This window comes from Pseudomonas sp. R9.37 (assembly GCF_963878885.1).
GTDB lineage: Bacteria > Pseudomonadota > Gammaproteobacteria > Pseudomonadales > Pseudomonadaceae > Aquipseudomonas.
This window is the reverse complement of record NZ_CAWNZA010000008.1, coordinates 1-56848: the sequence shown is the minus strand read 5'-3', so window position 1 is coordinate 56848 and position 56848 is coordinate 1. Positions and strand designations below refer to the sequence as shown.

Here is a 56848-nt window from a genome sequence, read left to right as displayed (position 1 = left end):
TGCCGCCGGTGCCGCTCTCGGCGGTCATGGCCAACGACGTGTGGGAACTGGTCTACAACCGCCTCGCCGACCTGGCGCGCGAACACCGCACCACGCTGATTTTCGTCAACACCCGGCGCCTGGCCGAACGCCTGGCGCGGCACTTGAGCGAGCGCCTGGGCAAAACCGCCGTGGCCGCGCACCACGGCAGCCTGGCCAAAGAGCTGCGCCTGGACGCCGAACAACGGCTCAAGGCCGGCGAGCTGCAAGTGCTGATCGCCACTGCGTCCCTGGAGCTGGGGATTGATATCGGTGACGTCGACCTGGTGTGTCAGATCGGCTCACCCGGCTCCATCAATGGTTTTCTGCAACGCGTCGGCCGTTCCGGGCACCAGGTCGGCGGCACGCCCAAGGGGCGCTTGTTCGCCACCACCCGCGATGACCTGATCGAGTGCGCCGCCCTGCTCGACTGCGTGCGCCGGGGTGAGCTGGACACCTTGCAGATCCCGGTCGCGCCGCTGGATGTACTGGCCCAGCAGATCATCGCCGAGGTGAGCGCCCAGGAATGGTCGGAACCGGCATTGCTCGGTCTCATTCGCCGCGCCTCGCCCTACGCCGCGCTGGATGTGCGCCATTACCAGGCGCTGTTGCAGATGCTCGCCGAGGGCTATAACGGCCGCCAGGGCATCCGTAGCGCCTACCTGCACCGCGACGCCGTGACCCACACCCTGCGCGGGCGTCGTGGCGCCAGGCTGACGGCCGTGACCAGCGGCGGCACCATCCCCGACAACGCCGACTACAGTGTGCTGCTCGAGCCCCAGAGCCTGAACATCGGCAGCGTCAACGAAGACTTCGCGGTGGAAAGCATCGCCGGGGATATCTTCCAGCTCGGTAATACCTCCTACAGAATCTTGCGGGTCGAAGCCGGCAAGGTGCGGGTTGAGGACGCCCATGGCCAGCCGCCGACCATTCCGTTCTGGCTGGGCGAAGCGCCAGGGCGCAGCAACGAATTGTCGGCGGCGGTGGCGCGGTTCCAAGGCCAGCTCGACGCGCTGCTCAGCGCCACGCCTGGCGACTTGCAAGCGGCCCTCGACTGGCTCACCGGCACCCTTGGCCTGAACCACGCCAGCGCCGAGCAGATCCTCGATTACCTGGCCCGCGCACGCCTGGCCTTGAGCGCGCTGCCGTCCCAGGACACGTTGATCATGGAGCGGTTTTTCGACGAGTCCGGCGGCACTCAACTGATCATTCACACGCCGTTCGGCAGCCGTATCAATCGCGCTTGGGGCCTGGCGTTGCGCAAGCGTTTTTGCCGCACGTTCAATGTCGAATTGCAGGCGGCGGCCAGTGAAAATGCAATCGTGCTGTCGCTGTCGACCAGCCACAGTTTCGAGCTGGATGATGTGTGGCGGTATCTGAACAGCAACAGTGCCGAGCACGTCCTGATCCAGGCCGTGCTGGACGCGCCGTTGTTCGGCGTGCGCTGGCGCTGGAACGCCGGTGTGGCACTGGCGTTGCCGCGTTATACCGGCGGGCGCAAAGTGGCGCCGCAGATCCAGCGGATGAAAAGCGAAGACCTGATCGCCAATGTGTTTCCCGACCAGATCGCCTGCCTGGAAAACCTCGCCGGCGAGCGCGAAGTGCCCGAGCACCCCTTGGTGGAACAGACCCTCGACGACTGCCTGCACGACGCCATGGACAGCAACGCCTGGCTGGCGCTGCTGCGGCGCATGGAAAGCGGCGAAGTGCGGCTGATCAGCCGCGACCTGCCGGCGCCCTCGCCCATGGCCGCGGAAATTCTCAGCGCGCGCCCCTACACCTTTCTCGACGACGCACCCTTGGAAGAACGCCGTACCCAAGCCGTGCTCAACCGGCGCTGGAGCGACCCGCACAGCACCGACGACCTCGGCGCGCTGGATGCCGAGGCCATCGCCGGCGTGCGCGAGGAAGCCTGGCCGGCGCCCAATGGCCTGGACGAAATGCACGAAGCGCTGATGAGCCTGGCCTGCATTGCCACTCATGAGGTCACGCCACAATGGGCCGAGTGGCTGCAGGCCTTGGCCAAGGGTGGGCGCGCCTTTGCATTGAGCAATGGCCTGTGGGTGGCGGTGGAACGCTTGAGCTGTTTGCAGGCTATCTATCCCAACGACTTGCCCTTGCTGCCGGGCTTCGATGAACCCTGGACCGTTGATGATGCGCTGGTGGAAGTACTGCGCGCCCGCCTCGGCGGGTTCGGCCCGCTGAGCCTGATCGAGATCACCGCGCCGTTGGCCCTGCCGGTGGCAGACGTAACCCAGGCACTCGCTCGCCTGGAGCAGGAAGGCTACGTGCTGCGCGGCCGTTTCAGCCCTGGCGCCAGCGAAGAACAGTGGTGCGAACGGCATTTGCTCGCGCGCATTCATCGCTACACGGTCAAGCGCCTGCGCCGCGAAATCGAGCCCGTGGCGCTGCAGGATTTCATGCGTTTCCTGTTCGATTGGCAGCACCTGTCCGACGGTACACGCGGCCAGGGCAGCGCCATGTTGTCGCAGATTGTCGCGCAGTTTGAGGGCTACGCCGCCGCCACCTCGGCCTGGGACAGTGACTTGCTCAGCGCGCGCCTGAAGGATTACTCATCCACCTGGCTCGACGACCTGTGCCGCAGCGGCAAGCTGGTGTGGACGCGGCTGAGCAACAAGGCCGGCGCGATGGCCCTGCGCAGCACACCGGTGGTGTTGCTGCCGCGCAGCCAAGTGCCGCTGTGGAGCGGGCTGACCGAGATGACCGACAGCACCACGCTGTCGCCCAAGGCGCAGAAAGTCCACGTGGCGCTGCGTGAACATGGCGCGCTGTTTTTCGACGAACTGGTGCACGAAGCCCATCTGCTGCGCAGCGAACTGGAGACGGCGCTGCAGGAACTGGTGGGCGCAGGGCTGGTGAATGCCGACAGCTTCGCCGGCCTGCGCGCGCTGACCACACCCGCCAGCAAACGCCAGGCGCGCAGCAGCCGACGCGGACGCGGGGCGTTTATCGGCGGCATGGACGACGCCGGGCGCTGGGCTTTGCTGCGCCGTTCACCGAGCGCCGCCGGGCCACATTCGGCCGAGACGCTGGAGCATGTGGCAATGACCTTGCTGCGCCGCTATGGCGTGGTGTTCTGGCGGTTGCTGGAGCGTGAGGCGGATTGGTTGCCGAGCTGGCGCGAGTTGCTGCGCACTTTCCATCGGCTCGAAGCGCGCGGGGAGATCCGCGGCGGGCGGTTCGTCAGTGGGCTGGCGGGCGAGCAGTTTGCGTTGCCGGAGGCAATTGCGCTATTGCGCGAAGTCCGCCGCCGGCCGCATGACGGCAGTTTGATTGCGGTGTGCGGGGCTGATCCGCTGAACCTGGTGGGCACGCTGCTGCCGGGCAGCAAAGTGCCGGCGGTGAGTGGCAATCGGGTTGTGTACCGCGATGGGTTGCCGGCGGCGGTGAGGGTCGCTGGCAAGCAACAGGTATTGCTGGAGGTGGATCAGTTGGCGGTGCAGGAGAAGTTGATCAGGCATTAAGTCGCAGTGACTTCAAGGGCCTCATCGCAGGCAAGCCAGCTCCCACATTGAACGGGTTCACACGGTCAAAAGGTGGGAGCCGGGCTTGCCCGCGATGGGGCCAGCCCAGACACCTTCCCTCACTGGGTACGCGGCTGCTCGGTCAACACCACCGAAGCCGGCGCTTCTTCATCCGGCTCATCCACCTGCGCTGTACGCTTAGGCAACAAAACCTGCTGTGGATAAGTTTGCGCGAAGTGCACCTCATCACAGTTATCCACAAGCTTTTTCAAGCGCTGGTTGAACGCGCGGCTCACCGCGTATTGCCCGCCTGACACCGTGCGAAATTGCGCGGTCAGCACCACGCCGTTGAGGTCCATCTTGTCGACGCCAAACACCTCCAGCGGCCCTTGCAGGTTGTACTTGAGGAACACATCGTCGCGAATCGATTGCCCGGCCTCGCGGATCAGGTCCACGGCCTTGTCCACATCGGTGTCGTAGGTGAACTGCACCGAGAAAAACGCATAGGCAAATTGCCGCGACTGGTTGGTGACCGCCTTGATCTGCCCGAACGGCACCGAGTGAACAAAACCCTTGCCGTCGCGCAGGCGCAACGTCCGGATGGTCAGGCCCTCTACGGTACCGGCGTGGCCGGAGTCGAGCACGACCCAATCGCCGATGGACAGCGTGTCCTCGATGATGATGAACAGGCCAGTGATCACATCCTGCACCAATTGCTGCGAGCCAAAACCGATGGCCAAACCAACCACACCGGCACCGGCCAGCAGTGGCGCGACGTTGATGCCAAGGTTGGCCATGGTGGTGATTGCGCAGATCACCACCAGGATGATTTTCACCGCGTTACGCAGCAGCGGCAGAATGGTTTTGACCCGCGTACTCGGCTGACGGCTGGAGCGCTTATTGACCGGGGGTTTCAGCGCTTCCTGAATCGCGGTGTCGAGCACCACCCAGAACAACCAGGTCACCAGCAGGATCAGGCCGATGCTGCTCAGGGAGTCGCTGATCGCGCGGCCCACCGAGTTGCGCTGGGCAAATTCGAACAGCGAGACGCCCCAGATACGGCCCAGGATTTCGATAAACGCGATGGCCATGGCGATGCGCAAGATCGCGTGCAACAGGCTGAGGAAGCGCTCCTTGTAGGCGCTGCTGCGCTGGATCGCCACCTGGCTGCGGGACTTGAACAGGTGTTGCAGCACGGTGCTGAGAAACACCGTGCCGATCAGCAAAATCGTGGTGAACAGCGCGCAGCGCAGCGCCTTCTGGTTATCGTCGCCCGCGCCGATGAGGTTGATCGCCGAGACCAGCACCATCAACAGAATCGGCCAGTACCACAGCCCGGAAAACACCCGCAGCGATTGCTGCAGCGCAGGGTGTTTGAGGCGCTGGGCCAGTGGTCGATTGCGGATCAAATGCGCCACCGGACGGCGCAGGCGCACCACCAACACCCCGAAAATCACCGCCGCGAACAGGCCGGTGAAAACCGCAATGCTGCTGGTGATATTGCCACCCAACTGCCGGGCGATCTGCGGGCTGGTCAGCGCGTCGCTGAGGGCGGCCAGGAAGCCGATCAGGAACAGCGGCTTGGGGCAGTAGTCACGAATGATCTGCACGGCCGGGCGCTTGTGGCCCAGATTGAACATGACGATCACGCACAACAACATCGACGTAGAAAAGATGCCGCTGCTGGTGGCGTAGGCAAAACACAGCGCCAGCGCGCGGCCCACCGACGAGGCCAGGAAGTGGCTGACGTAGAGGGTCAGCGGCAGACAGATGAGCGCGGGGATTGTGTAGGGCACCACGTACCCCAAGACTGCCAGCAAGCGTTCGCGCCGTTCGACGAACGACCGACGACTCAAGCGCTGCACAACAAAGCGCCCCAGCAGGGTCAACACCACAAAGGCGCCAACCCAGACGCCGGACAGCAACAGGAAGTCGCCGGCCACGCTCCACGGCGACCGTTCGGCCGTCTGGTCGACCAGGCGCCCCACCTCGTCCGCCGCGCGATCGGCACGCAAGCGCCAGGCGTCGATGAGGTTCTGGTTAAGGTCGAGCTTGTCTTGAACATCGTCAATGCTGGAACTGATGGCGCCCAGCAGGCCGCCCTCGACCAGCAACTCCGGTTTAGCGGGCGCCGCCGCTGCGGCTGGCGCGGCCGGCGCTGCGGCGGCCGCTGGCGTAGCAGCTTGCAATGCGCCATTGCCACACAACAGCAGCGCACCAAGCAGTAATGCAGTCTTTAAATTCAGCAAAACACCGGGCTCCATCAGCAGGGTCTGTAAGGAACTGACGGGTTTGAGCCTTGATCGTTCCCCGCCATTGGGCATCTTTGCCTCCCGGTCAAATATCAAATGCTGATCACTGTCTTTTTCCGCACAAGCCAAATCCCGACACTGCGCTCCTGAATCACACCCATCGGAGTTGCAGCCATGCCCATTGCCCTGCTCGCGCTGACCCTCAGCGCTTTTGCCATCGGGACGACCGAATTCGTCATCGTTGGCCTGTTACCCACCATCGGCGCCGACCTGGGCGTCGACCTGCCGTCCGCCGGCTTGCTGGTCAGCCTGTACGCCTTGGGCGTGGCCATTGGCGCGCCGGTGCTCACCGCCCTCACCGGCAAAGTGCCGCGCAAACTGCTGCTGTTGTCGCTGATGGTGCTGTTCACCCTCGGCAACCTGTTGGCCTGGCAGGCGCCGAGTTATGAATCGCTGGTGCTGGCGCGGATCGTCACTGGCCTGGCCCACGGGGTGTTTTTCTCGATTGGCTCGACCATCGCCACCAGCCTGGTGCCCAAGGAAAAAGCCGCCAGCGCGATTGCGATCATGTTTACCGGCTTGACCGTTGCACTGGTCACCGGCGTGCCGCTGGGCACGTTTATCGGCCAGCACTTCGGTTGGCGGGAGACGTTCCTCGCCGTCTCGGCCCTGGGGGTGATCGCGTTTATCGGCAGCCTGATCTATGTGCCGAACAGCATCGCCCACAGCAAACCCGCCTCGTTACTGCAACAACTGCAGGTGCTCAAGCAGCCGCGCTTGCTGCTTGTGTACGCCATGACCGCCATCGGCTACGGCGGCTCGTTCATCGCGTTTACCTTTCTGGCGCCGATCCTTCAGGACATTTCCGGCTTCAGCGCCGGCACCGTCAGCCTGGTGCTGCTGGTGTACGGCATCTCGGTGGCGGCGGGGAATATCTGGGGCGGCAAGCTGGCCGATAAACGCGGCCCGATCAGCGCGTTGAAAATCATCTTCGCCTTGCTCGCGGCGGTGCTCTTCATCCTCACCCTGACCGCCAGCAACCCCTGGCTGGCGCTGGCCACCGTGCTGGTGTGGGGCGCGGTTGCCTTCGGCAATGTGCCGGGCCTGCAGGTGTACGTGGTGCGCCAGGCTGAACATTACACCCCGCAGGCGGTGGATGTGGCGTCGGGCTTGAACATTGCGGCGTTCAACCTCGGAATCGCCGGCGGCGCCTGGGCCGGGGGCTTGATCGTGGCGCACATGGGCTTGATCCATACCGCGTGGATCGGTGGCTCAGTGGTGTTGGTGGCCCTGGCGCTGACGGCGTGGAGTGGCCGATTGGACCGGTTGGGGCCGGTGTATGCCGACAGCTCGACGCGCACGGCAGTCGGACACTGATTCAGCCACGACGCACATCCAATGTGGGCGCTGGCTTGCCTGCGATTGCGGTACGCCAGCGTCGCATTCAGCGCCGGCCCCATCGCTATCGCAGGCAGCCCGCTCCCACATTCCTTACCTTGTACCGTCTGTAGGAACGGCGAAACTTTCCGACAAAAACCGCAGTCATCCCAAAACGGAGGTCACTTGACCCTACATCCACGGGAGTAATCATGGCGGCGATTCACATCGGCATTTCCGGCTGGCGCTACACGCCCTGGCGGGGGGATTTCTACCCCGAGGGCCTGACCCAGAAACGCGAATTGCAATTTGCGTCACGCGCCGTCAACAGCATCGAAATCAACGGCTCGTTCTACGCCCTGCAAACACCCAAGCGTTATGCCGAGTGGTACGCCGACACGCCTGAGCATTTCATGTTCAGTGTGAAGGCACCGCGCTACATCACCCACATTCTGCGCTTGCGCGATGTGCACAAGCCGATGGCCAATTTCTTTGCTTCCGGGGTGCTGGAACTGAAGGAAAAGCTCGGGCCGATCCTCTGGCAATTCCCGCCCAGCTTCACATTCGACCCGCCACTGTTTGAAGCCTTTCTTCAACAACTCCCCACCGACACTCAACAGGCCGCCGCCCTCGCCCGCGAGCACGAGCCGCGCCTGAACGGCAAGGCGAGCATGCAAGCCCATGGCAAAAAGCCGCTGCGTCATGCGGTGGAAATTCGCCACAAGAGTTTCGCAGTGCCGGAGTTTGTGCAGATGCTGGACAAGCACGGCGTGGCACTGGTGGTCGCCGATACCGCCGGCAAGTGGCCGTATATCGAAGACGTCACCGCCAACTTCCTGTACCTGCGCCTGCACGGTGACAAAAAGCTCTACGCCAGCGGCTACACCGCCGAGGCGATCAAGCGTTGGGGTGACCGCATCGATCGCTGGCGCCAGGGCAAACAGCCGGAGGATGCGCATTTGGTCGACCCGAAACACACGCCACGCGCGCGCAAGCAACGCGATATTTTTTGCTATTTCGACAACGACATCAAAGTGCGCGCGCCCTTCGATGCGCGCCAACTGTTGCAGCGCTTCGAGCTGGATAAACACTTGGCCACCGAGCCCGGCACGTTGCCAGAACCCGGGGTGCTGCCATGACCCATCCGGAATTGATCCCCGCCACGCCCACTACCGCCATCACGCGCTTCAAAGTGCTGACGGTGAATATCCACAAGGGGTTCACCGCGCTGAATCGACGCTTCATCCTGCCCGAGCTGCGTGAAGCGGTACGCAGCGTGGGCGCCGACATGGTGTTCTTGCAGGAAATCCACGGTACTCACGAACGCCATCCCCAGCGCTACCAGGACTGGCCGAAGATACCGCAATACGAGTTCCTGGCCGACAGCATCTGGCCGCAGTTCGCTTACGGGCGCAACGCGGTCTACCCGCACGGCGACCACGGCAACGCGTTGCTGTCCAAATTCCAGATCGTGCGCTACGACAACCTCGACATCTCGCAAAGCGGCCATGAGAGCCGCGGGCTGCTGCATTGCGTATTGCGCCTGCCAGGCACCGGCCAAGAGGTGCATGCGATCTGCATGCACCTGGGCCTGCGCGAGGTGCATCGTCAGCAGCAATTGCGTTTGCTGGAACAGCGCATCAGCGAAATCCCGGCCGACGCGCCGCTGGTGGTGGCCGGTGATTTCAACGACTGGCGCCAAAAGGCCGACCTGAGCCAGAGCGGTCTCAAAGAAGTGTTTGTTGAAGCCACTGGTAAGCCCGCGCGCACGTTTCCGGCGCGCCTGCCGCTGTTACCGCTGGACCGCATCTATGTGCGCAACCTGAAAATTCACAACCCCAAGGTACTGACTACCCGGCCGTGGTCGCATCTGTCAGACCATGTGCCGTTGTCGGTGGAGATCGAGTTATGACCGTCGCGGTAGAGCACATTGCCACCGACCAGCCGCCAGATGACGCCAAGGCGCGTGATGTCGATTACGGCTGGCAGAGCGGCAACCGTCTTGAGTTGCTGGAGAACGGCGAGGCTTACTTCCCCAGGGTGTTTGAAGCGATGCGCGATGCCCAGCGTGAGATTTTGCTGGAGACCTTTATTCTGTTCGAAGACAAGGTCGGCCATGAGCTCAAAGGCATCCTGATTGAGGCGGCGCAGCGCGGCGTCAAGGTGGTGGCCAGCCTCGACGGGTTTGGCTGCGGCGAGCTGAGCCCGGCGTTTCTGGGTGAGCTGGCCGAGGCTGGCGTGCTGGTGCAGATGTTTGACCCGGCGTCGAAAATGCTGGGGATTCGCACCAACTGGTTCCGTCGCCTGCACCGCAAGATCGTGGTGGTGGACGCCACCGTGGCGTTTATCGGCGGGATCAATTTTTCTGCCGACCATCTGGGCGATTTCGGCCCCGAAGCCAAGCAGGATTACGCCGTGCGAGTGACCGGCCCTGCGGTCGCCGACCTGCATCATTTTGCCCTCGCCCAAAGCGGCCGCCAGGTGCGCACGCGGCGGGGCTGGCGACGACGCCAGCAACGGCCGTCCCTGTGGACAACGGCCAATGAAGAGGGTCTGGTTCGCCTGATTTACCGCGACAACGTGCAGCACCGAGACGATATCGAAGAGGCCTATATCCACGCCTTGAGCAAGGCGCAAAAACGCGTGGTGATTGCCAACGCCTACTTCTTCCCCGGCTACCGCCTGCTGCGCGAGATTCGCAATGCCGCGCGCCGTGGCGTGCACGTGCAACTGATCATGCAAGGCCAGCCCGACGTGCTGTTGGCCAAGCTGGCGGCGCGCATGCTTTATGACTATTTGCTCAAGGACGGCGTGGTGATCCATGAGTATTGCCAGCGCCCGCTACACGGCAAAGTCGCGTTGGTGGATGACGAGTGGAGCACCGTAGGCTCAAGCAACCTGGACCCATTGAGCCTGTCCCTGAACCTGGAAGCCAACGTGTTGATTCGCGACCGCGCGTTCAACCAGCAGCTGTACGAACGCCTGGAACTGCTCGCCCACGAGCACTGCCGGACCATGCCGGAAAACCGCAAGCCCCGCCTGTGGTTATGGCGGTTGACCGTAGGGTTTTTGGTGTTTCATGTGATGCGCCACTTCCCCGTGCTGACGGGCTGGCTGCCCGCGCATAAACCGCGTTTGAAACCCTTCGAGAGCCAGGCCCATGACCTCTGAAGCCGGTGGTTCACGTCTCAAACGCTGGAAGAAGCCGCTGACCGTTGTCTTCTTCCTGGTGTTGATCGCGCTGTTCACCCTGCTGGCACGGCGCATCGACTGGAGCGAAGTGCTGCAGACGCTCGGCGACTTCAAGCTGCGCACATTGCTGATCGCCAGCGCGCTGACCCTGTGCAGTTTTCTCGTCTATGCCAGTTTCGACCTCATCGGCCGCACTTACATTCGCCAACCGCTGGGTTGGAAGCAAATCCTGCCGGTGGGGATCATCAGCTACGCGTTCAACCTCAACCTGAGCGCGTGGGTCGGCGGGATTGCCATGCGTTACCGGCTGTATTCGCGGCTTGGGGTGAGCACCGGCAATATCGCCAAGATCCTTGGGCTGAGCCTGGCCACCAATTGGTTCGGCTATATGGCGCTGGCCGGTGTGGTGTTCAGCAGCGGTTTGGTGACGATGCCGCCCGGGTGGAAAGTCAGCACCCTGGCGTTGCAGGGCATTGGCGTGGTGCTGGTGTTGGCCAGCCTCGGCTACTTGGCGGCGTGCCGGTTCTCGAAGAAGCGTGCGTGGTCGATCAAGGGCATCGAGATCAATCTGCCGTCGTTGCGCATGGCGTGTTTGCAGTTGGCCCTGGGCGCGTTGAACTGGTCGTTGATGGCAGCGGTGATTTTTACCTTGTTGCCGGCCAAGTTGGACTATCCGCTGGTGCTGGGGGTGTTGCTGATCAGCGCGATTGCCGGTGTGGTTACGCATATTCCAGCGGGGCTTGGGGTGTTGGAGGCGGTGTTTATTGGCTTGCTGCAGCATGAGGCGTCGCGCGGGAGTTTGCTGGCCGGGTTGATTGCCTATCGGGCGGTGTACTTCATTTTGCCGCTGGTGATTGCGTTGGTGATGTACCTCGCGGTGGAGGCCAAGGCCAAGGCGTTGCGGGTTAAAAAGACACCAGCTTGATGCAGGTTGGCAGGACCTGCGCCATCGCGGGCAAGCCCGCTCCCACAGTTGGAATGCATTTCACTGTGGGAGCCGGGCTTGCCCGTGATGGCGCTTGAGAGGGCAACGCTTTATCGGGCCTGGATGATGCTCAACCGCTCGCCCACCACCATCTCGGTAATCCAGTCCACCAGGATTGAGGTGTAGGCCTGCTGCGACACCGGGTCGCTCAACGAGTGGTCGGCGCCGTCGATGATGCGGTGGGTCAAAGAGTGAGTCTGCTGGCACGCCGCGCGGTAACTCATGATGGTGGCGTGGGGCACGTGGTCGTCGGTTTCCGACTCGACAATCAGCACATCGCCGGTGAATTTCGCGCAGGCATGCAGGGCGCGGTTGGTTTCGGCGTGCACCAGGGTGCTGCGGTAATCCATCAGGTCGACCTTATCCAGATCGCGTTTGGGCTTGAGCCATTCCTGGTCGCGGTACAGCGCCGGCACGCGCAGCGCCAGCCAGCGCACCGGGCGCAATGAGGTGAGGATTGCCGCCAGGTAACCGCCGTAGCTGGTGCCCACCACCGCCACGGCCGAGGTGTCGATGGCCGGGTGCGACAGCAAGCGGTCGTAGGCCGCCAGCAGGTCGCGCAGGTTGTCTTCGCGGGTAACGCGCGACAACGGAATACCGGTGCCGGCGTGGCCGCGCAAATCAAAAGTCAGGCATACACAGCCCAGGCCGGCAATGCCTTTGGCGCGCTCAAGGTCGCGCTCTTGGCTACCGCCCCAACCGTGCACAAACAACACGCCTGGCACTTTGGATTTGGGGCTCAGGAATGTCCCGCTCATTTGCTCGTCGTCGATGTCGATCGCAATGCTTTCACTTCTAGCCGTCATAAGATTTAACCGTCACGTACTTGAGAAGAAAGTCGCTGTTGTCTGCAGGGCCGCGGTACACCTCGATGGCGTCCGCCGGCAGCGGTTGGTCCACGTAGGTTTCCACCGATGAAACGTGGATGGCACGCAGGCTCGGGTTATTGATGAAGCTTTGCAGCGCCGCGACTTCCGCGCTGCTGGCGCCGCCCATGCGCCAGGATTGTTCGAGCACGCCGCTGCGGCGTTGGCCGTCACTGTCCAGGCCTTGGGCAATGTCGTAGTTGCGGCGCGAAGCGTAGAAACCAGGGTAGGCCTCATCGGCGGCCGTGTCGAAAACCTGGGCTTGTTCGATGGCCTCACGCACGTCGTCGGGCAGGTCGAGCTGCAACAGGTCGGCGTAGTGGCCAGGCACGACGAGTAAGTCGGAGCCGCCGTAGACCGCTTCGCCCTGTCCGTCTTCAGTAAGGTACTGCTGGCCGCAGTAGCTGATGACGTGTTCGCCGATAAAACTCTGGCCCACGCTATGGGTGATCACCTCGTGCAAGTCCTGCTCAAGCACCACGCCTTCCGTAAACAGCGTTGCCACGTCGGGTCGCGCCAGCAGCGCTTCGAACTCATCGAGACTGTGGATAACTTCCTGTCCCCGACCGGCGCAGGCATGCACAGGCTTCAGGCGGATCGGCCCGCTGTAGAGCAAGCGCGTGGCGGCGGGCAATGCGTCTTTAAGGGCAAAGACGCTAAGGCCATCGAGGACGACCGGGCGCACCCGCTCGGTAAACGCCGACGACCAGCCTTGCGGCGCCGTCGCTTCGGGACTCAGCAGGCCATGGGTAATGGCTTTGGTGCAGATGAAATCGTAGTCGACGTAACCGCCCCACACATCCTCTGGGCCTTTCACCTGCAGCGCCAGCGCCTGGGCGGCGCCCACCAGGGTTTGCGTTGGCAGCACATACACGTCACGCCCGGCATGTTGCTGCGGGTCGTAACTGCCGCCGAATTTCAGCCCCAGAATCTGTGCCAGCCACCGCGCCAGCGCCCGGTTGGTTTCAACCTCGTGCTGCGGCGCGCCCGCTCGCGTGGAATGAGCAACCACCAGCTTCTTGCGTTGAGTCGGGGTCATGCGTCCCCCTTGGCTATCCCGCCATGTGTGTACACCCATGGTTGCAGGGATCAGGCCAAGACGATTTCAGGAAAGAGCGTCTCTAAATCAATCAGTTGCTTAAAAAGCGATGGCAGTTGGCCTGTCTTATTCTGCACGACAGGCGGTTGAACAGCCGGCGTTCTGCACGATTCCCTCAGCCGCTGCGGCTGGCGCCAGCTAAGATACGGGGCCCTTCACTCTGCAACGAGACATCACCCATGGCCAAGCAAGCGCTCATCCTGATCGACATTCAGAACGACTACTTCCCTGGGGGCAAGTGGCCGCTCGACGGCGTGGACGCGGCGGCCGACAAGACCGCGCAGGTGCTGCAGGCCTTTCGCCAGGCGGGCGACGCGGTGATTCACGTTCGCCATGAGTTCACCTCCGAGGACGCCCCCTTCTTTACACCGGGTTCCGAGGGCGCGCACCTGCATGCCAAGGCCGTGAACGAGGCGAATGAACCGGTGGTGCTCAAGCACGTCGTGAATGCATTTCGTGGGACGGATCTGCGGGCGTTGCTGGAGCAACGGGCCATCACCGAAGTGGTTGTGGTGGGCAACATGAGCCACATGTGCATCGACGCCGTGGTGCGGGCTGCGGCGGACCTGGGCTACAAGGTCACGCTGTTGCATGACGCGTGTGCGACACGGGGCCTGGAATTTAACGGGCAAGTGATTCCGGCAGCCCAAGTGCATGGGGCCTATATGGCTTCACTGGCTTTTGCCTACGCGGACGTGGTGTCGACGGCGGAGTACTTGAAGGCACAAGCGGCGGCGGCATGACCGCCACTTGTGTACCGAGCGTCAACGGGTCGCGATGATGAAAAGGCGAGGGAACGGCAGCAACACAGTGCCATCGCCCAGTGCTGGATACGCCTGGGTAATCCGCGTCTGATATTCATGCAGGAAGGCGACTTTTTCGCGCTCGGTCAACGGTGCGAGGAAGGGCCGTAATGCCGACCCCTTGAACCATTCCACCACGGCGCCGTGATCCGCCAGCGGGTGCAGGTAGGTGGTGCGCCACACATCGACAGTGCTGCAGTGCATGCTCAACAGCTCGTAGTAATAGCTCGCCGTGTGCCGTTCATTGTGTTTGACCGAACCGATCTTCGCCGCCCATGGGCCCTGGGCAGCGACTTCGCGCGCCAGCCGGTGGGCTGGTTCGTCGAGGTTATCCGGGGTCTGCACCGCCAGCGTACCGCCAGGTGTCAGTTGGCTGACCAGGTGCGGGTAGAGCGTGGCGTGGTCCGGCAACCATTGCAGCGAAGCATTGGCCAGAATCACATCACATGGCTGTGCCGGTGCCCAGGTGCCGATGTCGGCCAGTTCGAAATTCAGCGCCGGCAGGCGTTTGCGTGCGTCGATCAGCATGTCGCCGGAACTGTCCATGCCGGTGACATGCGCCTGCGGGAAACGCTCGGCCAGCACTTCGGTGGAGTTACCGGGGCCACAACCAAGGTCCACCGCGGTGTTTACCGGGCTATCTGGAATGGCCGCGACCAGGTCACGAACCGGACGGGTGCGCTGCTGTTCAAACATCGTGTACTGCTTGGCTGACCAGGTCATCACGGCTTTCCTTCTTTTTCGAGAGTGGCCACAGCCTAAATCTTGTGAGGCATGAGAACAAATGCCAGGATTGGCGACCTCCCATACCTTGAAAGTATCCCTATGCTGGAACTTCGCCAACTCAGAGCCTTCGTGGCAATTGCCGAGGAAGGCTATATCACTCGCGCGGCGCAACGCCTGGGCATGCAACAACCGCCGCTGACCCGAATGCTGCAAAGCCTTGAGGCCGAGCTAGGCGTGACATTGATGGAGCGCCTGCCGCGCGGCGTGCGCCCCACGACTGCCGGCTTGGCATTGCTGGATGAAGCACGAGAAGTCTTGGCGCGGGCCGATGGTATCGCCGATATCGTGCGGCGCGCCGCCCGCGGTGAGCGTGGCCGGTTGGCTATCGGTTTTACCAGTTCGGCGGCATTGCACCCGTTCGTGCCCAGCGTTTTGCGCGTGTTTCGCGAAACGTTTGTCGGCGTCTCGGTGGCCCTGGAAGAAGCGGGTACCGGCGAGTTGCTGGACGCGCTGGCCCATGAAAGACTCGACGCAGCGTTTATCCGCTCGCCGCTCAGCGGCAGTCAAACGCTGCAGGACCAGCCCATTCTGGTGGAGCCGATGCTGCTGGCGCTGCCTACCGATCACCCGCTGGCAAACGACGCCGCAACTCCCCTGCCCCTGGCGGCACTGGCCACCGAAGCCTTCGTGCTTTATCGGCGTCGCGTCGGTCTGGGTTTGTATGACGCGATTCTGGTGGCCTGCCGTGAAGCGGGTTTCAGCCCGCAGGTGGTCCAGGAAGCACCGCGCATGACCGCGACATTGAGCCTGGTGGCGGCGGGCCTTGGCGTCTCCATCGTGCCAGCGTCCATGCAGCGGTTACGGGGGGATGGCATTGTTTATCGCGAACTGACGGACTGCCAAAGCCTGGTGGCGCCATTGCATTTGGCGACGCGGGTCGGTGACGGCTCGGCGGTGTTGCAGCGCTTCAAGCAAATGGTGGTCAGCGCCGCCGCGAAGGACGCCTGAGCGTCGGCGGCAGAACCTTTGCCGCCAGGCAGCTGGGGATCAGTTGTTGAGGGCCGCGGGTCTCACGCGCGGCCACTTACTCATGTACGGTTCGCCGTTGAGGGGAGTTCTTCGCCCAGGCTGCCATTCGGCATGGGCGTCAGCACGGTTGGGGTCAGCCATTTGTGCTTGGGCAGGCGAAGCAAGAAGCGTGTTCGACACAGTGTTTATCCATGGTTGTGTGATCGACAGGCCTGAGTAAGAACCGGGCTCTGGCGCGCACGTCAGTCATCTAACGCGGTATGACAGCCGATCGGGTGCTAGTGGCATTTGAGCGTCCCGCGCCCATTTCCGAGAGGCACCGCAGTTTCTGTGGGCAAAGAAAAAGCCCCGAGAGCATGGCTCGCGGGGCTTTGAGCGAAGACGTTACCGATTAGAACGGGATATCGTCATCAAAGCTGTCGAAATCCGGAGCAGGCTGTGGAGCGGCCTGCTGTGGAGGTGGCGCCTGACGCGACTGCTGCGGTGCCGACTGCTGCGGACGCGGAGCCTGCTGGCGTGGGGCCGGAGCGGACTGCTGGTAGTTGTTGCCCCCGCCTTGTTGATCGCCCTGCTGTGGACGGCCGCCGAGCAGTTGCATGGTGCCTTGCATGTCGACCACGATTTCAGTGGTGTAACGCTTGATGCCGTCTTTTTCCCACTCGCGGGTTTGCAGTTTGCCTTCGATGTAAACCTGCGAACCTTTACGCAGGTACTCGCCGGCGATCTCTGCAACCTTGCCGAACATCGACACGCGGTGCCATTCGGTTTTCTCGACCTTCTGGCCGGTCTGCTTGTCAGTCCACTGTTCGCTGGTCGCCAGACTCAGGTTGGTCACGGCGTTACCGTTAGGCAAGTAGCGAACTTCGGGATCCTGGCCGCATGTACCGACCAATATGACTTTGTTAACCCCACGGGCCATAACGTTCTCCTAAGCTGGGCGCGCTGTCGGCACTGGGTTGACCAGTTGCTCGAGCGTCGCGCGATCCAATAATTCGGTGTCCAATTTGATGTAGATGGCGGCTTCTTCAGCAATAACCACAGCATCCGTAACCCCAGCGACGGCCTTAAGGCGCTCAACCAGACCGGCTTCGCGGATCGCTTCTGGCGATAACGGCAAACGCAGGCTCGTCACATAGGGAGGTTCGCGCATGGTAACAGCAAAGGCTAGCCAGAGGGCAGCCAGACCTGCGCATCCCAGGAACACAACCGACAAACCGCCATGCTGGAACATCCAGCCGCCCATGATGCCGCCAAGCGCAGAGCCGAGGAACTGGCTGGTGGAATAAACCCCCATCGCCGTGCCCTTGCCACCGGCCGGTGAAACTTTACTGATCAGCGAAGGCAGCGAAGCCTCCAGCAGGTTGAACGCGGTGAAGAACACCACCGTACCGATTACCAGCGCCCGCAGGCTGTCGCCGAATTCCCAGAAGAATAGCTCAGTGAGCATCAATGTCGCGACGGCGCCCAGGAGAACTCGTTTCATTTTGCGTTTCTTCTCGCCGTAGATAATGAACGGGATCATGGCGAAGAACGAAATCAGCAAGGCGGTCAGGTAGACCCACCAGTGCTGCTCCTTGGGCAGGCCGGCTTTTTCGACCAGGGCCAGGGGCAGCGCGACGAAGCTGCACATCAGCATCGCGTGCAACACGAAGATACCTAAATCCAGACGGAGCAGGTCCGGGTGCTTGAGCGTCGGCAACAATGCCTTGCGTGCGACGCCGGACTCACGGTGCTGCAAGGTGCCGGTGGAGCGCGGCACCATGAAGGCCACAATCACGATCCCGAACAACGCCATGCCGCCCGTGGCCAGGAACAGCCCGTGCAAACCAAAGGCGCGCGTCAGCAATGGACCCACCACCATGGCCACCGCGAACGACAGGCCGATGGTCATGCCGATCATGGCCATGGCCTTGGTGCGATGTTGTTCGCGGGTCAAGTCCGAGAGCAGCGCCATGACCGCTGCGGAAATTGCGCCGGCGCCCTGCAGCACGCGCCCGGCGATCACGCCCCAGATCGAATCCGACTGCGCGGCAAGCACGCTGCCGAGCGCGAACACAATGAGACCCAGGTAAATCACCGGGCGACGGCCGATGCGGTCGGAAATAATCCCGAACGGAATCTGGAAAAGCGCCTGGGTCAGGCCATAGGCGCCAATCGCCAGGCCGATCAGGGCGGGGGTCGCGCCTGCGAGATCCATTCCATAGGTCGCCAGCACCGGCAACACCATAAACATGCCAAGCATACGGAAGGCGAACACCAGGGCCAGACCGCTTGCTGCTCGGGTCTCGCCGCTACTCATGCGTTCGCTGTGGGGATCGTGCATGGAAAAACCTCGTGTGAACCGGCGGCGATTCTACCAGTCCCATCGATTGAGAGGGTATATGCGGCGCTTTGCCGCGCAGCTTTCATGTAAGGCTGCAACCGGCACTTTGACAGTGTATATTCATCCAGTCTTTAGCCGTATACTCCTGCATTATTTACGCCCGCCGTGCGAGGCCATCTTGGACAAGATCCTGATTCGTGGGGCTAGAACCCACAACCTGAAGAACATCGACCTGACCCTGCCCCGGGACAAACTGATCGTCATCACCGGCCTGTCCGGCTCCGGCAAATCGTCCCTGGCGTTCGACACGCTGTATGCCGAAGGTCAGCGCCGCTACGTGGAATCGCTGTCGGCCTATGCCCGGCAATTCCTGTCGATGATGGAAAAGCCTGACGTCGACACCATTGAAGGCCTGTCGCCGGCAATTTCCATCGAGCAGAAGTCGACCTCCCATAACCCGCGCTCTACCGTGGGCACCATCACCGAAATCTACGACTACCTGCGTCTGCTGTATGCGCGTGTGGGTATTCCGCGCTGCCCGGACCACGATATTCCCCTGGAAGCCCAGACCGTCAGCCAGATGGTCGACCTGGTGCTGGCCCAGCCGGAAGGCGCCAAGCTGATGTTGCTGGCGCCGGTGATTCGCGAGCGCAAAGGCGAACACCTTTCGGTCTTCGAAGAGCTGCGTGCGCAAGGTTTTGTGCGCGCGCGCATCAACGGCAAGCTGTATGAGCTGGATGAAGCGCCGAAGCTCGACAAGCAGAAGAAGCATTCCATTGATGTGGTGGTCGACCGCTTCAAAGTGCGCGCCGACTTGCAGCAGCGCCTGGCCGAATCGTTCGAGACCGCGCTGAAGCTGGCGGATGGTATTGCGCTGGTCGCGCCGATGGACGACGAACCGGGTGAAGAGGTTATCTTCTCCGCGCGCTTTGCCTGCCCGATCTGCGGCCATGCCATCAGCGAGCTGGAACCCAAGCTGTTTTCCTTCAACAACCCGGCCGGCGCGTGCCCGACCTGCGATGGCCTGGGCGTTAAACAGTTCTTCGACATCAAGCGCCTAGTCAACGGTGAGCTGACTTTGGCGGAGGGCGCGATTCGCGGCTGGGACAGGCGCAACGTCTACTACTTCCAGATGCTGGGGTCATTGGCCTCGCACTATAAATTCAGCCTGGAAGTGCCGTTCAACCAGCTGCCGGCCGAGCAGCAGAAGGTCATCCTGCACGGCAGCGGCTCGCAGAATGTCGACTTCAAGTACCTGAACGACCGTGGCGATATCGTCAAACGCTCGCACCCATTCGAAGGCATCGTGCCGAACCTGGAGCGTCGTTACCGCGAGACTGAGTCGGCGAGCGTGCGTGAAGAGCTGGCCAAGTTCCTCAGCACTCAGCCTTGCCCGGATTGCCGCGGCACGCGTCTGCGTCGCGAGGCGCGGCATGTGTGGGTGGGCGAGAAGACACTGCCGGCCGTGACCAACCTGCCGATTGGCGATGCCTGTGAATATTTTGGTCTACTCAAGCTGACCGGCCGCCGTGGGGAAATTGCGGACAAGATCCTCAAGGAAATCCGTGAGCGCCTGCAGTTCCTGGTTAACGTTGGCCTGGACTACCTGTCGCTGGATCGCAGTGCAGATACGTTGTCTGGCGGTGAAGCTCAGCGGATTCGCTTGGCCAGCCAGATTGGTGCTGGCCTGGTGGGCGTGTTGTACATCCTCGATGAACCGTCGATTGGCTTGCACCAACGGGACAATGACCGCCTGCTGGGAACCCTGAAGCACCTGCGGGATATCGGCAACACCGTGATCGTGGTCGAGCACGATGAAGATGCGATTCGCCTGGCGGACTACGTGGTCGACATCGGCCCGGGTGCGGGTGTGCACGGTGGCCATATTGTTGCCGAGGGCACGCCTGCCGAGGTGATGGCCCACCCGGACTCTTTGACCGGCAAGTACCTGTCTGGCCGCGTGAAGATTGAAGTACCGGCCAAACGTACGCCACGCAACAAGAAAATGGCGCTGCACCTGAAGGGCGCACGCGGTAACAACTTGCGCAACGTCGACCTGGAAATTCCGTTGGGTCTTTTGACCTGCGTGACCGGTGTATCCGGCTCGGGCAAGTCGACACTGATCAACAACACGCTGTTCCCGCTGAGTGCCACCGCCTTGAACGGCGCGACCACGCTGGAAGCAGCCGCGCACGACAGCATCAAGGGCCTGGAGCATCTGGACAAAGTCGTCGACATCGACCAAAGCCCGATCGGCCGTACACCACGCTCCAACCCGGCGACCTATACCGGCTTGTTCACCCCAATCCGCGAGCTGTTTGCTGGCGTACCGGAATCCCGCTCGCGGGGTTATGGGCCGGGCCGGTTCTCGTTCAACGTCAAGGGCGGGCGCTGCGAAGCGTGCCAGGGCGATGGCTTGATCAAGGTAGAGATGCACTTTCTGCCGGACATCTACGTGCCGTGTGACGTGTGCAAGAGCAAGCGTTATAACCGCGAAACCCTGGAGATCAAGTACAAGGGCAAAAGCATCCACGAAACCCTGGAGATGACCATCGAGGAAGCTCGGGTGTTCTTCGACGCGGTTCCAGCGTTGGCGCGCAAGCTGCAAACGTTGATGGATGTGGGCCTGTCGTACATCAAGCTGGGTCAATCGGCGACTACCTTGTCCGGCGGCGAGGCGCAGCGGGTGAAGCTGTCTCGTGAGCTGTCCAAGCGCGATACTGGCAAGACTCTGTATATCCTCGATGAGCCGACCACGGGTCTGCACTTCGCCGATATCCAGCAATTGCTGGACGTACTGCACCGCTTGCGTGACCACGGCAACACAGTGGTGGTTATCGAACACAACCTGGATGTGATCAAGACTGCCGACTGGCTGGTGGACCTGGGGCCGGAAGGCGGCTCCAAGGGCGGCCAGATCATTGCGGTGGGCACACCGGAGCAGGTTTCCGAGATGCCGCAGTCACATACCGGTTATTACTTGAAGCCGATGCTGGCACGCGATAAAGCCTGATTTTTCGGGCGCATTAAAAAGCCCCTGTCACTTTGCGGTGACAGGGGCTTTTTTGTAGCCGGGAATCAGAACTGCGATTGCAGGTAATTCTCCAGGCCAACCAGCTTGATCAGGCCCAACTGCTTTTCCAGCCAGTAGGTGTGATCTTCTTCGGTGTCGTTAAGCTGCACACGGAGAATTTCGCGGGTCACGTAGTCGTTGTGCTGCTCACAGAGCTCGATGCCCTTGCAGAGTGCGGCTCGCACCTTGTACTCAAGGCGAAGATCGGCTGCGAGCATGTCAGGCACCGTGGTACCCACATCCAGGTCGTCGGGGCGCATACGTGGCGTGCCTTCGAGCATCAGGATGCGGCGCATCAGCGCGTCAGCGTGCTGTGCTTCTTCTTCCATCTCGTGGTTGATACGCTCGTAGAGCTCGGTAAAACCCCAGTCTTCGTACATGCGCGAATGGATGAAATATTGGTCACGAGCTGCCAGTTCGCCCGTCAGCAACGTGTTGAGGTAATCGATTACGTCGGGGTGACCTTGCATCGCCCTACATCTCCCTGCTTGAAAGTCTGTAGTTTGAACCATGATGACCCGAAGGTCACGGGACCAACGGCAGAAAAGTGAAGATTTCCGGAGAAAAGTAGCTGAAATAGCGCAAAAACCGCCCAAATGAGGGCGGTTCTGCTTATCGTTTAGACTTAACTAAGCGTTACACCCAATGCCTTTGCGATTGCGTCTCCATAAGCCGGGTCAGCTTTGAAGAAGTGCTGCAGCTGGCGCTGCACCACATCGCTGGTGACGCCGGCCATTGCACCGGCAATGTTGCTGACCAGCAGGGCTTTCTGACTATCGTCCATCAAGCGAAACAGTGCGCCGGCATGGCTGTAGTAGTCAGTGTCCTCACGGTGATCGTAGCGATCAGCGGCACCGCTCAATGCCAAGGCGGGTTCTGCATACTGTGGCGCTTGTTTGGGCGCATCAGCGTAGCTGTTTGGCTCATAGTTAGGCGCTGCGCCACCATTGCTGCCGAAGGCCATCGAACCATCACGCTGGTAGCTGTTTACCGGGTTGCGTGGGGCGTTCACCGGCAATTGCTGGTGATTGGTGCCCACGCGGTAGCGGTGAGCATCGGCGTAAGCGAATACACGGCCTTGCAGCATGCGGTCTGGCGACAGGCCCACACCCGGCACCATGTTGCTTGGGCCAAACGCGGCCTGCTCTACTTCAGCAAAGTAGTTCTGCGGGTTACGGTTGAGCTCCAACTCGCCGACTTCGATAAGGGGAAACTCTTTCTGCGACCAGGTTTTAGTCACATCGAAGGGGTTCTCGTAGTGAGCGTTAGCTTGGGCTTCAGTCATGATCTGAATGCAGACACGCCATTTCGGGAAGTCACCGCGCTCAATCGCACCGAACAAATCACGCTGTGCGTAATCAGGGTCTGTACCGGCCAGGCGCGCGGCTTCAGCTGGCGCCAGGTTCTTGATCCCTTGCTTGGTCTTGTAGTGCCACTTAACCCAGTGACGCTCACCACGAGCATTGATCAGGCTATAAGTGTGACTGCCGAAGCCGTGCATGTGACGGTAGCCGTCAGGAATGCCGCGATCCGAGAAGAGGATGGTGACTTGGTGCAACGCTTCTGGAGAGTGCGACCAGAAATCCCACATCATCTGCGCACTTTTCAAATTGCTTTGCGGCAAGCGTTTTTGGGTGTGGATAAAGTCTGGGAATTTCAGCGGGTCACGGATGAAGAATACGGGCGTGTTGTTGCCCACGATGTCCCAGTTACCTTCTTCGGTGTAGAACTTCAGGGCGAAACCACGGGGGTCGCGCTCAGTGTCGGCCGAACCGCGCTCGCCGCCGACAGTGGAGAACCGCAGGAAGGTCGGTGTTTGTTTTCCGACGGACTCGAACAGCTTCGCACTGGTGTACTGAGTGATGTCTTGAGTAACGGTGAAGATACCGTAAGCACCCGAGCCTTTGGCGTGCACGCGGCGCTCAGGAATGTTTTCACGGTTGAAGTGTGCAAGCTTCTCGATCAGGTGGAAATCGTCGAGCAACAAAGGACCGCGCGGGCCGGCGGTACGGGAATTCTGGTTATCGGCAACGGGCGCACCGCTGGCGGTAGTAAGGACTTTACTCATGCTCAATCTTCCTCAGGTCAGACTCGGAACTGCCGGCTAATCGGCTTGGAGGAAGTATTGACTATCAAGATGACACCATCAAATGCATTAAATCATGGTCTTTGATAGAGAATAACTAATAAGCCAGCCGCGCAAATGGCGATGGCTTGATAGCAGCGCGGGCTGCGACTAGGAAATACAAGCAGGTTTTTAGACGCACACAAAAAACCGGGCACTAGGCCCGGTTCTTCGTTGCAGACTGTCGTCTTACTCGGCGGATACAGCTTCGCCGGCAGTAGCACGATCAACCAACTCGACGTACGCCATAGGCGCGTTGTCGCCAGCGCGGAAACCGCACTTGAGGATGCGCAGGTAGCCACCCTCACGGGTAGCGTAACGCTTGCCCAGGTCGTTGAAGAGCTTACCAACGATAGCTTTCGAACGAGTACGGTCGAAAGCCAGACGGCGGTTAGCCAGGCTGTCTGTCTTGGCCAAAGTGATCAGCGGCTCAGCAACGCGACGCAGTTCTTTAGCTTTCGGCAGTGTAGTTTTGATCAGCTCGTGCTCGAACAGCGACACCGCCATGTTTTGGAACATGGCCTTGCGGTGCGAGCTGGTACGGCTCAGGTGACGACCACTTTTACGATGACGCATGGTTCATTCCTTACCAAACTCACGTTCGGTGATTACGACGATCAGGCAGTCGCCTTGTCGTCCTTCTTAAGACTTGCAGGCGGCCAGTTGTCGAGGCGCATGCCGAGGGACAGACCGCGGGAGGCCAGAACGTCCTTGATTTCAGTCAAGGATTTCTTGCCCAGGTTCGGAGTCTTCAACAGTTCTACTTCGGTACGCTGAATCAGGTCACCGATGTAGTAAATGTTTTCCGCCTTAAGGCAGTTAGCCGAACGTACAGTCAGTTCCAGATCGTCAACCGGGCGAAGCAGGATCGGATCGATCTCGTCTTCCTGCTCGATTACCACTGGTTCGCTGTCACCTTTGAGGTCGACGAACGCAGCCAACTGCTGTTGCAGAATGGTTGCAGCGCGGCGGATAGCCTCTTCAGGATCCAGAGTACCGTTGGTTTCCAGATCAATAACCAGCTTGTCCAGGTTAGTACGCTGCTCGACACGGGCGTTTTCCACCACGTATGCGATGCGGCGAACCGGGCTGAACGAAGAGTCAAGCTGCAAGCGACCAATGCTGCGGCTTTCATCTTCATCGCTCTGACGCGAGTCGGCCGGTTCATAACCACGACCACGAGCTACGGTGAGCTTCATGTTCAGGGCGCCGTTAGACGCCAGGTTAGCGATTACGTGATCGGGATTAACGATCTCGACATCATGATCCAGCTGAATATCGGCAGCGGTAACCACCCCCGAACCCTTCTTCGACAAGGTCAGCGTAACTTCGTCACGGCCGTGCAGCTTGATAGCCAGACCTTTAAGGTTCAACAGGATTTCAATTACGTCTTCCTGTACACCTTCGATGGCGCTGTACTCGTGGAGCACACCGTCAATCTCGGCCTCGACTACTGCACAGCCGGGCATTGAGGACAACAGGATGCGGCGCAGCGCGTTGCCCAGGGTGTGGCCAAAACCACGCTCGAGAGGCTCGAGAGTGATCTTGGCGCGGGTTGGACTGACAACCTGCACATCAATGTGGCGGGGTGTCAGGAACTCATTTACCGAAATCTGCATGGATGCACCTATTTTCTAGCCCTTACTTGGAGTAGAGCTCGACAATCAGGCTTTCGTTGATGTCGGCGGACAGATCACTGCGAGCAGGAACGTTCTTGAAAACGCCCGACTTCTTCTCAGTGTCTACTTCTACCCATTCTACGCGGCCACGTTGGGCACACAGATCGAGAGCTTGGACAATGCGAAGTTGGTTTTTTGCTTTCTCGCGAATCGCGACCACGTCACCAGCACGAACCTGGTAGGACGGAACGTTAACGGTTTGGCCGTTTACGCTGACGGATTTGTGCGATACCAGCTGACGGGATTCGGCACGAGTCGAACCAAAGCCCATACGGTATACAACGTTGTCCAGACGGCATTCGAGCAGTTGCAGCAGGTTTTCACCGGTTGCACCTTTCTTGCCAGCAGCTTCTTTGTAGTAGCCGCTGAACTGACGCTCGAGAACGCCGTAAATACGACGGACCTTCTGCTTTTCACGCAGTTGGGTGCCGTAATCGGACTGGCGACCGCGGCGTTGGCCGTGGATACCAGGTGCTGCTTCAATGTTGCACTTCGATTCGATCGCGCGCACGCCGCTCTTCAAGAAGAGATCGGTGCCTTCGCGACGAGCGAGTTTGCATTTTGGACCAATGTAACGAGCCATTCTTTACAATCTCCTGGATTACACGCGGCGCTTCTTCGGCGGACGGCACCCGTTGTGCGGGATTGGCGTCACGTCGGTGATGCTGGCGATCTTATAGCCACAGCCGTTCAAAGCACGGACAGCAGACTCACGACCTGGACCTGGACCTTTGACGTTGACGTCGAGGTTTTTCAGGCCGTATTCCAGCGCAGCTTGACCAGCACGTTCAGCAGCTACTTGAGCAGCAAACGGGGTGGACTTGCGGGAACCGCGGAAACCCGAACCACCAGAGGTAGCCCAAGACAGCGCGTTACCTTGACGGTCGGTGATGGTCACGATGGTGTTGTTAAAAGATGCATGGATGTGGGCGATGCCATCAACCACTGTCTTTTTAACTTTTTTACGAGGACGAGCAGCAGGTTTTGCCATGATAATTTTCCTGTCGATTCGCGTGGGCGATTACTTGCGGATCGGCTTACGCGGACCTTTACGGGTACGCGCGTTAGTCTTGGTACGCTGACCGCGTACTGGAAGACCACGACGATGACGCAGACCACGGTAGCAACCGAGGTCCATCAAACGCTTGATTTTCATGTTGATTTCGCGACGCAGGTCACCTTCAGTGGTGAACTTCGCCACTTCGCCACGCAACAGCTCAATCTGCTCGTCGCTCAGATCTTTGATCTTTGCGGCTGGGTTTACCCCAGTGTCTGCGCAAATTTTCTGCGCAGTAGTGCGACCAACACCATAGATGTAGGTCAGCGAGATAACAGTGTGCTTGTTATCTGGAATGTTAACGCCTGCAATACGGGCCATTCAGTGGGACTCCAATTGACAGCTACCTACGCCCCGGAAGCCAAGAAATAGGGCGCGAGATAATATCGCTGTAATAACAAATAATCAACCCGGCAGCGCACTAGCTGCCGGGCTTCAAGCGGATCACACTCAGCCTTGGCGCTGTTTGTGACGCGGTTCCGCGCTGCAAATTACTCGAACAACACCTTCGCGGCGAATAATCTTGCAGTTACGGCACAGCTTTTTCACCGATGCACGAACTTTCATCACCAACTCCTCGAACCTTATGGGTACTCAGCGCAACATGCCGCTGCCGTAACCCTTCAGGTTGGCTTTCTTCATCAGGGATTCGTACTGGTGCGAAACGAGGTGCGATTGTACTTGGGACATGAAGTCCATCACAACCACGACCACGATCAGCAACGAGGTCCCGCCAAGGTAGAACGGAACGTTTGCTGCAACCACCAGGAACTGGGGCAACAAGCACACGGCCGTCATATATAGAGCACCGAACAGGGTCAAACGAGTCAGAACGCCATCAATGTAGCGTGCAGACTGCTCACCTGGACGGATACCCGGAATAAAGGCACCGGACTTCTTCAGGTTTTCCGCTACGTCTTTCGGATTGAACATCAACGCCGTATAGAAGAAGCAGAAGAAAATAATCCCTGCACTAAACAGCAGAATATTCAACGGCTGACCAGGAGCGATCGACTGAGAGAGGTCCTGCAGCCAGCCCATGTTTTCAGACTGACCAAACCAGGTACCCAACGAAGCCGGAAACAGCAAAATGCTGCTCGCGAAAATTGCCGGAATAACACCGGCCATATTCACTTTCAGCGGCAAGTGGCTGGTCTGCGCAGCGAAGACCTTACGGCCCTGCTGACGCTTGGCGTAGTGAACAGCAATACGACGCTGACCACGCTCAATGAACACCACAAAACCGATAATCGCTACTGCCAGCAAACCGATAGCAACCAAGGCGAAGATATTGATATCACCCTGACGTGCAGACTCGAAAGACTGCCCTATTGCTCTCGGAAGACCGGCGACGATACCTGCGAAAATCAACATCGAGATACCGTTACCAACACCACGCTCAGTAATCTGCTCACCCAGCCACATCATGAACATCGCACCAGCCACAAACGTGGATACCGCGACGAAATAGAAGCCAAAGTCACCAGTGAACGCAACGCCCTGCCCCGCCAAGCCAACGGACATGCCGATAGCTTGAACCAGGGCGAGGACGACAGTGCCGTAGCGGGTGTACTGGCTAATCTTGCGACGGCCAGCCTCACCTTCCTTCTTCAACTGCTCCAATTGCGGGCTGACGGCGGTCATCAGTTGCATGATGATCGATGCCGAAATGTACGGCATGATCCCCAGTGCAAAGATGCTCATCCGTTCCAGCGCGCCGCCGGAAAACATGTTGAACAAGCTAAGAATGGTCCCCTCATTCTGTCGAAACAGGTCTGCGAGTCGGTCCGGGTTGATACCTGGAACCGGGATGTGTGCGCCTATTCGGTAGACGATAATCGCCAGGAACAGAAAACGCAGACGAGCCCAGAGTTCAGACATACCGCCTTTGCCGAGCGCTGAGAGAGCACCTTGCTTAGCCATTTATTCCTCGAACTTGCCGCCAGCTGCTTCGATAGCCGAACGCGCACCTTTGGTGGCGCCGATTCCCTTACCGATAGTGACAGCGCGAGTCACTTCACCGGACAGCATGATTTTCACACGCTGTACGTTGACGTTGATCACGTTGGCATCTTTCAGGGTCTGCACAGTAACGATGTCGCCTTCCACTTTAGCCAGCTCGGACAGACGCACTTCTGCGCGGTCCATGGCTTTCAGGGATACGAAACCGAACTTAGGCAGGCGACGATGCAGCGGCTGTTGACCGCCTTCAAAGCCTGGAGCGATGGTGCCACCGGAACGGGAGGTTTGACCTTTGTGGCCACGGCCACCAGTCTTACCCAAACCGCTACCGATACCACGGCCCGGACGATGCTTTTCGCGACGGGAACCCGGCGCTGGACTCAGATCATTGAGTTTCATCGATTAACCCTCTACACGCAGCATGTAGTAAGCCTTGTTGATCATCCCGCGATTCTCGGGAGTATCCTGGACTTCTACAGTGTGACCGATGCGACGCAGACCCAAACCTTTAACACACAGTTTGTGGTTAGGGATGCGGCCGGTCATGCTTTTGATCAGCGTTACTTTAACGGTAGCCATGATCAGAAGATCTCCTTGACAGTCAAGCCGCGCTTGGCAGCAATGGACTCAGGAGATTGCATAGCTTTCAAACCTTTGAAAGTGGCGTGAACCACGTTTACCGGGTTAGTCGAGCCGTAGCACTTGGCCAGAACGTTCTGAACACCAGCAACTTCGAGGACAGCACGCATAGCGCCGCCAGCGATGATACCGGTACCTTCAGAAGCAGGCTGCATGTACACCTTCGAAGCGCCGTGAGCGGACTTCATTGCGTACTGCAGCGTGGTGCCGTTCAGATCAACTTGGATCATGTTGCGACGAGCAGCTTCCATTGCCTTCTGGATCGCAGCAGGCACTTCACGTGACTTGCCACGGCCGAAGCCAACGCGCCCTTTACCATCACCCACCACGGTCAACGCGGTGAAAGTGAAGATACGGCCGCCTTTAACGGTTTTGGCTACGCGGTTAACTTGAACCAGCTTCTCAATGTAGCCTTCGTCGCGCTTTTGGTCGTTATTTGACATAACTTAGAACTCCAGCCCAGCTTCACGAGCAGCATCAGCCAGCGCTTTCACGCGACCGTGGTACTTGAAGCCAGAGCGGTCGAAAGCCACTTGCGAGACGCCCACGGCCTTAGCACGCGTAGCGACCAGCTGGCCAACCTTTGTGGCCGCGTCGATGTTGCCGGTGGCACCATCACGCAGTTCTTTATCCAAAGTCGAGGCGCTTGCCAGGACTTTGTTGCCGTCGGCCGAGATGACCTGGGCGTAGATGTGCTGCGACGAGCGGTACACGCAGAGACGCACGACTTCGAGTTCGTGCATTTTCAGGCGTGCTTTGCGAGCGCGACGCAGTCGAGTAACTTTTTTGTCGGTCATTTGCTATGCCCTACTTCTTCTTGGCTTCTTTACGACGGACGACTTCGTCCGCGTAGCGCACACCTTTGCCTTTGTACGGCTCTGGTGGACGGAAGTCGCGGATCTCAGCGGCCACCTGACCTACCAGCTGCTTATCGATGCCCTTGATCAGGATATCGGTCTGGCTAGGGGTCTCAGCGGTGATGCCTTCCGGCAGTTCGTAATCCACTGGGTGCGAGAAGCCAAGGGCCAGGTTCAAAACCGTGCCTTTTGCTTGCGCTTTGTAACCAACACCGACCAGCTGGAGCTTACGCTCGAAGCCTTGGCTTACGCCTTGGACCATGTTGTTTACCAACGCACGCGTGGTACCGGCCATTGCGCGAGTTTGTTGATCGCCATTGCGAGCAGCGAAACGCAGCTCACCAGCTTCCTCAACGATCTCAACGGACGAATGGATGTTCAGTTCAAGAGTGCCCTTGGCACCCTTCACCGAAAGCTGTTGGCCTGCGAATTTGACTTCGACACCGGCTGGCAGCTTAACGGGGTTCTTAGCGACGCGAGACATGCTTATCCCCCCTTAGAACACAGTGCAAAGAACTTCGCCGCCGACACCGGCAGCGCGCGCAGCACGATCCGTCATCACACCTTTGTTGGTGGAGACGATAGACACGCCCAGACCGCCACGAACTTTCGGCAGATCTTCAGCGGACTTGTACTGACGCAGGCCTGGACGGCTAACGCGCTTCACTTCCTCGATGACCGAACGGCCTTCGAAGTACTTCAGCTCGATGGACAGCAGTGGTTTTGTTTCGCTGCTGATCTGATAACCCGCAATGTAGCCTTCGTCTTTCAGGACTTTGGCAACAGCCACCTTCAACTTGGAAGATGGCATGCTTACGACGGACTTTTCAGCCATCTGGGCATTACGGATACGAGTTAGCATGTCCGCTAACGGGTCCTGCATACTCATGGGCTAGACGCTCCTAATACAAAAAAATTAGCCTTGCGGCTACATATGTCGCCGAGAATCTCCGGGCATAAAAAACACGGGCTCAGGCGAGCCGCGTATTTTAGACATACTCCAGAAATGAAACAAGCCCCAAAAGGGGCTTGATCCAGATTCAAGGCCACCGGCGGTCAGTATCTTGCGATTCTGCACACCGGGACGTTGAAAGTACTTACCAGCTGGCTTTAACCAGACCTGGTACGTCACCACGCATTGCCGCTTCACGCAGTTTGTTACGGCCGAGGCCGAACTTGCGGTAAACGCCGTGTGGACGACCGGTCAGGCGGCAGCGGTTACGCATGCGCGAAGCGCTTGCGTCACGTGGCTGCTTCTGCAGAGCAACTGTAGCTTCCCAACGTGCTTCTGGACTTGCGTTCAGATCAACGATGATTGCTTTCAGTGCTGCACGCTTCTTGGCGTACTTGGCAACCGTGAGCTGACGCTTCAGCTCGCGGTTTTTCATGCTCATCTTGGCCATGGTCCTACTCCAATCAGTTGCGGAACGGGAATTTGAAAGCACGCAACAGGGCGCGACCTTCATCATCGTTCTTGGCAGTGGTGGTCAGGGTGATGTCCAGACCGCGGAGAGCATCGATCTTGTCGTAGTCGATTTCCGGGAAGATGATCTGCTCTTTCACGCCCATGCTGTAGTTACCACGACCATCGAAGGACTTGGCATTCAGGCCGCGGAAGTCGCGAACCCGAGGCAGGGAGATCGACAGCAGACGATCCAGGAATTCGTACATACGCTCACGGCGCAGAGTCACTTTGACGCCGATCGGCCAACCTTCACGGACTTTAAAGCCAGCGATGGATTTCCGAGCGTAAGTCACAACGACTTTTTGACCGGTGATCTTTTCCAGGTCAGCAACAGCGTGCTCGATGACTTTCTTGTCACCGACCGCCTCGCCCAGACCCATGTTCAGGGTGATTTTGGTAACGCGTGGAACTTCCATCACGTTCGAAAGCTTAAGTTCTTCCTTAAGCTTAGGTGCGATTTCTTTCCAGTAAATCTCTTTTAGTCGTGCCATGGTCTTCTACCTAGCAGTGTTCAAGCATCAACCGCTTTTTGGGTCGACTTGAAGACACGAATTTTCTTGCCGTCTTCTACTTTGAAACCAACGCGATCAGCCTTGTTGGTTTCGCCGTTGAAAATGGCGACGTTAGAAGCGTCCAGTGGAGCTTCTTTTTCGACGATACCGCCTTGTACGCCCGACATCGGGTTAGGCTTGGTATGACGCTTAACCAGGTTCAGACCACCGATAACCAGACGGTTATTAGCGAGAACCTTAAGCACCTTACCGCGCTTACCTTTGTCTTTGCCGGCGATCACGATGATCTCGTCGTCACGACGAATCTTTTGCATGTCGGATCTCCTTACAGCACTTCTGGGGCGAGCGAGACGATCTTCATGAACTTCTCAGTACGAAGTTCACGGGTCACTGGCCCAAAGATACGGGTGCCGATCGGCTCTTGCTTGTTGTTCAGAAGAACAGCAGCGTTGCCATCAAAGCGGATAATGGAGCCATCAGCACGGCGTACGCCGTGACGAGTGCGGACTACAACAGCAGTCATCACTTGGCCTTTTTTCACTTTACCGCGAGGAATTGCTTCCTTCACGGTAACTTTGATGATGTCACCGATACCAGCGTAACGACGATGGGAGCCACCCAGCACCTTGATGCACATAACACGGCGAGCGCCGCTGTTATCGGCCACATCGAGCATGGATTGAGTCTGAATCATATAATTTCTCCGACCCCTAGTCCTTAGACTTCCACAGCGCGTTCGAGAACATCAACCAGTGCCCAAGACTTGGTCTTGGCCAGCGGACGAGTTTCACGAATAGTGACTTTGTCGCCGATGTGGCACTGATTGGTTTCGTCGTGCGCGTGCAGCTTAGTCGAACGCTTAACATATTTACCGTAGATCGGGTGCTTAACGCGACGCTCGATCAAAACGGTGATGGTTTTGTCCATCTTGTCGCTGACAACACGGCCAGTCAGCGTACGGACAGTCTTTTCGGCTTCAGCCATGATCACTTACCTGCCTGCTGGTTGAGCACAGTCTTCACGCGAGCAATGTCACGCTTAACTTGCGAGAGCAGATGAGACTGCCCCAACTGGCCAGTTGCTTTCTGCATACGCAGATTGAACTGGTCGCGCAGCAGGCCGAGCAGTTGCTCGTTCAGCTGCTGTGCGGATTTTTCACGAAGTTCATTCGCTTTCATCACATCACCGTCCGTTTAACAAAGGCGGTGGCGAGCGGCAGCTTTGCAGCAGCCAGGGCAAAAGCCTCACGCGCCAGCTCTTCAGTTACACCCTCGATTTCATACAGGACTTTGCCTGGCTGAATCTGGGCTACCCAGTATTCCACGTTACCCTTACCTTTACCCATCCGAACCTCGAGAGGTTTTTTGGAGATCGGCTTGTCCGGGAATACACGGATCCAGATCTTGCCGCCACGTTTTACGTGACGGGTCAGAGCACGACGCGCTGACTCGATCTGACGAGCGGTGAGACGACCACGAGCTACAGACTTCAGCGCGAACTCGCCGAAGCTGACTTTGCTACCGCGCTGTGCCAGACCACGGTTGTGGCCTGTCATCTGCTTGCGGAACTTCGTACGCTTAGGTTGCAACATTTGGCGTACCCCTTACTTAGCAGCTTTTTTACGAGGCGCTGGTGCTTGTGGTTTCAGTTCTTCTTGGCGACCACCAATTACTTCGCCTTTGAAGATCCAAACCTTTACACCGATCACACCGTAAGTGGTGTGAGCTTCGTAGTTGGCATAGTCGATGTCGGCACGCAGGGTGTGCAGTGGCACACGACCTTCGCGATACCATTCAGTACGTGCGATTTCAGCACCGCCGAGACGACCGCTCACTTGGATTTTGATGCCTTTGGCACCAATGCGCATGGCGTTCTGCACGGCGCGCTTCATAGCGCGACGGAACATTACGCGACGCTCCAGCTGCTGAGCTACGCTCTGCGCAACCAGCATACCGTCGAGCTCCGGCTTGCGGATCTCTTCGATATTGATGTGCACAGGCACACCCATTTGCTTGGTCAGGTCCTGACGCAGTTTCTCAACATCTTCACCTTTCTTCCCGATAACGATACCTGGACGAGCGGTGTGGATGGTGATACGTGCAGTTTGTGCCGGACGATGGATATCGATACGGCTTACGGACGCGCTTTTTAGTTTGTCTTGGAGATACTCACGCACCTTCAGATCAGCGAACAAATAGTCCGCATAAGTCCGACCGTCTGCGTACCAGACGGAGGTGTGCTCCTTGACGATTCCCAGGCGAATGCCAATGGGATGTACTTTCTGACCCATCTCTTCGACTCCGTTACTTGTCAGCAACCTTGACAGTGATATGGCAAGACCGCTTGACGATGCGATCAGCACGGCCTTTGGCACGTGGCATGATGCGCTTCAGCGAACGCCCTTCGTTGACGAAAACGGTGCTGACCTTCAGGTCATCAACGTCCGCGCCTTCGTTATGCTCGGCGTTGGCTACGGCCGACTCCAGCACTTTCTTCATGATCTCGGCGGCTTTCTTACTGCTGAAAGCCAACAGGTTGAGCGCTTCGCCCACCTTCTTCCCGCGGATCTGGTCGGCGACCAAGCGGGCTTTCTGGGCGGAGATTCGAGCGCCCGACAACTTAGCGGCTACTTCCATTTCCTTACCCCTTAACGCTTGGCTTTCTTGTCTGCCACGTGCCCACGATAAGTGCGGGTACCGGCAAACTCGCCTAGTTTGTGGCCGACCATGTCTTCGTTAACGAGAACTGGGACGTGTTGACGACCGTTGTGTACTGCGATGGTCAAACCGACCATTTGTGGCAGGATCATCGAACGACGCGACCAGGTTTTAACTGGTTTGCGATCGTTCTTTTCCGCCGCCACTTCGATCTTCTTCAGTAGGTGAAGATCAATAAAAGGACCTTTTTTCAGAGAACGTGGCACTGTCGTATCCCTCTATTTACTTGCGACGACGGACGATCATTTTGTCGGTACGCTTATTACCACGAGTCTTCGCGCCCTTAGTCGGGAAGCCCCATGGCGATACCGGATGACGACCACCAGAGGTACGACCTTCACCACCACCGTGTGGGTGGTCAACCGGGTTCATGGCAACACCACGAACGGTTGGGCGAACGCCACGCCAGCGTTTGGCACCAGCTTTACCCAGCGAACGCAGGCTGTGCTCGGAGTTCGAGACTTCACCCAGCGTCGCGCGGCATTCAGCCAGCACTTTACGCATCTCACCAGAACGCAGACGCAGGGTCACGTAGACACCTTCACGAGCGATCAGCTGAGCCGAAGCACCAGCGGAACGAGCGATTTGCGCGCCTTTACCTGGCTTCAATTCGATGCCGTGTACGGTGCTACCAACTGGAATGTTGCGCAGTTGCAGAGCGTTGCCCGGCTTGATCGGTGCCAGAGCACCTGCGATCAGCTGGTCGCCAGCGCTCACGCCTTTAGGGGCGATGATGTAGCGACGCTCGCCATCTGCGTACAGCAGCAGAGCGATGTGAGCAGTACGGTTTGGATCGTATTCGATACGCTCGACAGTGGCAGCGATGCCATCTTTGTCGTTGCGACGGAAGTCGACCAGACGATAATGCTGCTTATGGCCACCACCGATGTGACGAGTGGTAATACGACCATTGTTGTTACGACCACCAGTCTTCGATTTCTTCTCGAGCAGCGGTGCGTGAGGAGCGCCTTTATGCAGCTCCTGGTTGACCACCTTGACCACAAAACGGCGGCCAGGGGAAGTCGGTTTGCATTTAACGATTGCCATGATGCACCCCTTCCTTACTCAGCACTGCTGCTGAAATCGAGATCTTGGCCTGGCTGAAGGGAGATAACTGCCTTCTTCCAGTCATTACGCTTGCCCAGACCGCGAGCAGTGCGCTTGCTCTTACCCAGAACATTCAGGGTAGTAACACGCTCAACTTTCACGCTGAACAGGCTTTCGACGGCCTTCTTGATTTCCAGCTTGGTTGCGTCAGTTGCAACCTTGAAAACGAACTGGCCTTTCTTGTCAGCCAGAACCGTAGCCTTTTCGGAAACGTGCGGGCCAAGCAGAACTTTAAATACGCGTTCCTGGTTCATCCCAGCAGCTCCTCGAATTTCTTCACGGCCGACACAGTGATCAACACCTTGTCGTATGCGATCAGACTAACTGGATCGGAACCTTGCACGTCACGTACATCAACGTGAGGCAGGTTACGAGCAGCCAGGTACAGGTTCTGATCAACAGCTTCGGACACGATCAAAACGTCGGTCAGGCTCATGTTGTTCAGTTTGCCCAGCAGATCTTTGGTTTTTGGACTTTCAACAGCGAAGTCCTGAACCACGACCAGACGATCAGTACGCACGAGTTCAGCAAGGATGGAGCGCAGTGCTGCGCGATACATCTTCTTGTTGAGCTTCTGAGTGTGATCCTGAGGACGAGCTGCGAAAGTGGTACCGCCGCCACGCCAGATTGGGCTACGGATAGTACCGGCACGAGCACGGCCAGTACCTTTCTGACGCCAAGGGCGCTTACCGCCACCACGTACGTCGGAACGGGTCTTTTGCTGCTTGCTACCTTGACGGCCGCCGGCCATGTAGGCCACGACTGCTTGGTGAACCAGCGTCTCGTTGAATTCGCCGCCAAATGTCAGTTCGGAAACTTCGATCGCTTGAGCGTCATTTACATTTAATTGCATGTCAGCTTCCCCTTAACCGCGAGCCTTGGCCGCTGGACGTACAACCAGGTTGCCGCCAGTAGCGCCAGGAACAGCACCCTTGACCAACAACAGATTGCGTTCAGCGTCGACGCGCACTACTTCGAGGGACTGCACGGTCACGCGCTCAGCGCCCATATGACCGGACATTTTTTTGCCCTTGAATACACGACCAGGAGTCTGGCACTGGCCAATAGAGCCCGGGACGCGGTGGGAAACGGAGTTACCGTGAGTGTTGTCTTGACCACGGAAATTCCAACGCTTGATCGTACCCTGGAAGCCTTTACCTTTGGACTGACCGGTTACATCAACCAGTTGACCAGCAGCGAAGATTTCAGCGTTGATCAGATCGCCAGCCTGGTAGTCGCCGTCTTCGAGACGGAACTCCATAACAGTGCGACCAGCTGCAACGTTTGCTTTAGCGAAGTGACCTGCTTGAGCAGCAGTCACGCGCGAAGCACGACGCTCGCCGACAGTGACTTGCACTGCACGATAGCCATCGGTTTCTTCAGTTTTGAACTGGGTGACGCGATTCGGTTCGATCTCAATGACCGTGACCGGAATGGAGACACCTTCTTCGGTGAAAATACGGGTCATACCGCATTTACGACCGACTACACCAATAGTCATGTTGTAAACCTCATGAGTGTACGGGGCTTTCACCCGCTATGGCCGCCCATTTCAGAGCGTTACACGACTAAGACCCAAGTCTTAGCCGAGGCTGATCTGTACTTCCACACCGGCCGCCAGATCGAGCTTCATAAGTGCATCAACGGTTTTATCCGTTGGCTGGACGATGTCCAGTACGCGCTTATGAGTACGGATCTCGTACTGGTCACGCGCGTCTTTGTTGACGTGCGGGGAGACCAGAACGGTGAACCGCTCTTTACGGGTAGGCAGTGGAATTGGACCACGCACTTGAGCACCAGTACGTTTCGCGGTTTCCACGATTTCCTGGGTGGATTGGTCGATCAGGCGATGGTCAAAAGCCTTCAACCTGATACGGATTTGCTGATTTTGCATTGGATTTCAGACTCCGGCTGCTATTCCCAGCGAGCGCAATACGCCCGTTAAAAGGAGGCGCAATTCTATAGACGGCCCAGATAGGTGTCAACCCAATAAAAAAGGCCCCCGCTGAGCGGGGGCCTCTTCAAAACATCAAGGCTATCTCGGAAGAGATAATTACTCGATGATTTTAGCTACAACGCCAGCACCAACGGTACGGCCGCCTTCACGGATAGCGAAGCGCAGACCGTCTTCCATTGCGATGGTTTTGATCAGGGTAACAACCATTTTGATGTTGTCGCCTGGCATAACCATTTCAACGCCTTCCGGCAGTTCGCAGTTACCAGTCACGTCAGTAGTACGGAAGTAGAACTGTGGACGGTAGCCTTTGAAGAACGGAGTGTGACGACCGCCTTCTTCTTTGCTCAGCACGTACACTTCAGCTTCGAACTTGGTGTGCGGCTTAACCGAACCTGGCTTAACCAGAACCTGGCCACGCTCAACGTCGTCACGCTTGGTACCACGCAGCAGAACGCCGCAGTTCTCGCCAGCACGACCTTCGTCGAGCAGCTTACGGAACATTTCAACACCGGTGCAGGTGGTGACGGTAGTGTCACGCAGACCAACGATTTCCAGTGGATCTTGAACCTTAACGATACCGCGCTCGATACGACCAGTTACAACAGTACCGCGACCGGAGATCGAGAATACGTCTTCGATTGGCATCAGGAACGGCTTGTCGATAACACGAACTGGGTCTGGGATGTAGCTGTCCAGAGTTTCAACCAGTTTACGAACGGACGTGGTGCCCATTTCGTTATCGTCTTTGCCTTCCAGAGCCATACGAGCAGAACCGATGATGATCGGAGTGTCGTCGCCTGGGAAGTCGTAAGTGCTCAGCAGATCGCGCACTTCCATCTCAACCAGTTCCAGCAGCTCAGCGTCGTCTACCAGGTCAGCCTTGTTCAGGTAAACCACGATGTACGGAACACCTACCTGACGGGACAGCAGGATGTGCTCACGGGTTTGCGGCATCGGACCATCAGCGGCCGAGCAAACCAGGATTGCGCCGTCCATCTGGGCAGCACCGGTGATCATGTTCTTCACATAGTCAGCGTGACCTGGGCAGTCAACGTGAGCGTAGTGACGGATCAACGAGTTGTATTCAACGTGCGCGGTGTTGATGGTGATACCACGAGCTTTCTCTTCTGGTGCGCTGTCGATTTTATCGAAATCAACGATTGCGGAACCGAATACTTCGGAGCAAACGCGAGTCAGAGCAGCAGTCAGAGTGGTTTTACCGTGGTCAACGTGACCGATGGTGCCAACGTTGACGTGCGGTAGGGAACGATCAAATTTTTCTTTAGCCACGACAATTAACTCCTTGCCTAAAGGACTGAATCAGCCTTGTTTTTTGGATACAGTTTCAGCGATGTGCGCCGGAGCTGTGTTGTATTTTTTGAATTCCATAGAGTAGCTTGCGCGACCCTGAGACATGGAGCGAACGTCGGTCGCATAACCGAACATCTCACCCAACGGAACCTCGGCGCGAATCACTTTGCCGGAAACCGTGTCTTCCATACCCAAGATCATGCCGCGACGACGGTTAAGGTCGCCCATGACATCACCCATATAGTCTTCAGGTGTAACAACTTCTACCGCCATGATTGGCTCAAGCAACTCACCACCGCCCTTCTGGGCCAGTTGCTTGGTTGCCATGGAAGCAGCCACCTTAAACGCCATCTCGTTGGAGTCGACGTCGTGGTAAGAACCGTCAAAAACGGTTGCTTTCAGGCCGATCAGCGGATAGCCGGCAACAACACCGTTCTTCATCTGCTCTTCGATACCCTTCTGGATAGCCGGGATGTATTCCTTAGGAACAACACCACCAACTACTTCGTTCACGAATTGCAGACCTTCCTGACCTTCGTCAGCAGGAGCAAAACGGATCCAGCAGTGACCGAACTGACCACGACCGCCGGACTGACGAACGAACTTGCCTTCGATTTCACAGTTCTTCGTGATGCGCTCACGATAGGAAACCTGAGGCTTACCGATGTTGGCTTCGACGTTGAACTCACGGCGCATCCGGTCAACCAGGATGTCCAGGTGCAGCTCGCCCATGCCGGAGATGATCGTTTGACCAGTCTCTTCATCAGTCTTGACGCGGAAAGATGGATCTTCCTGAGCAAGTTTGCCCAGAGCGATACCCATTTTTTCCTGGTCATCCTTGGTCTTAGGCTCTACGGCAACCGAAATAACCGGCTCCGGGAAGTCCATGCGAACCAGGATGATTGGCTTAGCAGCGTCGCACAAAGTCTCACCCGTGGTGACGTCCTTCATGCCGATCAGGGCCGCGATGTCACCAGCGCGTACTTCCTTGATCTCTTCACGGGCGTTTGCGTGCATTTGCACCATACGACCCACGCGCTCTTTCTTACCTTTAACCGAGTTGATCACGCCGTCGCCGGATGCCAACACGCCCGAGTAAACGCGGACGAAGGTCAAGGTACCCACGAATGGGTCGGTAGCGATCTTGAACGCCAGGGCCGAGAACGGCTCGCTGTCGTCTGCATGACGCTCCATTTCTTCTTCCTCGTTATCAGGGTTGGTACCCTTGATAGCAGGAATGTCGGTTGGAGCAGGCAGGTAGTCGATCACAGCATCGAGAACCAGGGGAACACCCTTGTTCTTGAACGAGGAACCGCAAACAGCCAGGACGATTTCACCAGCGATAGTACGCTGACGCAGAGCGGCCTTGATTTCCGCGTTGGTGAGTTCTTCACCTTCGAGGTACTTGTTCATCAGCTCTTCGCTGGCTTCGGCAGCAGCCTCAACCATGTTGTTGCGCCACTCGTCAGCCAGTTCCTGCAGTTCTGCAGGGATAGGCTTACGAACAGGAACCATACCTTTGTCGGAATCATTCCAGTAAACAGCTTCCATGTTGATCAGATCGATCTGACCTTGGAAGTTGTCTTCGGAACCGATAGCCAATTGGATTGGCACCGGAGTATGACCCAGACGCTGCTTGATCTGACCGATCACGCGCAGGAAGTTAGCGCCAGCACGGTCCATCTTGTTTACGTAAACAAGACGTGGAACGCCGTATTTGTTGGCTTGACGCCATACGGTTTCCGACTGAGGCTCAACACCCGAGGTACCGCAGAACACAACGACAGCGCCGTCGAGTACACGCAGGGAACGTTCAACTTCAATGGTGAAGTCTACGTGGCCTGGGGTATCGATTACGTTGAAGCGGTGCTCGTCTTTGTACTGCTTCTCGGAACCTTTCCAGAAGGCGGTAATAGCAGCAGAAGTAATGGTAATACCACGCTCCTGCTCCTGAACCATCCAGTCTGTGGTCGCGGCGCCGTCATGCACCTCGCCCATTTTGTGACTTTTGCCGGTGTAAAACAGTACGCGCTCGGTGGTGGTGGTTTTACCAGCATCCACGTGAGCAACGATACCGATGTTACGGTAGCGGCTAATCGGAGTAGTACGAGCCATAAAGCCCTCGCAAAATTAGTGAAGCTAAGATTAGAAGCGGTAGTGCGAGAAAGCTTTGTTAGCTTCAGCCATACGGTGCACGTCTTCACGCTTCTTAACAGCAGCACCTTTACCTTCAGCAGCGTCCAACAGTTCGCCAGCCAAACGCAGAGCCATAGACTTCTCGCCGCGCTTACGGGCGAAGTCTACCAACCAGCGCATTGCCAGAGCGTTACGACGGGACGGACGAACTTCGACCGGAACCTGGTAAGTAGCACCGCCTACACGGCGCGACTTCACTTCGACCAGCGGAGCGATGGCGTCGAGAGCTTTCTCGAAGATTTCCAGGGGGTCGCTGTTCTTGCGTTCTTTAACCTTTTCCAGCGCGCCATAAACGATACGCTCGGCAACGGCTTTCTTGCCGCTTTCCATCACGTGGTTCATGAACTTGGCCAGAATTTGGCTTCCGTATTTTGGATCGTCAAGCACTTCGCGCTTGGCTGCTACGCGTCTTCTTGGCATGGATAAGCCCTCAAACGGTCTTCAGGTTCGCTCGGAATCAGTGCCCTTTCGGGACGCCTCCGACCTTACTCTTATCGACTCAGAAAATAAGATGATTCAGTTTTACAAAAAGCCGCTACTACTTAGGCTTCTTGGTACCGTACTTCGAACGACCCTGGTTACGACCTTTAACGCCGGAAGTATCCAAGGAGCCGCGTACGGTGTGGTAACGAACACCTGGCAAGTCTTTTACACGACCGCCGCGGATCAGTACCACGCTGTGCTCTTGCAGGTTGTGGCCTTCACCGCCGATGTACGAGGAAACCTCGAAACCGTTGGTCAGGCGCACACGGCATACTTTACGCAGTGCCGAGTTAGGTTTTTTCGGCGTAGTGGTATACACGCGAGTGCATACGCCACGACGTTGCGGGCAGTTCTGCAGCGCAGGTACGTCGGATTTCTCGACGATACGCTTACGCGGCTGACGTACCAGCTGGTTGATAGTTGCCATCTACTAGCTCCACTGTTGTCTTGCGACGCTATTGTCTTGCAAGAAAAGCAAAATGGCAGGAACGAATTCCCGCCAAATTTAGGGGTACAAGAGTCTAAAGAGGATCTTGCCCCCAGTCAAGGCAAGGCCCCGACCTCCCCTCTCATCGAACCGGGGCAAAATTGCCTCGATCCGACGAATGGGGGCTGCCAGGGCCCAGACTTATTTACCGCAGAACTCAGTTACCGCTTGAGTTCAGCGCTTCGGTCAGTGCAGCTTCCACTTCACTGGCGCTTACGCGCAGCGGCTTGTCAGCATCACGGCGACGCTTGCGCTCGCTGTGGTAAGCCAAACCGGTACCTGCCGGGATCAAACGACCCACGACCACGTTCTCTTTCAGGCCGCGCAGGTAATCGCGCTTGCCGGTTACCGCTGCTTCGGTCAGTACGCGAGTGGTCTCCTGGAAGGAGGCCGCCGAGATGAACGACTCAGTGGACAACGACGCCTTGGTGATACCCAGCAACACACGAGTGAACTTGGAGACAAATTTGTCTTCCGCGCCCAGACGTTCGTTTTCTACCAATACGTGAGTCAGTTCCATCTGGTCGCCCTTGATGAAACTGGAATCGCCGGATTCAGCGATTTCAACTTTACGCAGCATCTGACGCAGGATGGTCTCGATGTGCTTATCGTTGATCTTCACGCCTTGCAGACGGTAAACGTCCTGGATCTCGTTAACGATGTACTTGGCCAGCGCACTCACACCCAGCAAACGCAGGATGTCGTGTGGATCGCTCGGGCCGTCGGAGATAACTTCGCCGCGGTTTACCTGTTCGCCTTCGAAGACGTTCAGGTGACGCCACTTCGGAATCAGCTCTTCATACGGATCGCTACCGTCGTTCGGAGTAATAACCAGACGGCGCTTGCCCTTGGTCTCTTTACCGAACGCGATGGTGCCGCTGACTTCAGCCAGAATCGACGCTTCTTTCGGACGACGAGCTTCGAACAAGTCGGCAACACGCGGCAGACCACCGGTGATGTCGCGGGTCTTCGAAGTTTCTTGCGGGATACGCGCGATAACATCACCGATCGCGATCTTCGCACCATCCGCTACACCGACCAAGGCGTTGGCTGGCAGGAAGTACTGAGCGATTACGTCAGTGCCTGGCAGCAACAAGTCCTTGCCGTTGTCATCGACCATCTTCACGGCAGGACGGATGTCCTTACCGGCAGCTGGACGATCTTTCGCGTCGAGTACTTCAATGTTGGTCATACCGGTCAATTCGTCAGTCTGACGCTTGATCGTGATGCCTTCTTCCATGCCCACGTAGGTCACGGTACCTTTCATTTCGGTAACGATTGGGTGAGTGTGCGGATCCCACTTGGCCACGATTGCGCCAGCGTCGACCTTGTCACCTTCTTTAACCGAGATCACAGCACCGTACGGCAGCTTGTAACGCTCACGCTCACGACCGTAGTCATCAGCGATTGCCAGCTCACCGGAACGGGATACGGCAACCAGGTGGCCATCCACTCGCTCAACGTGTTTCAGGTTGTGCAGACGGACGGTACCGCCATTCTTCACCTGAACGCTGTCAGCTGCGGAGGTCCGGCTTGCCGCACCACCGATGTGGAACGTACGCATGGTCAGCTGGGTACCCGGCTCACCGATGGACTGGGCAGCGATAACGCCGACCGCTTCACCGATGTTCACCTGATGGCCACGAGCCAAGTCACGGCCGTAGCACTTGGCGCAAATGCCGTAGCGGGTTTCGCAGCTGATCGGCGAGCGAACAATCACTTCGTCGATGCTGTTGAGTTCGATGAACTCGACCCACTTCTCGTCTACCAGAGTGCCGGCAGGAACGATAATTTCCTCGGTACCTGGCTTGAATACGTCACGGGCGATTACTCGACCCAGTACGCGCTCACCCAACGGCTCTACAACGTCGCCGCCTTCGATGTGCGGAGTCATCAGCAGACCGTGTTCGGTGCCGCAGTCAACTTCAGTCACAACCAAGTCTTGTGCAACGTCTACCAGACGACGTGTCAGGTAACCGGAGTTAGCGGTTTTCAACGCGGTATCCGCAAGACCCTTACGAGCACCGTGAGTGGAGATGAAGTACTGAAGTACGCTCAAACCTTCACGGAAGTTCGCAGTAATCGGCGTCTCGATGATGGAACCATCCGGCTTGGCCATCAGGCCACGCATACCGGCGAGCTGACGGATCTGCGCAGCAGAACCCCGTGCGCCCGAGTCGGCCATCATGTACATCGAGTTGAACGACTCTTGATCGACTTCTACGCCATGACGGTCGATAACCTTCTCTTTCGAGAGGTTTGCCATCATCGCCTTCGACACTTCGTCGTTGGCCTTGGACCAAAGGTCGATCACTTTGTTGTACTTCTCGCCCTGAGTTACCAGGCCGGAGGCGTACTGGCTCTCGATTTCTTTCACTTCATCGGTAGCAGCACCGATGATCTGAGCTTTTTCATCCGGGATAACGAAGTCGTTAACACCGATGGAAACGCCAGAAATAGTCGAGTAAGCAAAACCGGTGTACATCAACTGGTCAGCGAAGATCACGGTCTCTTTCAAACCAACCACGCGGTAGCACTGGTTGATCAGCTTGGAGATCGCCTTTTTCTTCATTGGCAGGTTGACGACGTCATACGACAGACCTTTTGGCACAACTTGATACAACAGCGCACGGCCAACAGTGGTGTCGACGATACGGGTGTTGGTCACGCTGCCGCCGTCACGATCGTTGACGGTTTCGTTGATCCGCACTTTAACCTTGGCGTGCAGTGCGGCTTCGCCGGCACGGAACACACGGTCAACTTCTTGCAGGTCAGCGAACACACGGCCTTCGCCTTTGGCGTTGATCGCTTCACGGGTCATGTAGTACAGACCCAATACAACGTCCTGCGACGGAACGATGATTGGCTCACCGTTGGCTGGCGACAGAATGTTGTTGGTCGACATCATCAACGCACGCGCTTCCAACTGAGCTTCCAGTGTCAGCGGTACGTGCACGGCCATTTGGTCGCCGTCGAAGTCGGCGTTGTACGCAGCACAGACCAGAGGGTGCAGCTGGATAGCCTTACCTTCGATCAGTACCGGTTCAAACGCCTGGATACCCAGACGGTGAAGGGTCGGTGCACGGTTGAGGAGAACCGGGTGTTCGCGGATCACTTCAGCGAGAACGTCCCAAACCTCTGGCAGTTCGCGCTCGACCATTTTCTTGGCCGCTTTGATGGTGGTCGCGAGACCGCGCATTTCGAGCTTGCCGAAGATGAATGGCTTGAACAGTTCAAGTGCCATCTTCTTAGGCAGACCGCACTGGTGCAGACGCAGGGTCGGGCCTACGGTAATTACCGAACGACCGGAGTAGTCAACACGCTTACCGAGCAAGTTCTGACGGAAACGGCCTTGCTTACCCTTGATCATGTCAGCCAAGGATTTCAGAGGACGCTTGTTGGAACCGGTGATAGCGCGACCGCGACGACCGTTGTCGAGCAAGGCATCGACAGCTTCTTGCAACATACGCTTTTCGTTGCGCACGATGATGTCCGGAGCGGACAGATCAAGCAGGCGCTTCAAGCGGTTGTTACGGTTGATCACGCGACGGTACAGGTCGTTGAGGTCGGAAGTCGCGAAGCGACCGCCATCCAACGGTACCAGCGGACGCAGGTCTGGCGGCAGAACCGGCAGAACGGTCAGCACCATCCACTCTGGCAAGTTGCCGGAACCCTGGAAGGCTTCCATCAACTTCAGACGCTTGGACAGTTTCTTGATTTTGGTTTCGGAGTTGGTTTGCGGAATTTCTTCACGCAGACGGCCAATCTCGTGTTCCAGGTCGATCGCGTGCAGCAGTTCACGGACCGCTTCGGCACCCATGCGGGCATCGAAATCGTCACCGAACTCTTCCAGCGCTTCGAAGTACTGCTCGTCGTTCAGCAGCTGACCTTTTTCAAGGGTGGTCATGCCTGGATCGATAACGACATAGCTCTCGAAATAGAGAACGCGTTCGATATCACGCAGGGTCATGTCCATCAGCAAGCCGATACGGGACGGCAGCGATTTCAGGAACCAGATGTGGGCAACCGGCGACGCCAGCTCGATGTGCGCCATGCGCTCACGACGAACCTTAGCCAGCGCAACTTCAACGCCGCACTTCTCGCAGATCACACCACGGTGCTTCAAGCGCTTGTACTTACCGCACAGGCACTCGTAATCCTTTACCGGGCCAAAGATCTTGGCGCAGAACAGGCCGTCACGCTCAGGTTTGAACGTACGGTAGTTAATGGTTTCCGGCTTTTTAACTTCACCGAACGACCACGAACGGATCATCTCAGGCGATGCCAATCCAATACGGATGGCGTCGAACTCTTCGACTTGACCCTGGTTTTTCAGCAAATTCAGTAGGTCTTTCAAGGCCTTTCCTCCTGGCGGAGCAGAGAGCGGGCTAAACAGCCCCGCTCTCGATTCGCGTCACGTGTTATTCGGTTTCCAGATCGATATCGATGCCGAGGGAACGAATTTCTTTGATCAACACGTTGAAGGACTCGGGCATGCCCGGCTCCATACGGTGATCGCCGTCCACGATGTTTTTGTACATCTTGGTCCGACCGTTCACATCGTCCGACTTCACTGTGAGCATTTCTTGCAGAGTGTAAGCAGCACCGTATGCTTCCAGTGCCCAGACCTCCATCTCCCCGAAACGCTGACCACCGAACTGAGCCTTACCACCCAGCGGCTGCTGGGTAACCAGGCTGTACGAACCGGTAGAACGAGCGTGCATCTTGTCGTCTACCAAGTGGTTCAGCTTCAGCATGTACATGTAGCCAACAGTAACCGGGCGCTCAAACTTGTTGCCGGTACGGCCGTCGAACAGCTGCATCTGGCCGCTTTCCGGCAGGTCTGCCAGTTTCAGCATGGCCTTGATTTCGCTTTCCTTGGCACCGTCGAACACCGGGGTAGCCATTGGAACGCCGCCGCGCAGGTTCTTCGCCAGATCCAGGATTTCCTGGTCGGAGAAGGTGTCCAGCTCTTCGTTGCGACCGCCGATCTCGTTGTAGATCTCGTGCAGGAACTTACGCAGGTCTGCGACCTTGCGCTGCTCTTCGATCATACGGTTGATCTTCTCGCCCAGACCTTTGGCCGCGAGGCCCAGGTGGGTTTCAAGGATCTGACCAACGTTCATACGCGAAGGTACGCCCAACGGGTTGAGGACGACGTCGACCGGGGTGCCATTGGCATCGTGCGGCATGTCTTCAACCGGCATGATCACGGAGACCACACCTTTGTTACCGTGACGACCGGCCATCTTGTCGCCCGGCTGGATGCGGCGACGGATTGCCAGGTAAACCTTGACGATTTTCAGCACGCCTGGAGCCAGGTCATCGCCCTGCTGCAGTTTGCGCTTCTTGTCTTCGAACTTGTCGTCCAGCAGACGGCGACGATCAACGATATAGGCCTGAGCCTTCTCAAGCTGCTCGTTCAGAGCATCTTCAGCCATGCGCAGTTTGAACCACTGGCCGTGCTCAAGACCGTCGAGGATTTCGTCGGTGATGTCCTGACCTTTCTTCAGACCTGCGCCGCCTTCGGCCTTGTGGCCTACCAGAGCGGAACGCAGACGTTCGAAGGTCGCGCCTTCAACGATACGGAACTCTTCGTTCAGGTCCTTGCGGATCTCGTCGAGTTGAGTCTTCTCGATGGACAGTGCACGAGCATCACGCTCGACGCCGTCACGGGTGAAGACCTGTACGTCGATGACAGTACCCTTGGTACCGGTAGGTACACGCAGGGAGGTGTCTTTAACGTCGCTGGCTTTTTCACCGAAGATGGCACGCAACAGCTTCTCTTCCGGCGTCAGTTGGGTCTCGCCTTTCGGAGTGACCTTACCGACCAGGATGTCGCCTGCGCCAACTTCAGCACCTACGTAAACGATACCGGCTTCGTCCAGTTTGTTCAGTGCAGCTTCACCCACGTTCGGGATGTCTGCAGTGATTTCCTCTGGCCCAAGCTTGGTGTCACGTGCCACACAGGTCAGTTCCTGAATGTGGATCGTGGTGAAACGGTCCTCTTGAACAACACGCTCGGACAGGCAGATGGAGTCTTCGAAGTTGAAGCCGTTCCATGCCATGAACGCGATGCGCATGTTCTGACCCAGAGCCAGTTCACCCATGTCGGTGGACGGGCCGTCGGCCATGATGTCGCTACGCTGAACGCGATCACCCTTGCTCACCAACGGACGCTGGTTGATGCAGGTGTTCTGGTTCGAGCGGGTGTATTTGGTCAGGTTGTAGATGTCGACACCGGCTTCGCCAGTTTCAACTTCGTCATCGGCAACACGAACCACGATACGGCTGGCATCAACAGAGTCAATCACACCGCCACGACGAGCCACGACGCAAACGCCGGAGTCACGCGCTACGTTACGCTCCATGCCGGTACCTACCAGCGGCTTGTCAGCACGCAGAGTCGGTACAGCTTGACGCTGCATGTTGGAACCCATCAACGCACGGTTGGCGTCATCGTGTTCCAGGAACGGGATCAGCGACGCTGCAACAGAAACTACCTGCTTGGGCGAAACGTCCATCAAGGTGACGTCTTCCGGCGCCTTAACGGTGAACTCGTTCAAGTGACGAACAGCTACCAGCTCGTCGATCAGGACTTTCTTGTCGTTCATCGTGGCCGAAGCCTGAGCGATCACGTGATCAGCTTCTTCGATGGCGGACAGGAACACGATCTCGTCGGTAACCAGAGCGTCTTTCACTACGCGGTACGGGCTCTCGAGGAAGCCGTACTGGTTAGTGCGCGCATAAGCGGCCAGGGAGTTGATCAGACCGATGTTCGGACCTTCCGGCGTTTCGATCGGGCAAACACGACCGTAGTGCGTCGGGTGAACGTCACGAACTTCAAAGCCTGCACGCTCACGCGTCAAACCGCCCGGGCCCAGTGCGGAAACACGGCGCTTGTGGGTGATCTCGGAGAGCGGGTTGTTCTGGTCCATGAACTGCGAGAGCTGGCTGGAACCGAAGAACTCTTTCACCGCCGCAGCCACTGGCTTGGCGTTGATCAGGTCTTGCGGCATCAGGCCTTCGCTTTCAGCCATCGACAGACGCTCTTTGACCGCACGCTCTACACGTACCAGGCCAACGCGGAACTGGTTCTCAGCCATTTCGCCTACGCAGCGAACACGACGGTTACCCAGGTGGTCGATGTCATCGACGATGCCTTTACCGTTACGGATGTCGACCAGAGTCTTCAGTACCGCGACGATGTCTTCCTTGCACAACACGCCCGAACCTTCGATCTCGGTACGACCGATACGACGGTTGAACTTCATCCGGCCGACCGCAGACAGGTCATAGCGCTCAGGGCTGAAGAACAGGTTGTTGAACAGGGTCTCGGCAGCGTCTTTGGTTGGTGGCTCACCAGGACGCATCATGCGATAGATCTCGACCAGCGCTTCCAATTGGTTGCTGGTGGAGTCGATCTTCAGTGTGTCGGAGATGAACGGACCGCAGTCGATGTCGTTGGTGTACAGCGTCTCGATGCGAACAACCTGGGCCTTGGCGATTTTTGCCAGGATCTCGGTGTTCAGCTCGGTGTTGCACTCAGCCAGGATTTCACCTGTCGCCGGGTGAACGATGACCTTGGCGGTGGTGCGACCCAGGACGTAGTCCAAAGGCACGTCCAGCGACTTGATACCGGCTTTTTCGATCTGGTTGATGTGGCGCGCAGTAATACGGCGGCCGGCTTCAACGATGACCTTGCCGTTTTCATCCTGGATATCCAGGACAGCAATTTCACCACGCAGACGCGAAGCAATCAGTTCCAGGCTGAGGGTTTCATCCTTCAGGCTGAACACGTTGGTGGTGTAGAAGGCATCCAGCACTTGCTCGGTGGTATAGCCGAGCGCGCGCAGCAGTACCGAGGCCGGCAGCTTGCGACGACGGTCGATACGCACGAACACGCAGTCTTTCGGGTCGAACTCGAAGTCCAACCACGAACCGCGGTACGGAATGATCCGCGCGGAGTACAGGAGCTTACCGGAGCTGTGCGTCTTGCCGCGGTCGTGGTCAAAGAACACGCCCGGGGAACGGTGCAGCTGGGAAACGATAACGCGTTCGGTACCGTTAATAACGAAGGTACCGTTTTCAGTCATCAATGGGATTTCGCCCATGTAGACTTCTTGCTCTTTGATGTCCTTGATCGCTTTGTTCGACGATTCTTTGTCGAAAATGATCAGACGGACTTTTACCCGCAAAGGTACGGCGTACGTAACACCGCGCAACACGCATTCTTTGACATCAAATGCCGGTTCGCCCAGGCGATAACCGACGTACTCCAGCGCAGCATTGCCGGAGTAGCTGATGATCGGGAAAACGGATTTGAAGGCCGCATGCAGGCCCACGTCGCGGAACTGATCTTTAGTCGCTCCCGCTTGCAAGAATTCACGATACGAATCCAGCTGGATAGCCAGAAGGTACGGGACATCCATGACGTCCGGCAACTTGCTAAAGTCCTTGCGGATACGTTTTTTCTCAGTATATGAGTAAGCCATCAGCGTTCCCCAGCTTGGTCACCTGCTTGTTTGGCCCCTCCCGACGGGAGCAGCCAGAAAATCTCGCAAACCCCATGGTTTGCACCACCGCATCGGGTGGCTACAGCGCGTTAGTGGCGGCGACCGAGTCGACAGCCAAGAACGGAAAAAGGCCGGTGGCAAGAGCCACCAGCCATCAGCCTTCAGCTTAACGCTTGGGCTGGAGACGCAAGGTCGATGCTTACTTCAGCTCGACTTTAGCGCCTGCTTCTTCCAGCACTGCTTTGGCTTTGTCAGCTGCGTCTTTGGACACTGCTTCCAGAACCTGGGCAGGAGCGCCGTCAACTACAGCCTTGGCTTCTTTCAGGCCCAGACCGGACAGTTCACGAACTGCCTTGATCACGTTTACTTTCTTCTCGCCAGCTTCCAGCAGCATGACGTTGAATTCGGTTTGCTCTTCAGCAGCAACAGCAGCAACAGCTGGGCCAGCGGAAGCAGCAGCAGCGGAAACGCCGAATTTTTCTTCGAAAGCTTTGATCAGCTCAACAACCTGCAGAACCGACATTTCAGCTACGGCGTTGAGGATATCTTCTTGGGAGATAGACATTACTGTATTTCCTGAATTGGGGGACGGCCTACGCGGCCATCGAAATAAACAAAAATACGCGAAAGGAGGTGCTCAGCCTTAGGCTGCGGCAGCTTCTTTTTGCTCGCGAACTGCAGCCAGAGTACGAGCCAGCTTGCTGGTAGCGCCTTGAATCACGCTCATCAGCTGCGAAATAGCTTCGTTACGGGTCGGCAGTGTTGCCAGTACGTCGATTTGGTTAGCTGCGAGGAACTTGCCCTCGAACGCAGCTGCCTTGATCTCGAACTTATCCTGACTCTTGGCGAATTCCTTGAACAAACGGGCAGCAGCGCCTGGATGTTCTTTGGAGAACGCGATCAGAGTCGGGCCGGTGAACACGTCGTTGAGGACACTGTATTCAGTGTCAGCAACAGCGCGCTTGAGCAGGGTGTTACGTACAACACGTACGTATACGCCAGCTTCACGAGCCTCTTTACGGAGTCCGGTCATAGCGCCTACTGTCACACCACGGGCATCAGCCACGACAGCGGACAGAGCAGCTTTGGCAGCCTCGTTGACTTCAGCGACGATGGCCTTCTTGTCTTCGAGATTAATTGCCACGGGTTTAACTCCTGCTTGTTACCGTTTCATCTGGCCGAAGCCGGATGTCGTTTTGGTGTCTGATTCGGTAAGGAACCGGGAGCACCATCTGCGTAGGCTTGTGGTTTAAGACTTGCGCCGCCTACGGTCTTGGATAGCCCCCGCCAGGCAGGGACCCCAATTTTTTCAATCAGCGCGATCGCTCGCGCCAACTTGTGTCTTATACGTCCAGCGAGCCTTGGTCGATGACCAGACCTGGGCCCATAGTGGTGCTCAGGGTAACGCGCTTAACGTAGATACCTTTCGAGGAAGCTGGCTTGATACGCTTCAGATCAGCGATCAGGGCTTCAACGTTTTCCTTCAGCTTGACGGCATCAAAGCCGACTTTGCCAACGGAGGTGTGAATGATGCCGTTTTTGTCGGTGCGATAACGAACCTGACCAGCCTTGGCGTTTTTAACCGCGGTAGCTACGTCTGGCGTTACGGTGCCGACTTTAGGGTTAGGCATCAGACCACGTGGACCGAGGATCTGACCCAACTGACCTACAACGCGCATTGCGTCCGGGGAGGCAATAACTACGTCGTAGTTCAGGTCGCCGCCTTTCATTTCGGCAGCCAGGTCGTCCATGCCAACGCGATCAGCACCGGCGGCCAGAGCAGCTTCAGCTGCCGGGCCTTGGGTGAAGACAGCAACACGTACAGTCTTGCCAGTACCGTGTGGCAGCACAGTAGCGCTACGAACGACCTGGTCGGATTTACGTGGGTCAACACCCAGGTTTACAGCAACGTCAACGGACTCGCTGAACTTGACAGTCGACAGCTCGGTCAGCAGGGCAGCAGCGTCTACAAAGTTGTAGGCCTTGCCTGCTTCGATTTTGCCGGCGATAGCCTTTTGGCGCTTGGTCAGCTTAGCCATTACACACCCTCCACGTTAAGGCCCATGCTACGAGCAGAACCGGCGATGGTACGCACGGCTGCATCCATATCAGCTGCAGTCAGATCCGCGTTTTTGGTTTTCGCGATTTCTTCCAGCTGAGCACGAGTTACGGTGCCAACCTTAACGGTGTTAGGACGAGCGGAACCGCTAGTCAGACCTGCAGCCTTCTTCAGCAAAACCGAAGCCGGGGTCGACTTGGTTTCGAAAGTGAAGCTACGGTCGCTGTATACAGTGATGATCACTGGAGTCGGCAGACCTGGCTCAAGACCCTGAGTACGGGCGTTGAAGGCCTTGCAGAATTCCATGATGTTCACGCCGTGCTGACCCAGAGCCGGGCCGACAGGTGGACTTGGGTTGGCCTGAGCGGCCTTCACTTGCAGCTTGATGTAAGCGGTAATCTTCTTGGCCATGAGGCACTCCAATTACGGGTTCAATCGCCTCGAAAGGCTCCCCGGTTACTTGCGCGTTTATCCCAGTGACGACAAAACCCCACAGCCTAGGGCTGCGGGGTTGGGATGCTTGCTCAGCTAGACCTTTTCGACCTGGCTGAACTCCAGCTCTACCGGAGTAGAGCGACCGAAAATGAGCACCGCCACTTGGATCCGGCTCTTTTCGTAGTTAACTTCTTCGACAGTGCCGTTGAAATCAGCAAACGGACCATCTGTGACACGAACAACCTCACCCGGCTCGAACAACGTCTTCGGCTTAGGCTTGTCGCTGCCGTCAGCAACACGACGCAGAATCGCTTCTGCCTCTTTGTCAGTGATCGGAGCAGGCTTATCAGCAGTACCGCCGATGAAACCCATGACACGAGGAGTGTCCTTGACCAAGTGCCAAGTACCTTCATTCATGTCCATCTGAACCAGCACGTAGCCAGGGAAGAACTTGCGTTCGCTTTTACGCTTTTGGCCATTCCGCATTTCAACCACTTCTTCAGTGGGAACCAGAATTTCGCCGAAGCCATCTTCCATGCCTGCCAGCTTTACGCGCTCTAGCAAAGAGCGCATGACATGCTTCTCGTAACCCGAGTAAGCATGCACAACGTACCAACGCTTAGCCACGGGACACCCTTAGCCAACAATCAAGGAAACAAGCCAGCCGAGCAGGGAATCAAGCCCCCACAACAGCAACGCCATAACCAAAACAACAGCCACAACAATCAACGTGGTCTGCGTGGTTTCTTGGCGAGTCGGCCAAACGACTTTACGGATCTCTGTGCGAGCTTCCTTTACCAGAACTGCGAAAGACTTGCCTTTGGCAGTCTGCAGGCCTACAAAGGCAGCTACAGCAGCAAGGGCAAGCAAAGCGAGTACGCGATACAGGATCGGCGAAGCAGAATAGTACTGATTGCCAACAACGCCTACGACCACCAATGCGACTACAGCAAGCCACTTGACCAGATCGAAACGAGAGCTTTGAGCTTCAGCCTTAGGAGTCATCTATGAAGATCCTGTGAAAAGAAAGCCAGACACACCACGTGAATCTGGCAGGTCAGGAGGGAATCGAACCCCCAACCTACGGTTTTGGAGACCGTCGCTCTGCCAATTGAGCTACTGACCTAAAACAAAATCAGGCCGACCATTATGCAGGCCTGAAAAAGACTTTACAACAACCAACCCCTAGAGACTTGAAATCACCCGACATTCACGCCAGGCAGAACACTATCAAGCCGAGTTAGCTGTTAAAACAAAGGCAGATATTTTCATATCTGCCTTGTTATATGGAGCTCTTGAGCGGATTTGAACCGCTGACCTCACCCTTACCAAGGGTGTGCTCTACCAACTGAGCTACAAGAGCAAAACACCGTGCACAATCTGCAAACTTGGAGCGGGTAGCGGGAATCGAACCCGCATCATCAGCTTGGAAGGCTGAGGTTCTACCACTAAACTATACCCGCGGAGCTTGCAGCTCACGCTAAAAATGGTGGAGGGGGAAGGATTCGAACCTTCGAAGTCGTAGACGTCAGATTTACAGTCTGATCCCTTTGGCCGCTCGGGAACCCCTCCTAAGCGAGCCGGCATTCTACATCACGCCGGCCTTCTGTCAAGCATTTTCTCATTAAAAATATGAGCTTAGCTGCGTTGACCTTCGCTTCACGCTGTAGACCGTAAAGGTCTTCACTGCGAAGCGGGCGCCATTCTATGCAAACTATTCGACACTTGCAACGCCTTCGCACAACATTATTTTATGTTTTAACTCATTGAATTCCTTAGCAAGGTTTTCAAAGGGCAGATCATCGGCCAGTCGCCTGCTTTCAGGGGACACACGCAGCCAATAGCCGGTAGTGCCAGGTACATTGAGCAGTTGCACCTTGACCTTTATATCCAGGCTCATGAGACGCTGCTCAAGCAACTGCGCTTGTCGCTGATCAGCAAAGCCACCTATGTATAAGCATGTATTTTGCGGCTCAGGGGCGTTTGCCCGGTCACGGCGGACAACCGAATCAGAAGACTCACTCAACAGCCGGATGTCCTGCTGAGAGCCGCGATAGAGGCTCAGGGGCGTAACGTCCTTAGCGCGCAACGGCGCCTCTTGTTGATGCCAGATGTAATAGAAGGCATTGAGAACGAGCAAGAGCAAAAACAGCCAACGCATAAAAAACCTCAGAACAAAGGGCACGCCATCGCCAGTCCCACAAAAACCAGATCCGGAACAAAGCGAGCCTGCGGTACGGCATCCGAGACCAGGTCAGCATCCCCGCCCGTCAGGAAGACGGTGAAATCCTCACCCCAATAGCGCCGAGCCAACTCAAGCTGGGTCAATACAAACCCCCGAAGCATGAGCGTGCAGCCACGCTCAACGGCCTCAACGGTGGTTCGACCTGGGGAAAGATGCTCCATGGCCTGCTCTGCTGCGGCATCGTCGTAGCGAATCTTGCGGGTGTGTGTTCGCAGCTGACTGCGCATCAGGGGCATTCCAGGGCATATAAAGCCTCCTAGATGCTCACCGTCAGCAGCGATAAAGTCCGCAGTCGCGGCGGTACCGAAGTCGAGCACCAAGCAAGCACCCGGCGCCAACTTGAAACCGCCAAGCATTGCTAACCAGCGATCAAGCCCGAGGCGCTCGTACTCTTCATAACCGTTGCGCACTCCCGCCATTTCTCTCGCTGAGGCAGCGCAAGCCACTGTGACACCAAATGCCTCCTGCAATGCCTCAACCAACTTTCCCGTTTCCTCAGAAGCACGAACGCTCACCAAACGGCATCGCGTCAGCAGCAGACCCGGAATTGCGGTCAGACTTTCTATTAATGCGAGATCTGAACCGACAACACCCTCTGCGCAGGCGCTAATGCTCGGCGCATCAAGCACCCGCCACTTGATAAAGCTATTTCCACAGTCGAGCTCAAGAATCATCGCGCAGCCTCAGGCTTAACTCACCACCGCTATATATTTTCTCAACACCATCGACATTCAGACGCAGCGCGCCCTGGTGATCAATCCCCAGCACAATCCCATCAATCTGATTGACGCCTGCAATGAGAGTCACAGCCCTACCCTGCCACAAATGATTTCGCTCCCACTCCTCCTGCAACGCACTAAAGCCAAAGGCCTTGTGGCGCTCCAAGTGGCTTTGCAGCTGCAGGCTTAGCTGCGCAACCAAGTAATTACGATCGACGGGCGCACCCGTTTCCAATTGCACTGAGGTCCACTGCTGATCTACCTCGGCAGCTTGCTGCATGTTCCCATTAATGCCTATCCCGAGCACCACGTGGCAGATGTCTGCAGGGTCACCCACCAACTCAAGCAAGATGCCGGCAATTTTCTTGCGTCCTACGAGGACGTCGTTTGGCCACTTCAGGGCCGCGCCCTGCACACCCAAATCACGCAGCGCTTGCATGACCGCCAATCCCACTACAAGACTAAGACCCTCCAGCTGCCGCAGCCCACCCTCGATGCGCAGTACAAGGCTGTAGTAGACATTCTGAGCGAATGGACTCACCCACGTGCGGCCCCGCCTCCCCCTGCCGGCCGTCTGCTGCTCAGCAAGCACCAGAAATGGCGCAGCAACGCCTGCGTCGACAAGACGCAAGGCTTCAGCATTAGTGGAGTCGATAGAGTCAGAGATGTGGACGGGCCATGCCAAAGAAGCGGCATTCACCGCAATCTCTTCCTTGCTCAGAAACACCAGCGGCGAAGCCAACTGGTACCCCTTGCCGCGAATTTTATGAATGGGCAAATTCAGCTCTGCCTCAAGGTGCTGGAGCTGCTTCCAAACAGCACTGCGGCTGACACCCAGGGCGGCACCCAGCGCTTCTCCGGAATGAAATCGGCCATCTTTCAGAAGTTCTAACAACGTCAGCATGCAAGTATCGCCTCACAATGAGGCACGCATGATAGCCATGCGCAAGGCCATTGCATAGAAAGGCCGGGATTTAGCGCCCATGGCCCGGAGGTAGCGGGAAGTTTGGGAGCTGGGCCTATCAGGAAAGCACACATTATCGTTGGCGCATCGCGATGCCTTCATACCTGCACTTTTCGACCGCCCAAAAC

At 57.6% G+C, this 56848-nt stretch carries 60 protein-coding genes and 4 tRNA genes (1 of these 64 cut by a window edge); 9 read left to right on the top strand and 55 right to left on the bottom strand.

The features are described from left to right. Positions 1-3503, top strand: the 3' portion of a protein-coding gene (locus tag AACU78_RS05805) for a DEAD/DEAH box helicase (protein WP_106580229.1). Its footprint begins 745 nt before the window's first position; only the last 3503 of its 4248 coding nucleotides appear in the window; its start codon lies off the left edge, out of view; the stop codon is at positions 3501-3503. A 119-nt stretch (positions 3504-3622) separates the two neighbouring features. Here the strand turns inward: AACU78_RS05805 and AACU78_RS05800 are convergent, their stop codons facing one another. After that, positions 3623-5752 carry a mechanosensitive ion channel family protein gene (locus AACU78_RS05800; protein ID WP_106580228.1) on the bottom strand — a complete coding sequence of 710 codons (2130 nt, stop codon included), beginning with the start codon at positions 5750-5752 and terminating at the stop codon, positions 3623-3625. Positions 5753-5929: 177 nt separating this feature from the next. Between AACU78_RS05800 and AACU78_RS05795 the strand changes: the two genes are divergently transcribed. The 5 genes from AACU78_RS05795 to AACU78_RS05775 all read left to right on the top strand — a co-directional run bounded on the left by AACU78_RS05795 (position 5930) and on the right by AACU78_RS05775 (position 11249). Further along, positions 5930-7132, top strand: a complete 1203-nt coding sequence (locus AACU78_RS05795) for an MFS transporter (RefSeq protein WP_106580227.1) — start codon at positions 5930-5932, stop codon at positions 7130-7132. Positions 7133-7344: 212 nt separating this feature from the next. Then, positions 7345-8271, top strand: a complete 927-nt coding sequence (locus AACU78_RS05790; protein WP_106580226.1) for a DUF72 domain-containing protein — start codon at positions 7345-7347, stop codon at positions 8269-8271. Then, the gene (locus tag AACU78_RS05785; protein WP_106580225.1) at positions 8268-9044 is read left to right on the top strand and encodes an endonuclease/exonuclease/phosphatase family protein; all 777 of its coding nucleotides are present in this window, start codon (positions 8268-8270) and stop codon (positions 9042-9044) included. Before AACU78_RS05790 ends, AACU78_RS05785 begins: the two co-directional genes overlap by 4 nt. Further along, positions 9041-10303, top strand: a complete 1263-nt coding sequence (gene clsB / locus AACU78_RS05780; protein ID WP_106580224.1) for a cardiolipin synthase ClsB — start codon at positions 9041-9043, stop codon at positions 10301-10303. Before AACU78_RS05785 ends, clsB begins: the two co-directional genes overlap by 4 nt. Further along, positions 10293-11249: a lysylphosphatidylglycerol synthase domain-containing protein gene (locus AACU78_RS05775; RefSeq protein ID WP_106580223.1), complete on the top strand. Its 957-nt coding sequence runs from the start codon at positions 10293-10295 to the stop codon at positions 11247-11249. Before clsB ends, AACU78_RS05775 begins: the two co-directional genes overlap by 11 nt. Before the next feature lie 110 nt (positions 11250-11359). On the opposite strand, the gene AACU78_RS05770 is transcribed toward AACU78_RS05775, so the two are convergent. Next, positions 11360-12115, bottom strand: a complete 756-nt coding sequence (locus AACU78_RS05770; RefSeq protein ID WP_106580222.1) for an alpha/beta hydrolase family protein — start codon at positions 12113-12115, stop codon at positions 11360-11362. After that, positions 12105-13214, bottom strand: a complete 1110-nt coding sequence (locus tag AACU78_RS05765) for a DUF3182 family protein (RefSeq protein WP_106580221.1) — start codon at positions 13212-13214, stop codon at positions 12105-12107. The genes AACU78_RS05770 and AACU78_RS05765 overlap by 11 nt, the downstream gene beginning before the upstream one ends. 239 nt (positions 13215-13453) lie before the next feature. Between AACU78_RS05765 and AACU78_RS05760 the strand changes: the two genes are divergently transcribed. Further along, the gene (locus AACU78_RS05760) at positions 13454-14017 is read left to right on the top strand and encodes a cysteine hydrolase family protein (RefSeq protein WP_106580220.1); all 564 of its coding nucleotides are present in this window, start codon (positions 13454-13456) and stop codon (positions 14015-14017) included. Between the two features lie 21 nt (positions 14018-14038). On the opposite strand, the gene tam is transcribed toward AACU78_RS05760, so the two are convergent. Next, entirely contained in the window at positions 14039-14800 is a 762-nt protein-coding gene (gene tam / locus AACU78_RS05755; protein WP_106580219.1) for a trans-aconitate 2-methyltransferase, read from the bottom strand. Between the two features lie 102 nt (positions 14801-14902). Between tam and AACU78_RS05750 the strand changes: the two genes are divergently transcribed. After that, positions 14903-15811: a LysR family transcriptional regulator gene (locus AACU78_RS05750; RefSeq protein WP_106580218.1), complete on the top strand. Its 909-nt coding sequence runs from the start codon at positions 14903-14905 to the stop codon at positions 15809-15811. 412 nt (positions 15812-16223) lie between these two features. Here the strand turns inward: AACU78_RS05750 and AACU78_RS05745 are convergent, their stop codons facing one another. Together AACU78_RS05745 and AACU78_RS05740 are read right to left on the bottom strand one after the other, a co-directional pair. Next, positions 16224-16751 (bottom strand): single-stranded DNA-binding protein, encoded by a 528-nt coding sequence (locus tag AACU78_RS05745; protein ID WP_010467282.1) that lies wholly within the window; start codon positions 16749-16751, stop codon positions 16224-16226. 9 nt (positions 16752-16760) lie between these two features. Continuing rightward, complete coding sequence (locus tag AACU78_RS05740; RefSeq protein WP_106580217.1) at positions 16761-18155, bottom strand: MFS transporter; 1395 nt, start codon at positions 18153-18155, stop codon at positions 16761-16763. Positions 18156-18333: 178 nt separating this feature from the next. Here AACU78_RS05740 and uvrA point away from each other — a divergent pair, with 178 nt between their 5' ends. Beyond that, a complete protein-coding gene (gene uvrA, locus AACU78_RS05735) occupies positions 18334-21168 on the top strand; it encodes an excinuclease ABC subunit UvrA (RefSeq protein ID WP_106580268.1) in 2835 nt (944 codons plus the stop codon). Positions 21169-21233: 65 nt separating this feature from the next. Here uvrA and bfr read toward each other — a convergent pair whose 3' ends face one another. The 49 genes from bfr to birA form a co-directional block, all read right to left on the bottom strand. After that, complete coding sequence (gene bfr / locus AACU78_RS05730) at positions 21234-21698, bottom strand: bacterioferritin (RefSeq protein WP_015886133.1); 465 nt, start codon at positions 21696-21698, stop codon at positions 21234-21236. A gap of 155 nt (positions 21699-21853) precedes the next feature. Continuing rightward, a complete protein-coding gene (locus AACU78_RS05725; RefSeq protein ID WP_106580216.1) occupies positions 21854-23302 on the bottom strand; it encodes a catalase in 1449 nt (482 codons plus the stop codon). Between the two features lie 240 nt (positions 23303-23542). Continuing rightward, on the bottom strand, positions 23543-23929 hold the full coding sequence (gene rplQ, locus AACU78_RS05720) for a 50S ribosomal protein L17 (protein WP_003176402.1): 387 nt from the start codon (positions 23927-23929) through the stop codon (positions 23543-23545). 41 nt (positions 23930-23970) lie between these two features. Next, entirely contained in the window at positions 23971-24972 is a 1002-nt protein-coding gene (locus AACU78_RS05715; protein WP_003176403.1) for a DNA-directed RNA polymerase subunit alpha, read from the bottom strand. Between the two features lie 22 nt (positions 24973-24994). Next, positions 24995-25615, bottom strand: coding sequence for a 30S ribosomal protein S4 (rpsD, locus tag AACU78_RS05710; protein WP_003210056.1), 621 nt, complete (start codon positions 25613-25615; stop codon positions 24995-24997). An 18-nt stretch (positions 25616-25633) separates the two neighbouring features. Next, a complete protein-coding gene (gene rpsK / locus AACU78_RS05705; RefSeq protein WP_002555466.1) occupies positions 25634-26023 on the bottom strand; it encodes a 30S ribosomal protein S11 in 390 nt (129 codons plus the stop codon). 30 nt (positions 26024-26053) lie between these two features. Continuing rightward, a complete protein-coding gene (rpsM, locus tag AACU78_RS05700; RefSeq protein ID WP_003210063.1) occupies positions 26054-26410 on the bottom strand; it encodes a 30S ribosomal protein S13 in 357 nt (118 codons plus the stop codon). A gap of 129 nt (positions 26411-26539) precedes the next feature. Continuing rightward, positions 26540-26656 carry a 50S ribosomal protein L36 gene (rpmJ, locus tag AACU78_RS05695; protein WP_002555468.1) on the bottom strand — a complete coding sequence of 39 codons (117 nt, stop codon included), beginning with the start codon at positions 26654-26656 and terminating at the stop codon, positions 26540-26542. A 27-nt stretch (positions 26657-26683) separates the two neighbouring features. Next, on the bottom strand, positions 26684-28012 hold the full coding sequence (secY, locus tag AACU78_RS05690) for a preprotein translocase subunit SecY (protein WP_016969470.1): 1329 nt from the start codon (positions 28010-28012) through the stop codon (positions 26684-26686). Further along, the gene (rplO, locus tag AACU78_RS05685) at positions 28013-28450 is read right to left on the bottom strand and encodes a 50S ribosomal protein L15 (RefSeq protein ID WP_003176407.1); all 438 of its coding nucleotides are present in this window, start codon (positions 28448-28450) and stop codon (positions 28013-28015) included. A gap of 3 nt (positions 28451-28453) precedes the next feature. Continuing rightward, complete coding sequence (gene rpmD, locus AACU78_RS05680; protein WP_003176408.1) at positions 28454-28630, bottom strand: 50S ribosomal protein L30; 177 nt, start codon at positions 28628-28630, stop codon at positions 28454-28456. A 2-nt stretch (positions 28631-28632) separates the two neighbouring features. Then, on the bottom strand, positions 28633-29133 hold the full coding sequence (rpsE, locus tag AACU78_RS05675) for a 30S ribosomal protein S5 (RefSeq protein ID WP_003176409.1): 501 nt from the start codon (positions 29131-29133) through the stop codon (positions 28633-28635). Positions 29134-29136: 3 nt separating this feature from the next. Then, entirely contained in the window at positions 29137-29487 is a 351-nt protein-coding gene (gene rplR / locus AACU78_RS05670; protein ID WP_017135964.1) for a 50S ribosomal protein L18, read from the bottom strand. Between the two features lie 10 nt (positions 29488-29497). Next, positions 29498-30031, bottom strand: coding sequence for a 50S ribosomal protein L6 (rplF, locus tag AACU78_RS05665; protein WP_003176412.1), 534 nt, complete (start codon positions 30029-30031; stop codon positions 29498-29500). A 12-nt stretch (positions 30032-30043) separates the two neighbouring features. Beyond that, positions 30044-30436, bottom strand: coding sequence for a 30S ribosomal protein S8 (gene rpsH, locus AACU78_RS05660; protein ID WP_010566853.1), 393 nt, complete (start codon positions 30434-30436; stop codon positions 30044-30046). Positions 30437-30644: 208 nt separating this feature from the next. Then, the gene (gene rpsN, locus AACU78_RS05655; protein ID WP_003176414.1) at positions 30645-30950 is read right to left on the bottom strand and encodes a 30S ribosomal protein S14; all 306 of its coding nucleotides are present in this window, start codon (positions 30948-30950) and stop codon (positions 30645-30647) included. Positions 30951-30963: 13 nt separating this feature from the next. Beyond that, a complete protein-coding gene (gene rplE / locus AACU78_RS05650) occupies positions 30964-31503 on the bottom strand; it encodes a 50S ribosomal protein L5 (protein WP_003176415.1) in 540 nt (179 codons plus the stop codon). A gap of 20 nt (positions 31504-31523) precedes the next feature. Then, positions 31524-31838, bottom strand: coding sequence for a 50S ribosomal protein L24 (rplX, locus tag AACU78_RS05645; protein ID WP_003176416.1), 315 nt, complete (start codon positions 31836-31838; stop codon positions 31524-31526). A gap of 11 nt (positions 31839-31849) precedes the next feature. Beyond that, positions 31850-32218 (bottom strand): 50S ribosomal protein L14, encoded by a 369-nt coding sequence (rplN, locus tag AACU78_RS05640; RefSeq protein WP_002555479.1) that lies wholly within the window; start codon positions 32216-32218, stop codon positions 31850-31852. A 23-nt stretch (positions 32219-32241) separates the two neighbouring features. Further along, positions 32242-32508, bottom strand: coding sequence for a 30S ribosomal protein S17 (gene rpsQ, locus AACU78_RS05635; RefSeq protein WP_003176419.1), 267 nt, complete (start codon positions 32506-32508; stop codon positions 32242-32244). Between the two features lie 2 nt (positions 32509-32510). Then, entirely contained in the window at positions 32511-32702 is a 192-nt protein-coding gene (gene rpmC, locus AACU78_RS05630; protein WP_002555481.1) for a 50S ribosomal protein L29, read from the bottom strand. Then, on the bottom strand, positions 32702-33115 hold the full coding sequence (rplP, locus tag AACU78_RS05625) for a 50S ribosomal protein L16 (RefSeq protein WP_003232424.1): 414 nt from the start codon (positions 33113-33115) through the stop codon (positions 32702-32704). The genes rpmC and rplP overlap by 1 nt, the downstream gene beginning before the upstream one ends. 12 nt (positions 33116-33127) lie before the next feature. Continuing rightward, complete coding sequence (gene rpsC, locus AACU78_RS05620; RefSeq protein WP_003176422.1) at positions 33128-33814, bottom strand: 30S ribosomal protein S3; 687 nt, start codon at positions 33812-33814, stop codon at positions 33128-33130. Between the two features lie 13 nt (positions 33815-33827). Next, positions 33828-34160: a 50S ribosomal protein L22 gene (gene rplV, locus AACU78_RS05615; RefSeq protein WP_003103908.1), complete on the bottom strand. Its 333-nt coding sequence runs from the start codon at positions 34158-34160 to the stop codon at positions 33828-33830. An 11-nt stretch (positions 34161-34171) separates the two neighbouring features. Continuing rightward, positions 34172-34447, bottom strand: coding sequence for a 30S ribosomal protein S19 (rpsS, locus tag AACU78_RS05610; protein WP_002555486.1), 276 nt, complete (start codon positions 34445-34447; stop codon positions 34172-34174). 16 nt (positions 34448-34463) lie between these two features. After that, the gene (gene rplB, locus AACU78_RS05605; protein WP_003210080.1) at positions 34464-35288 is read right to left on the bottom strand and encodes a 50S ribosomal protein L2; all 825 of its coding nucleotides are present in this window, start codon (positions 35286-35288) and stop codon (positions 34464-34466) included. A 14-nt stretch (positions 35289-35302) separates the two neighbouring features. After that, on the bottom strand, positions 35303-35602 hold the full coding sequence (gene rplW / locus AACU78_RS05600; protein WP_002555488.1) for a 50S ribosomal protein L23: 300 nt from the start codon (positions 35600-35602) through the stop codon (positions 35303-35305). Next, positions 35599-36201, bottom strand: a complete 603-nt coding sequence (gene rplD / locus AACU78_RS05595) for a 50S ribosomal protein L4 (protein ID WP_017135963.1) — start codon at positions 36199-36201, stop codon at positions 35599-35601. The genes rplW and rplD overlap by 4 nt, the downstream gene beginning before the upstream one ends. A 12-nt stretch (positions 36202-36213) precedes the next feature. Continuing rightward, complete coding sequence (gene rplC, locus AACU78_RS05590) at positions 36214-36849, bottom strand: 50S ribosomal protein L3 (protein WP_003194649.1); 636 nt, start codon at positions 36847-36849, stop codon at positions 36214-36216. 81 nt (positions 36850-36930) lie between these two features. Next, entirely contained in the window at positions 36931-37242 is a 312-nt protein-coding gene (rpsJ, locus tag AACU78_RS05585) for a 30S ribosomal protein S10 (protein WP_003186070.1), read from the bottom strand. Between the two features lie 159 nt (positions 37243-37401). Then, positions 37402-38595, bottom strand: coding sequence for an elongation factor Tu (tuf, locus tag AACU78_RS05580; RefSeq protein WP_003176426.1), 1194 nt, complete (start codon positions 38593-38595; stop codon positions 37402-37404). Between the two features lie 30 nt (positions 38596-38625). After that, positions 38626-40731, bottom strand: coding sequence for an elongation factor G (fusA, locus tag AACU78_RS05575; RefSeq protein ID WP_106580215.1), 2106 nt, complete (start codon positions 40729-40731; stop codon positions 38626-38628). A 30-nt stretch (positions 40732-40761) separates the two neighbouring features. Then, the gene (rpsG, locus tag AACU78_RS05570; RefSeq protein ID WP_002555493.1) at positions 40762-41232 is read right to left on the bottom strand and encodes a 30S ribosomal protein S7; all 471 of its coding nucleotides are present in this window, start codon (positions 41230-41232) and stop codon (positions 40762-40764) included. 118 nt (positions 41233-41350) lie between these two features. Next, positions 41351-41722, bottom strand: a complete 372-nt coding sequence (rpsL, locus tag AACU78_RS05565) for a 30S ribosomal protein S12 (RefSeq protein ID WP_002555494.1) — start codon at positions 41720-41722, stop codon at positions 41351-41353. A gap of 217 nt (positions 41723-41939) precedes the next feature. Then, positions 41940-46139: a DNA-directed RNA polymerase subunit beta' gene (gene rpoC / locus AACU78_RS05560; protein WP_015886137.1), complete on the bottom strand. Its 4200-nt coding sequence runs from the start codon at positions 46137-46139 to the stop codon at positions 41940-41942. A gap of 64 nt (positions 46140-46203) precedes the next feature. Beyond that, positions 46204-50277, bottom strand: a complete 4074-nt coding sequence (gene rpoB / locus AACU78_RS05555; RefSeq protein WP_053258275.1) for a DNA-directed RNA polymerase subunit beta — start codon at positions 50275-50277, stop codon at positions 46204-46206. A 220-nt stretch (positions 50278-50497) separates the two neighbouring features. Continuing rightward, on the bottom strand, positions 50498-50863 hold the full coding sequence (gene rplL, locus AACU78_RS05550; RefSeq protein WP_106580214.1) for a 50S ribosomal protein L7/L12: 366 nt from the start codon (positions 50861-50863) through the stop codon (positions 50498-50500). Between the two features lie 78 nt (positions 50864-50941). Further along, a complete protein-coding gene (gene rplJ, locus AACU78_RS05545) occupies positions 50942-51442 on the bottom strand; it encodes a 50S ribosomal protein L10 (protein ID WP_010174464.1) in 501 nt (166 codons plus the stop codon). Between the two features lie 199 nt (positions 51443-51641). Then, positions 51642-52337 carry a 50S ribosomal protein L1 gene (gene rplA, locus AACU78_RS05540; RefSeq protein ID WP_003232403.1) on the bottom strand — a complete coding sequence of 232 codons (696 nt, stop codon included), beginning with the start codon at positions 52335-52337 and terminating at the stop codon, positions 51642-51644. Then, a complete protein-coding gene (gene rplK / locus AACU78_RS05535) occupies positions 52337-52768 on the bottom strand; it encodes a 50S ribosomal protein L11 (protein ID WP_003176435.1) in 432 nt (143 codons plus the stop codon). The genes rplA and rplK overlap by 1 nt, the downstream gene beginning before the upstream one ends. Positions 52769-52885: 117 nt before the next feature. Beyond that, a complete protein-coding gene (gene nusG / locus AACU78_RS05530; RefSeq protein WP_003176436.1) occupies positions 52886-53419 on the bottom strand; it encodes a transcription termination/antitermination protein NusG in 534 nt (177 codons plus the stop codon). 9 nt (positions 53420-53428) lie between these two features. Further along, the gene (gene secE, locus AACU78_RS05525; RefSeq protein ID WP_003194658.1) at positions 53429-53797 is read right to left on the bottom strand and encodes a preprotein translocase subunit SecE; all 369 of its coding nucleotides are present in this window, start codon (positions 53795-53797) and stop codon (positions 53429-53431) included. Positions 53798-53842: 45 nt separating this feature from the next. After that, positions 53843-53918: transfer RNA gene (locus AACU78_RS05520), tRNA-Trp, on the bottom strand. A 161-nt stretch (positions 53919-54079) separates the two neighbouring features. Further along, positions 54080-54155 (bottom strand) — tRNA-Thr (locus AACU78_RS05515). Between the two features lie 26 nt (positions 54156-54181). After that, a tRNA-Gly gene (locus tag AACU78_RS05510) sits at positions 54182-54255 on the bottom strand. 24 nt (positions 54256-54279) lie between these two features. After that, positions 54280-54364: transfer RNA gene (locus tag AACU78_RS05505), tRNA-Tyr, on the bottom strand. A gap of 142 nt (positions 54365-54506) precedes the next feature. Next, complete coding sequence (locus AACU78_RS05500; protein ID WP_106580213.1) at positions 54507-54953, bottom strand: hypothetical protein; 447 nt, start codon at positions 54951-54953, stop codon at positions 54507-54509. An 8-nt stretch (positions 54954-54961) separates the two neighbouring features. Beyond that, complete coding sequence (locus tag AACU78_RS05495; protein WP_106580212.1) at positions 54962-55711, bottom strand: pantothenate kinase; 750 nt, start codon at positions 55709-55711, stop codon at positions 54962-54964. Next, positions 55701-56660 carry a bifunctional biotin--[acetyl-CoA-carboxylase] ligase/biotin operon repressor BirA gene (gene birA, locus AACU78_RS05490; protein ID WP_106580211.1) on the bottom strand — a complete coding sequence of 320 codons (960 nt, stop codon included), beginning with the start codon at positions 56658-56660 and terminating at the stop codon, positions 55701-55703. Before birA ends, AACU78_RS05495 begins: the two co-directional genes overlap by 11 nt. Positions 56661-56848 lie beyond the last annotated feature (188 nt).

Bases quoted from the DNA above. Each gene is read 5' to 3' on its own strand.
- AACU78_RS05795 (WP_106580227.1), top strand. From the start codon at position 5,930: ATGCCCATTGCCCTGCTCGCGCTGACCCTCAGCGCTTTTGCCATCGGG.
- AACU78_RS05790 (WP_106580226.1), top strand. From the start codon at position 7,345: ATGGCGGCGATTCACATCGGCATTTCCGGCTGGCGCTACACGCCCTGG.
- AACU78_RS05785 (WP_106580225.1), top strand. From the start codon at position 8,268: ATGACCCATCCGGAATTGATCCCCGCCACGCCCACTACCGCCATCACG.
- clsB (WP_106580224.1), top strand. From the start codon at position 9,041: ATGACCGTCGCGGTAGAGCACATTGCCACCGACCAGCCGCCAGATGAC.
- AACU78_RS05775 (WP_106580223.1), top strand. From the start codon at position 10,293: ATGACCTCTGAAGCCGGTGGTTCACGTCTCAAACGCTGGAAGAAGCCG.
- AACU78_RS05770 (WP_106580222.1), bottom strand. From the start codon at position 12,115: ATGACGGCTAGAAGTGAAAGCATTGCGATCGACATCGACGACGAGCAA.
- AACU78_RS05765 (WP_106580221.1), bottom strand. From the start codon at position 13,214: ATGACCCCGACTCAACGCAAGAAGCTGGTGGTTGCTCATTCCACGCGA.
- AACU78_RS05760 (WP_106580220.1), top strand. From the start codon at position 13,454: ATGGCCAAGCAAGCGCTCATCCTGATCGACATTCAGAACGACTACTTC.
- tam (WP_106580219.1), bottom strand. From the start codon at position 14,800: ATGACCTGGTCAGCCAAGCAGTACACGATGTTTGAACAGCAGCGCACC.
- AACU78_RS05750 (WP_106580218.1), top strand. From the start codon at position 14,903: ATGCTGGAACTTCGCCAACTCAGAGCCTTCGTGGCAATTGCCGAGGAA.
- AACU78_RS05745 (WP_010467282.1), bottom strand. From the start codon at position 16,751: ATGGCCCGTGGGGTTAACAAAGTCATATTGGTCGGTACATGCGGCCAG.
- AACU78_RS05740 (WP_106580217.1), bottom strand. From the start codon at position 18,155: ATGCACGATCCCCACAGCGAACGCATGAGTAGCGGCGAGACCCGAGCA.
- bfr (WP_015886133.1), bottom strand. From the start codon at position 21,698: ATGCAAGGTCACCCCGACGTAATCGATTACCTCAACACGTTGCTGACG.
- rplQ (WP_003176402.1), bottom strand. From the start codon at position 23,929: ATGCGTCATCGTAAAAGTGGTCGTCACCTGAGCCGTACCAGCTCGCAC.
- AACU78_RS05715 (WP_003176403.1), bottom strand. From the start codon at position 24,972: ATGCAGATTTCGGTAAATGAGTTCCTGACACCCCGCCACATTGATGTG.
- rpsD (WP_003210056.1), bottom strand. From the start codon at position 25,615: ATGGCTCGTTACATTGGTCCAAAATGCAAACTCGCTCGTCGCGAAGGC.
- rpsK (WP_002555466.1), bottom strand. From the start codon at position 26,023: ATGGCAAAACCTGCTGCTCGTCCTCGTAAAAAAGTTAAAAAGACAGTG.
- rpsM (WP_003210063.1), bottom strand. From the start codon at position 26,410: ATGGCCCGTATTGCAGGCGTTAACATTCCAGATAACAAGCACACTGTT.
- rpmJ (WP_002555468.1), bottom strand. From the start codon at position 26,656: ATGAAAGTTCGTGCATCGGTGAAAAAGCTGTGCCGTAACTGCAAGATT.
- secY (WP_016969470.1), bottom strand. From the start codon at position 28,012: ATGGCTAAGCAAGGTGCTCTCTCAGCGCTCGGCAAAGGCGGTATGTCT.
- rplO (WP_003176407.1), bottom strand. From the start codon at position 28,450: ATGAAACTCAATGATCTGAGTCCAGCGCCGGGTTCCCGTCGCGAAAAG.
- rpmD (WP_003176408.1), bottom strand. From the start codon at position 28,630: ATGGCTACCGTTAAAGTAACGCTGATCAAAAGCATGACCGGCCGCATC.
- rpsE (WP_003176409.1), bottom strand. From the start codon at position 29,133: ATGTCAAATAACGACCAAAAGCGCGACGAAGGCTACATTGAGAAGCTG.
- rplR (WP_017135964.1), bottom strand. From the start codon at position 29,487: ATGACCGACAAAAAAGTTACTCGACTGCGTCGCGCTCGCAAAGCACGC.
- rplF (WP_003176412.1), bottom strand. From the start codon at position 30,031: ATGTCTCGCGTCGCTAAGAACCCCGTTAAGCTGCCAGCCGGTGTCGAA.
- rpsH (WP_010566853.1), bottom strand. From the start codon at position 30,436: ATGAGTATGCAGGACCCGTTAGCGGACATGCTAACTCGTATCCGTAAT.
- rpsN (WP_003176414.1), bottom strand. From the start codon at position 30,950: ATGGCCAAGATGAGCATGAAAAACCGCGAGCTGAAGCGTCAGCTCACG.
- rplE (WP_003176415.1), bottom strand. From the start codon at position 31,503: ATGGCACGACTAAAAGAGATTTACTGGAAAGAAATCGCACCTAAGCTT.
- rplX (WP_003176416.1), bottom strand. From the start codon at position 31,838: ATGCAAAAGATTCGTCGTGACGACGAGATCATCGTGATCGCCGGCAAA.
- rplN (WP_002555479.1), bottom strand. From the start codon at position 32,218: ATGATTCAGACTCAATCCATGCTCGATGTGGCCGATAACAGCGGCGCT.
- rpsQ (WP_003176419.1), bottom strand. From the start codon at position 32,508: ATGGCTGAAGCCGAAAAGACTGTCCGTACGCTGACTGGCCGTGTTGTC.
- rpmC (WP_002555481.1), bottom strand. From the start codon at position 32,702: ATGAAAGCGAATGAACTTCGTGAAAAATCCGCACAGCAGCTGAACGAG.
- rplP (WP_003232424.1), bottom strand. From the start codon at position 33,115: ATGTTGCAACCTAAGCGTACGAAGTTCCGCAAGCAGATGACAGGCCAC.
- rpsC (WP_003176422.1), bottom strand. From the start codon at position 33,814: ATGGGTCAGAAAGTACATCCCATTGGCATTCGCCTGGGAATCGTCAAG.
- rplV (WP_003103908.1), bottom strand. From the start codon at position 34,160: ATGGAAGTAGCCGCTAAGTTGTCGGGCGCTCGAATCTCCGCCCAGAAA.
- rplB (WP_003210080.1), bottom strand. From the start codon at position 35,288: ATGGCAATCGTTAAATGCAAACCGACTTCCCCTGGCCGCCGTTTTGTG.
- rplW (WP_002555488.1), bottom strand. From the start codon at position 35,602: ATGAACCAGGAACGCGTATTTAAAGTTCTGCTTGGCCCGCACGTTTCC.
- rplD (WP_017135963.1), bottom strand. From the start codon at position 36,201: ATGCAATTAAATGTAAATGACGCTCAAGCGATCGAAGTTTCCGAACTG.
- rplC (WP_003194649.1), bottom strand. From the start codon at position 36,849: ATGACTATTGGTGTAGTCGGTCGTAAATGCGGTATGACCCGTATTTTC.
- rpsJ (WP_003186070.1), bottom strand. From the start codon at position 37,242: ATGCAAAATCAGCAAATCCGTATCAGGTTGAAGGCTTTTGACCATCGC.
- fusA (WP_106580215.1), bottom strand. From the start codon at position 40,731: ATGGCTCGTACTACTCCGATTAGCCGCTACCGTAACATCGGTATCGTT.
- rpsG (WP_002555493.1), bottom strand. From the start codon at position 41,232: ATGCCAAGAAGACGCGTAGCAGCCAAGCGCGAAGTGCTTGACGATCCA.
- rpsL (WP_002555494.1), bottom strand. From the start codon at position 41,722: ATGGCAACTATCAACCAGCTGGTACGTCAGCCGCGTAAGCGTATCGTC.
- rpoB (WP_053258275.1), bottom strand. From the start codon at position 50,277: ATGGCTTACTCATATACTGAGAAAAAACGTATCCGCAAGGACTTTAGC.
- rplL (WP_106580214.1), bottom strand. From the start codon at position 50,863: ATGTCTATCTCCCAAGAAGATATCCTCAACGCCGTAGCTGAAATGTCG.
- rplA (WP_003232403.1), bottom strand. From the start codon at position 52,337: ATGGCTAAGCTGACCAAGCGCCAAAAGGCTATCGCCGGCAAAATCGAA.
- rplK (WP_003176435.1), bottom strand. From the start codon at position 52,768: ATGGCCAAGAAGATTACCGCTTACATCAAGCTGCAAGTGAAGGCCGCT.
- secE (WP_003194658.1), bottom strand. From the start codon at position 53,797: ATGACTCCTAAGGCTGAAGCTCAAAGCTCTCGTTTCGATCTGGTCAAG.
- AACU78_RS05500 (WP_106580213.1), bottom strand. From the start codon at position 54,953: ATGCGTTGGCTGTTTTTGCTCTTGCTCGTTCTCAATGCCTTCTATTAC.
- AACU78_RS05495 (WP_106580212.1), bottom strand. From the start codon at position 55,711: ATGATTCTTGAGCTCGACTGTGGAAATAGCTTTATCAAGTGGCGGGTG.
- birA (WP_106580211.1), bottom strand. From the start codon at position 56,660: ATGCTGACGTTGTTAGAACTTCTGAAAGATGGCCGATTTCATTCCGGA.